Source organism: Geodermatophilus normandii (assembly GCF_003182485.1).
Lineage (GTDB): Bacteria > Actinomycetota > Actinomycetes > Mycobacteriales > Geodermatophilaceae > Geodermatophilus > Geodermatophilus normandii.
The window spans coordinates 1,071,354-1,127,794 of the sequence record NZ_QGTX01000001.1; the positions used below are offsets into that span (position 1 = coordinate 1,071,354).

Below are 56,441 nucleotides of genomic sequence, written 5' to 3' on the forward strand. Positions count from 1 at the left end.
GAGCCCGAGCGCGGGCCCCGCCAGGCCCCGTCGGTGCTGCTCACCCGCGCGCCCGGCTACCTGGTGCAGGTCGGCGCCGAGGACCTCGACAGCCTGCGCTTCGCCCGCCTGGTGGAGGAGGGCGACCGCGCCGTCGGGGCGGGCGACCCCTCCGGCGGGGTGGCCGCCCTCGACCGCGCGCTGGAGCTGTGGCGCGGCGAGCCCCTGGCCGAGCTCGGCGACGCCCCCGGCGCGGCCACCGACCGGTTGCGCCTCACCGAGCTGCACGTGCGGGCCCGCGAACGCCGCTGCGACGCGCTGCTCGCCGTCGGCCGGGCCGACGCCGCCGTCACCGACCTGCAGCGGCTCGTCGCCGAGCACCCGCTGCGCGAGCGGCTGTGGGCGCGGCTGGTGACCGCCCTCTACGCCGCCGACCGGCAGGCCGACGCGCTCGACGCCCTGCGCCGCTGCACCGAGCTGCTGCGCGAGGAGCTGGGCATCGACCCCGGCCCCGAGCTGCGTGACCTCGAGCAGGCGGTGCTCCGGCAGGACCCCCGGCTGACCTCGCGGGTGCCCCGGCCGGTGCTGTCGGTGGTGCCCCCGCCGGCGCCCGCGCCGCTGGCCGCACCCGGCGACGAGACGCTGGTCGGCCGCCGCGCGGAGCTCGCCCGGCTGCGGGCGGTCGCCGAGCAGGCCGCCGCCGGCCGCGGCGCCGTCGTCGTGCTCGGCGGGGAGGCCGGCATCGGCAAGACCCGGCTGGCCGAGGCCCTCGCGGACACGATCCGGGCCGTCGGGTGGGCGGTCGCCGAGAGCCGGTGCGCCGACGACGCCGGCGCTCCCGCGCTGTGGCCGTGGACGCAGGTGCTCGAGCAGCTCGGCCAGGAGCCGCCGGCCCCCGGCGGGCAGGACGGGGACGACGCCGACGCCGCCCGGTTCCGCCTGTTCCAGGCGCTGCGGGCCCGGCTCACCGCCGCCGCCGGCGAGCGCCCGGTGCTCGTGGTCCTCGACGACCTGCAGGGCGCCGACACGACGTCGGTGCAGCTGCTCACCCTGCTCGCCCGCCACCTGCCGCGGGTGCGGCTGCTCGTCGTCGTGACGGTGCGCAGCGTCGGGGAGGACCTGCCCGAGGCGGTCGAGGACTGCCTGGCCCGGCTGGCCCGCGAGCCCTCGGCCACCACGATCACGCTGCGGGGCCTCGACCCCGACGACGTCGGCTCGCTGCTGACCGCGCAGCTGGGCTCGGCCGGTGACCCGGGGCTGGCCGCCACGGTGCACGACCGCACGGCGGGCAACCCGTTCTTCGTCGTCGAGCTGTCCCGCTGGATGCGCGGCGGCCGCGACCTGCACACCGTGCCGGTGCCGCCGTCGGTGGTCGAGGTGCTGCGCACCCGCCTGGCCCGGCTGCCCGGGGGCACGCGTCCGGTGCTGGAGCTGGCCGCCGTCGCCGGGCGCGAGGTGGCCCTGGACCTGCTCGAGGCCGCCGGGGAGCCCGCCGAGCAGGCGCTGGCCGCCCTCGACGCCGCGGTCGCCGCGGGCCTCGTCGTCGAGGGCGCCACCCCGTGGAGCTGGCGGTTCACCCACGCGCTGGTCCGCGAGGTGCTCGCCGACGACCTCCCCGCGCTCCGGCGGGCCCGGCTGCACGCGCGCCTCGGCGAGGCGCTGGAGCGGCGGCTGGCCGGCAGCCGCCCCGACGGCGCGCTGGTCGAGCGGCTGGCGCACCACTTCGTCGAGGCGGCTCCCGTCGCCGGTCCCGCCGCCGGACTGCGCTGGTCGACCGCCGCCGCGGCGGCGGCCCGGGCGCGCCTGGCCGACGGCGAGGCCGCGGTGCACACCCGCCGCGCGCTGCGGCTGGTGGACCCCTCGCAGCCCGGCGCCGCCCGCACCCGGCACGACCTGCTCACCGCGCTCGGCAACGACCTGCTGCGCAGCGGCGAGCGCACCGAGGCCCAGCAGGTGGTCGGCGAGGCGATCGCGCTGGCCCGCGAGCTCGGCGACCGGCGCTGCCAGCTCGAGTCGGCCGCCGTCTGGGGCTCGGTCACGCTGTGGAACTGGCGGCCGCACGGCGTCGTCGACGCCGAGATGGTGGCGCTGCTGGAGGACCTGCTCGAGCACCGCGACGAGATCGCGCCGGACGCCACCGAGGCCGAGAGCGACCGGCTGACCGCGCGGCTGCTGGGCACCCTCGGCGTCGAGCTGGCCTTCAGCGAGGACCTGCAGCGCGGCGTCCGGTACGCCGAGCGGGCGGTGGCGCTGGCCCGTGGCGTCGGGGACCCGGAGCTGCTGGGCCGGACGCTGAACAACTACTCGCTCGCGGTGTGGGGCCGCCCGGGGGCCGCCGAGCTGCGGCTGGCGGCCACCGACGAGGCGCTGGCCCTGACCGGGCACGGGCTGCCGCGGCGCACGGAGTTCTACGCGCGGCTGCACCGCGCGGCGATCCGGCTGCACCTGACCGACCGCGCCGGTTTCGAGGCCGACCTGGAGGCGGGGCGGCGGCTGGCGTTCTCCCTGTCGGGCCCCGAGGTGCGCCCGCACGTGCTGTGGCAGCAGGCCGGCGCCGCCTGGCTGGCCGGCGACGCCGCGCGCGCCGAGGAGCTGACCACCGAGGCGCACGAGCTCTACCGCCGCGTGACCCCGCACTCGCGCCACGCCTACGCCGCGCACGTGTTCACCCTCCGCCGCGCCGACGGCCGGCTGCCCGAGGCGATCGACCTGCTCGTGCAGACCGGCGACGAGGGCAACCCGCTGCTGCAGCTCATGGCCGTGCTGGCCGCCGCCGAGTCCGGCGACCTGGCCGAGGCGCGGCGGCTGCGCGCCCGGTGGGGCCGCACCCAGATCCGGGACTGGGCCAGCGACGTCGCGGTGCTGCTGCAGGCCGAGGCCGCGCTGCACCTCGGCGACGAGCCCGAGCTGACGATGGCCACCGTCGCGCTGCTGCCCTTCCGCGGCCGGCAGGCGGTGCTCGGCACCCCGGCCTTCACCCTTGGCGCCTACGACGAGGTGCTCGGGCGGATCGCCGAGCGCACCGGCGACACGGTGGCCGCCCGCGACTGGTGGACCGGCGCGCGCGAGCAGGGCCGCAAGGTGGGCTCCCCGCGGCAGGTGGCGCTCGCCGAGGCACACCTCGCGCGGGTGCCGGCGGAGGCGGCGCGCCGCCCGCCGCGCCGCCGGCCCGCGCCGCCGACGCCGCGCCGGGCCGCGGAGCGCCCCGCGGAGGGGCGCCCCGCCTAGACGAAGGACCCCGTCCTCCTCACCCCTCGCAGGCTCGGGGTGAGCCTCTGGACGGGGCCGACATCGGACCGGAACGGTCAGAGCGTGGTCGCGCGGCCGCCGTCGACCGGGATGACGGCGCCGGTGACGTACGCGCCGGCCCGGCTGGCCAGGTAGACGACGACGCCGGCCATGTCGTCGGGACGGCCGATGCGGCCCAGCGGCGAGCTGGCGGCGATCTCGTCGCCGCGGGCGGCCAGCGTGGCGGCCATCATCTTCGACTCGAACGGCCCCGGGGCGACGGCGTTGACGGTGATCCGCCTCGGTCCCAGCTCCTTGGCCAGGTGCCGGGTGAGCTGGTGCACCGCGGCCTTGCTCGAGGAGTAGGAGTAGGTGGGCAGGACCGGCACGTGCAGGCCGTCGATGCTGCCGACGTTGACCACGCGGGCGGGGTCGTCGTCGGTGGCGGCGGCCTCGAGCAGCGGCAGCATCGCCCGGGTGAGGAAGAACGGGGCCTTGAGGTTGAGGTCGAGGACCTTGTCCCAGGCCGAGGCGGGGAAGGTCTCCAACGGCTCGCCCCAGGTGGCGCCGGCGTTGTTGACGAGCACGTGCACGCGCTCCTCCCGCCGGCCGACCTCCTCGGCCAGCCGGACGCACTCGGCCTCGGTGCTGATGTCGGCGGGGATCGACTCGACCCGGCCGTACGCGGCCAGCTCCGCGGCGGCCTGCTCGCCGGCCTCCGGCTTGCGCGAGGAGACGTAGACCGACGCCCCGGCCTGCAGCAGGCCGCGGGCCATCATCAGGCCGATGCCGCGCGTGCCGCCGGTGACGACGGCGACCTTCCCGGTCAGGTCGAACAGGTCCACGCGGTGCCTCCTGGTGCCCTCGGGGGCCGGCGGTGTCGTGCGACGGCCCGGTCACTGTGCCAGCCTCGGTCCCCGTGACGACCGCGGCCCCCCGCCCCCTGGGCGTGACCAGCGAGGTCGGCCCGCTGCGGACGGTGGTCCTGCACCGGCCGGGCGCCGAGCTGCGCCGGCTGACCCCCCGCAACAACGACCAGCTGCTCTTCGACGGCGTGCCGTGGGTGGCCCGCGCGCAGGAGGAGCACGACGCGTTCGCCGCCGCGCTCACCGGCCGCGGCGTCGAGGTCCTGTACCTCGACCGGCTGCTGGCCGAGGTACTGGCCGCGCCGGAGGCGCGGGAGGAGCTGATCGGCGCCGCCGTCGACGACCCCCGCCTCGGGGCCACCCTCACCCGGGCCGCGGCCGCGCACCTCGCCGGCCTGGCGCCGGAGGACCTCGCCGGTGCGCTGATGGCCGGGCTGGCGCACCACGAGCTGCGCGGCGGGCGGGGGCTGGCCTACGAGGTCATGGACCGGCACGACTTCGTCGTCCCGCCGCTGCCCAACCTGCTGTTCACCCGCGACTCGTCGGTGTGGGTCGGGGACCAGGTGGCCATCACCTCGCTGGCCATGCCCGCCCGGCACCGGGAGAGCACGATCACCCGCGCGATCGCCACGTACCACCCGCGCTTCGCCGGCGCCGAGCAGCTCTACGACTCCTCGCTGGAGCACCTCGAGGGCGGGGACGTCCTCCTGCTGGCCCCGGGGGTGGTGGCCGTGGGGGTCGGGGAGCGGACGACGCCGGGCGGCGCCGAGCGGCTGGCCCGCCGGGTGTTCGCGCGGGGGCTGGCGCACACGGTGCTCGTCGTCCCGATCGCCCAGGAGCGGGCGACCATGCACCTGGACACCATCGCCACGATGGTCGACGTCGACGCCATGGTCATGTACCCGGCGGTGGCCGACACGCTGGTGGCCTGGACGGTCACCGCCGACACGCCCCCGGACGACGACGACACCACCGACCTCGTCGTCCGCGGGCCCGCGCCGTTCGTCGTCGCCGCGGCCGAGGCCATGGGCATCGAGCGGCTGCGGGTGATCGACACCGGCCTGGACCCGGTCACCGCCGAGCGCGAGCAGTGGGACGACGGCAACAACACCCTCGCGCTGGCGCCGCGGCTGGCGGTGGCCTACGAGCGCAACACCGTCACCAACGCCGCGCTGGAGGCGGCCGGCATCGAGGTGGTGCCGATCGCGGGCTCGGAGCTCGGCAGCGGCCGCGGCGGGCCCCGGTGCATGTCCTGCCCGGTGTGGCGCGACCCGCTGTAGACCCTCTCGGCGCGACACTGCCGCTCAGTACGCTGCCGTACCCCTCCCGTGCCGGGAGGTCCCGGTGAGAGGACGCGAAGCGTGACAGGTACGCAGGCCGCCCGGCGCACCGGCCGGATCGCGGGGCTCGGCGGGGGGCTGGTCGGCTTCCTCGTCTTCGTCGAGTTCACCAGCGGCGTGCTGCAGGGCTACTACGTCCCGCTGCTGAGCGACGTCGCCCGCCACCTCGGGATCCACGACGCCGACGTCAACTGGCTCGAGGCCGCCCAGCTCATGCTCTCGGCGATCGCCGTGCCGGTCCTGGCCAAGCTCGGCGACCTCCACGGCCACCGGCGGATGCTGCTGCTCTCGGCGGTGGTGGTCGCGGCGGCCACGGTGCTGCTGGCGACCGCCCAGGACTTCGGCGTCTTCCTCGTGGCCTGGGCGCTGCAGGGCGTCTACGCCGCCTGGCTGCCGCTGCAGGTCGCGCTGATCCACGCGCGGTCGCGCGGCCGGGCGGACGCCGCGGCGAGCACCCGCCGGGCGACCGGCCTGATCGTCGCGGCGCTGCAGGCCGGCGCCATCGTGGGCGCCCTGGGCGGCGGGCAGGTCGGCGCCGCGCTCGCGGGGCGGTTCTGGCTGGTGCTGCTGCTCCCGGGGGTCCTCGTCGTCGGCGTCTGCGTCGTCGTGCTGACCCGCGTGCCGGAGAGCACCGACCGCCGCAGCGGGGACGTCGACGTGACCGGCGTGGCGCTGCTCAGCGTCGTGCTGCTGGTGATCACCGGCGGCCTGACGTTCGTGCGCGTCAACGGCGCCGGCGAGCCGTGGCCCTGGCTGGTGACCGCGCTCGGCGTGGCGCTGGTCGCGCCGTTCGTCCGCTACGAGCTGCGCCGGGAGGACCCGCTGGTCGACTTCCGGGTGCTGCGCTCCCCCAGCATGTGGCCGGTGCAGCTGACCGCCGGGCTGTTCGGCGTGAGCGTGCTCGGCGCCCAGGGCCCGCTGTCGACCTTCGCGCGCACCGACCCGGAGGTCTACGGCTACGGCCTGGGACTGTCCACGAGCGAGGTGTCGGTCGTCATCGGCGGCTACGTCGTGTCGATGCTCCTGGGCGCGAGCCAGTTCTCCCGCGTCTCCCAGGCCACCACCCCGCGCGTCACCCTCATCGGCGCCGCGACGCTCACCGGCCTCGGGTACCTGCTGCTCGTGCCGCTGCACTCCACCCTCCCGCAGGTCCTCGGGGCGATGGTGGTCGCCGGGCTGGGCTCCGGCGCGCTCGTGGCGGCGCTGCCGGCCGCCGCGGCCGCGGCGGCCCCGCCCGGCCGCACCGGCGTGGCCACCGGGTTGACCAACACCACCAAGGTGCTCGGCGGGAGCTTCGCCTCCGCCGTCTTCGCCGTCGCCCTCGCGGCCGGGTCCGTGGGGACGGCGGGGTCGCTGGCGGGCTACGTCACCGTCTGGGTGGTGTGCGGGGGGACGGCGTGGCTGGCCGCGCTGTCGCTGGTGTTCGTGCCGCGGCTGGCGTTCTCCGACCGGCCGGAAGCCGTGGGCGTGCGGGAGGTCGCGTGAGGACCGCACCGCTCCTCCTCGGCCCGGTGGCCGGGGTGGCCGCGGGAGCCGCGGCGGTGGCGCGGCGGGTCGCCCGCTTCCGGCCGCTCGAGGCACCCGTCCCGCCCGCGGACGCCTCGGGCCTGGACGCCGACGCCGCCGCGGCCCGGCTGGGCGAGCTCATCCGCATCCCGACGGTCTCCTCGCGCGATCCGGACCAGGTCGACGCCGCGGCGTTCGCGCGCTTCCGCGACCGCCTGGCGGAGCTGTACCCGCACACGCACCGGGTGCTCGAGCGGGAGGTCCTCGACGGCGGGGCGCTGCTCTGGCGCTGGCGCAGCGGCACCGACCGCCCGCCGCTGGTGCTCATGGCCCACCACGACGTCGTCCCGGTCACCGGCCAGGCCTGGACCCGCGACCCGTTCTCCGGGGCGGTCGAGGACGGCTGGGTGCACGGCCGCGGTGCCGTCGACGACAAGGGCTCCCTGGTGGCGGTCCTCGAGGCGGTCGAGTCGCTGGCCGCCGCGGGGCACACCCCGGCGCGCGACGTCTACGTCTCCTCCAGCAACGACGAGGAGGTCCTCGGCGTCGGCGCCCAGCAGGCCGTGCAGGTGTTCCGCGACCGGGGCATCGAGCCGTGGGCGGTGGTCGACGAGGGCGGCGCCGTGGTGACCGGCGTCTTCCCGGGCGTGCCGGGGCAGATCGCCGTCGTCGGGCTCGCCGAGAAGGGCCTGCTCGACGTCGACCTGGTGACCTCCGACCCCGGCGGGCATGCGTCCTCGCCCACGCCGGACGGCGCCCCGGCCCGGCTGGCGCGGGCGATCCTGCGGCTGGACGCCGCCCCTTCCCGGCCCGGCTCGACGACGTCGTGCTGGGGATGGTCGACGCCGCCGGCCGGCACGCCTCCGGCGCGTACCGGGCGCTGTTCGCCCACGCCCGCGCGCTGCGACCGCTGCTCGCCACGGCGCTGGCGCGGGCCAGCCGGGAGGCGAACGCGCTGGTGCGGACGACTGTGGCGGTCACCGAGCTCGAGGGCAGCAGCGCGCGCAACGTGCTGGCCACGCGGGCCCGCGCGCACCTGAACATCCGCATCGCGCTCGGCGAGACCGTGCAGTCGACGGTCGACCGGCTGCGCCGGGTGGTCGGCGACCCCTCGGTCGAGGTGCGGGTGCTCTCGGGCAACGACCCGTCACCGGTCTCGCGGACCGACAACGAGGCTTACGCGGCGCTCGGGGCGGCGGTGCGGGCGGTGTACCCGGAGGCGGCCGTCGCGCCGTACCTGATGGTGCAGGCCAGCGACGCCCGGCACTTCGCGCAGATCAGCGACAGCGTCTACCGGTTCATGCCCTTCGACCTGTCCCGCGGCGAGCTCGACGCGCTGCACGCGGCCGACGAGCGGATCAGCGTCGCCGCACTGCACCGCGGCGCGGTGTTCTTCCGCCACCTCGTCCGGCACCTCTGAGCGCCGCCGGCCGGACCAGGTCACTCCGCGGACGCTCGTGCTCTGCCCCCGATCGTGAGCAGAGCACGAGGAGACGACGGGGCGGGTGCCCTGCGCACGCTCGTGCTCTGCCCCGCGACGCGGGGCAGAGCACGAGCGGCGGCGTGAGGACACCCGCATCGGTGAGGTCAGCGCAGGGTGACCTGGCGGGAGAGCAGGCCGGCGCGGGCGCGGCGCTCGTCGGCGGTCAGCGGCTCGCTCGAGGCCAGGGCCTGCTCGAGGCGGCTGGCGAACTCCGCCGCCGGGCCGGCCCACTCCTGCGCGGGGTGTCGGCGGGCAGGTCCCACACCGGCACGACCAGCCCGTGGGCGCGGAAGGCGCCGGCGTAGCGGGTGCCCTCGCCGAGCAGCAGCTGCTCGGACGCCGAGAGCCGGGCCAGCGCGTCGAGCAGCGGCTCCTCGGCCTCGGGCCGCACCCAGCGCAGGTGGGCGCGCTCGTTGCCCGGCCGCACCCAGTACGCCGCCTCGAGCCCCTCCAGGCGCTCGGTCGGGAGCACGGCCTCGTTGGCCCGCTCCAGCCCGGCGCGGGCGGCGGCGTTGGCGTCGGTGCCCTCCAGCCAGAAGCCGAAGTCGGGGTGCACGGTCACCTCGAGGGGCGCGGTGGGGTCGAGCAGCTCCTGCAGCCGCGGCCCCGCCGACCCGGCGGCCCCGATGGGGCCCGGGTCCACCGGCGCGCCGGCCGGCGACTCCAGCGCCGCGGCCAGCGCGGTGCCGAGGTCGCGGCTGACGTCGTCGGAGGAGGCCGGCAGCTGGACGCCGAGCAGGATCTCGCCGTTGCTCCGGACCAGCGCCGGCGCGCCGCCGGGGAGCACGCTGGCGAGGGTGACGGCGCGACCGTCGGTGGTCGTCAGCGGCGCGGTGGCGGCCGGCACCAGCTCGCGCAGCGCCACCCAGTCCGGCTCGCCGGGCAGGCCCTCGAACGGGCGGGTCACCGGCGGCGCGTAGCCCGAGCCGTGGCAGTGCTTGTACCGGCGGCCCGACCCGCAGGGACACGGGGCCTTGGGGTTGACCTCGCCGGCGGCGGGTGCGGGTGCGGGTGCGGGACGGCGGCGGGTCGCGGAACGGGCCATGCGGCCCAGGGTATGTGGGCCCCCGGCCGCTCCCGCGCCGCATAGGGTCGGCAGCCGTGACCTCCGTGGCGGCACCGCTGGACCTCACCGACCCCGCCGTCGTCGCCGATCCCTACCCCGCGTTCGCCGCCGCCCGCGCCGTCGCGCCGGTGCAGTGGCACGAGGGGCTGGCCCTGTGGCTGGCGTTCACCCACGCGGAGAGCAACGCCGTCCTGCGCGACCGGCGGCTAGGCCGCATCTGGCGCGACCGGGAGCCGGCCGCGCGGTTCGGCGCGTTCAACCTGATCCACCGCAACGCCCTCCTGGAGATGGAGCCGCCCGACCACACCCGCCTCCGCCGCCTGGTCAGCGCCGCGTTCGCCCGCGGCCACGTCGAGCGGCTGCGCCCGTGGGTGCAGGACCTGGCCGGCGAGCTGGTCGACGGCCTGGTGGAGCGCTCGGGCGGCACCGAGCCCGTCGACGTCCTGTCCGGCATGGCCGAGGAGCTGCCGGTCGCCGTCATCGCCGAGCTGCTCGGCGTCCCCGCGGCCGACCGCCCGCTGCTGCGCCCGTGGTCCAACGCCATCGTGAAGATGTACGAGTACGGCCGGACGACGGCGGTCGAGGACGCCGCCGAGCGGGCCGCCGCGGAGTTCGTCGCCTACCTGCGCGAGCTCGCCGCGCAGCGCCGCCGGGCGCCGGGTGAGGACCTGCTCTCGCACCTGGTCACCGTCCGCGACGCCGAGGGCGACCGGCTGACCGAGGACGAGCTGGTCACCACCTGCATCCTGCTGCTCAACGCCGGCCACGAGGCCACGGTCAACGTCAGCGGCAACGGGCTGCTCGCGCTGCTGGAGCACCCCGGCGAGCTGGCGCGGCTGCGGGCCGACCCGGCGCTGCTGCCGACGGCGGTCGAGGAGCTCATGCGCTTCGACTCGCCGCTGCAGCTGTTCGAGCGCACCGCCACGGCCGACGTGGAGGTCGGCGGCACCACCGTGCGCGAGGGGCAGAAGGTGGCCGCTCTGCTCGGCGCCGCCAACCGCGACCCCGCCGTCTTCGCCGACCCCGACACCCTAGACGTCGGCCGCGGCGACAACCCGCACGTCTCCTTCGGCGCGGGCGTGCACTTCTGCATCGGGGCACCGCTGGCCCGCGTGGAGCTGCAGGCCTCCTTCGGCGCGCTGCTGGAGCGGACCTCGCGGCTGGAGCTGGCCCGCCCGGCGCGGCGCCGTCCCGAGTTCGTCATCCGCGGCCTGGCCGAGCTGCCCGTCGTCCTGACCCGCTAGTGGACGCCGCGGAGGTCCTCGGCCGGCTGCGCGCGCTGGCCGACCCGGCGCGGCTGGCGGGGATGGCCCGCCACGGCGTCGGCGGCGCGGAGACCCTCGGTGTCACGGTGGCCGAGCTGCGCGTGCTGGCCGAGCAGCTCGGCCGCTCGCACGAGCTGGCCGCGGGGCTGTGGGCCTCCGGCGTCCACGAGGCGCGCATCCTCGCGAGCTTGGTCGAGGACCCGGCCGCGGTGACCGGGCGGCAGCTCGACGAGTGGGCGGCCGCGTTCGACTCGTGGGACCTGTGCGACCAGGTCTGCCAGAACCTGGTCCGGCACACCCCGTTCGCCTGGGAGCGCGCACTGGCGTGGAGCGCGCGCCCCGAGCCGTTCGTGAAGCGGGCCGGCTTCGCCGTCATGGCCGGCCTCGCGGTCGCCGACGAGCGGTCGGGCGACGAGCGGTTCGAGCCGTTCCTGCGCGCGGTCGCCGAGCGGGCCGACGACGACCGGCCGCTCGTCCGCAAGGGCGCGAGCTGGGCGCTGCGCCAGATCGGCAAGCGCAGCCCCGGCCTGCGCGCCCGTGCCGTCGAGACGGCGCAGCAGCTGCGGTCGGGGGGCCGCGGCGCGCGCTGGGTGGGCACGGACGCCCTGCGGGAGCTGGAGCGACGCAGTCCCCGGTAGATGGTGAGCCCGGTCACTGGCACGATGCGGCCATGCGCGGGCTCATGCAGGACTTCCCCCTCACCATCGACGCGATCTTCCGGCACGTCGAGCAGCACTACGGCGACGGGACCATCGCGACCAACAGCCCCACCGGCGTCACGAAGGTGACCTACGCCGAGTGGGCCGAGCGCACCCGCAAGCTGGGCGGCGTCCTCGACACGCTGGGGATCAGCGCCGACGGCCGGGTGGGCACCTTCGGGTGGAACAGCCAGCGCCACCTCGAGCTGTACTTCGCCGCACCGTCGACCGGGCGCGTCCTGCACACCCTCAACATCCGGCTCTTCCCGGAGCAGCTGACCTACATCGCCAACCACGCCGAGGACGAGGTCGTCTTCGTCGACCGCTCGGTGCTGCCGCTGTTCTGGCCGCTCGTGGACACGATGAAGACCGTGCAGCACGTCGTGATCATGGACGACGGCAGCGACAACGAGATCCCCGACGACCCGCGCGTCTCCGACTACGAGGCGCTGCTGGCCGAGGCCTCGCCGGTCGAGTTCCACGTCACGGACGAGAACTCCGCCGCCTCGATGTGCTACACGTCCGGCACCACCGGCAACCCCAAGGGCGTCGTCTACTCCCACCGCTCGACGTTCCTGCACACCATGGGCGTGCTGATGCCCAACGCGTTCGGCCTGAGCATCCGCGACGTCGCCATGCCGGTCGTGCCGATGTTCCACGCCAACGCCTGGGGCATCGCGCAGGCCGCCCCGGCCGCCGGCGCCTCGTTGGTCATGCCCGGCCCGATGATGCAGCCCGAGGCGCTGGCCAAGCTGATCGTCGACGAGGGCGTCACGTTCACCGCCGGCGTCCCGACCATCTGGCAGGGCGTCCTGCCCCACCTGGCCGGCAAGGAGCACCGGTTGCGCGACATCGGCTGCGGCGGCTCGGCGGTGCCCAAGGCGCTGTCGGAGGCCTACCGCGAGCAGGTCGGCCTGCCGATCCTGCAGGCCTGGGGCATGACCGAGACCCACCCGGTCGCCTCCTCGGGCATCCTGCCGCCCCGCTTCGACGACCTCGACGACGAGGGCAAGGCCGCCCAGCGCTCCCGTGCCGGCATCCCGTTCCTCGGCGTCGAGGCGCGCATCGTCGACGCCGAGACCCTCGAGCCGCAGCCCTGGGACGACAAGGCCACCGGTGAGCTGCAGGTCCGCGGCCCGTGGTGCGCGCAGGACTACTACAACCCCGACGCCGGCGTGGTGCTGACCACCGAGGACGGCTGGATGCGCACCGGCGACGTCGCGGCGATGGACTCCTTCGGCTCCATCCGCATCGCCGACCGCACCAAGGACCTCATCAAGTCCGGCGGCGAGTGGATCAGCTCGGTCGACCTCGAGAACGCGATCATGAGCCACCCGAAGGTCAAGGAGGCCGCGGTCGTCGGCATCCCGCACCCGAAGTGGGACGAGCGGCCGCTGGCCTGCGTCGTCCTCCGGGAGGGCGAGACCGCCACCGAGGAGGAGATCCTCGAGCACCTCAAGCCGCTGGTGGCCAAGTGGTGGATGCCCGACGCCGTCGAGTTCATCGACGAGGTCCCCAAGACCAGCGTGGGCAAGTTCTCGAAGAAGGACCTGCGGTCGCGCTTCGCGGAGTACGCGCCCAAGTCCTGACCGGCCCCCTGCAGGGGCCCGCCGCGAGCCTGCGAGCGGGTGGGGGGCAGGGGGTTCTCACAGGACGAAGGGCGGCTGGCCGGTCTCGCTCACCAGGGGCCGGCCGGCCGCCCGCCACCCGCCCATGCCGTCGCCGACGTTCACCGCGTCGTAGCCGTTGCGGTTGAGCCAGGCGGCCACCCGCGCCGAGCGCCCGCCGCTGCGGCAGACGACGTAGACCGGGTCACCGTCGGGCACCTCGTCGAGCCGTGCCGGGACGTCGCCCATCGGGATGTGCGTGGCGCCCTGGGCGTGGCCGGTCACCCACTCGTCGTCCTCGCGGACGTCGAGGAGGACGGCGTCCTCGGGGACCTCGCCTGCGGACACGGTCGGGACCTGCTGCGGCATCACGCACCCCATCCTCCCAGGTGGGCCCCGGCCGCACCGGCGACGCGGGTCACCGCCGGGCTGGGAGGATGGGCCGTGATGTCCGCTCCCCCCGCGCTCCCGGTCCGCGAGCCGGCCTGGTCGCTGTCGCGCTCGGCGATCTGGCTGTGGGTCACGCAGGGGGTGCTCGGCACGCTGGTCTACGGCGTCCTGGTGGCGGTGTTCGTGCTGGCGGTGCCGTCGTCGGTGGGCGGGCCGGTCCCGGTGCTGCGGTGGCTGCTGCCGGCACTGGTCGCCGTGTACGCGGTCGTGGCGGTCGGCATCCGGCCGTGGATCCGCTACCGCGTGCACCGCTGGGAGGTCACCGCGGAGACGGTGCACGCCCTCACCGGCTGGCTCAGCCGCACCTGGACGCTGGTGCCGGTCGCGCGGATCCAGACCGTCGACGTCACCCGCGGCGTGCTGCAGCAGCTCTACGGCCTGGCCAGCGTCGCGGTGCTCACCGCGTCGTCGCAGGGCACCGTCCGGGTGCCGCACCTGGAGGTCGGCGTCGCCGAGCGGGTGGCCGAGGACCTCGCCCGCCGCGCCGAGCAGGTCCGGGACGAGGCCACGTGACGGGTGGCGAGGCCACGTGACGGGTGGCGAGGCGACGGACCTGGGACAGGCCGCGCCGGAGGTCAGCGCGCCCCGGCGCACCTCCCCGCTGATCGTCCTGGTGCACACGGTCACCTTCCGGCAGGCCCGGCAGGTCGTGCCCGCCGCGATCCCCGTGGTCGCCGCGGTGGGCGCCGACGGCGCGGGCGTCGTCGTGGCGCTGGTGGTGGCGGTGACGGCGCTCTCGCTGCTGTTCGCGGCGCTGACGTGGTGGCGGTCCACCTACCTCGACACCGCCTCCTCGGTGGTCCTCACCCGCGGCCTGCTGGCCCGCTCGGTGCGCACCGTGCCCAACGACCGCATCCGCGGCGTGGAGGTCGAGGCCCCCGCGCTGCACCGGCTGTTCGGGCTGGTCCGCGTCCGCATCGACGCCGCGGCCGGGACGATGACCGGCGGGGACGAGGAGGTCGTCGTCGACGGCGTCCCCCGGGCCGAGGGCGACCGGCTGCGCACCTCGGTGCTCACCCACCGCCGCGCCGCCGTCGCACCTGCCGGGACGGACCCGTCCGCCCCGCTGCCGGAGGGGCCGGCCGAGGAGGAGCTGGCCCGCTTCGACCGGCGCTGGCTGCTGTACGCGCCGCTGGTCGCCAGCTACCTCGCGGTGCCGCTGGCCGCGGTCGGCGCGCTGTCGCGGCTGCTGCAGGAGCTGCCCCGGGCCCTGCGCCCCGACCTCGACGGGCCCGACCTCACCGACGTCCGCGTCCTCGTCGTCACCGCGGTCGTGGCGCTGCTCCTGCTGACCCTCGGCGCGGTGGCCGGGGCGGCGGTCGTCAACTGGGGCTTCCGGCTGGTGCGCCGCGGCGGCTCGCTGGTCGCCGTCCGCGGGCTGCTGACCCGGCGGCACACCGAGCTGGAGGTCGACCGGGTCCGCGGCGGCACCCTCGCCGAGGGCCTGGGCATGCGGTTGGTCCGCGCCGCCCGGGTCAACGCGCTGGTCACCGGCCTGGGGGCGGCCAACCGGCGCGGCCAGCTGTTCCCGCTGGGCCCCCGGACCGAGGCGGTGCGGCTGCTCGGCGTGCTCGTCGACGACCCCGGTCCCCTCGCGCCGCACCCGCCGGCCGCGCGACGTCGGGCGCTGGTGCGCGCCGTCGGCAGCGGGCTGCTCGTCACCGCGGCCGGCACGGTGCTGTTCCTCCCCACCGGGTTCTGGGGCGTGCTCGCCGCCGGGGTGGTGCTCACGGTGCTCGGCGTCCCGCTCGGTCGCGGCCGCTACGCGTCGCTCGGGCACGCGACCGGGCCGCGGTCCTTCAGCGTGCGCAGCGGGCTGCTGGTGCGCGAGCAGGCGGTGCTGCAGCGGCGCGCCGTCGTTGGCTGGCAGGTGCGGCAGACCCTCTTCCAGCGGCGGGCCGGACTGGCCACCGTCGTCGCCTGCGTCGGCGCCGGCAGCGGCGGCTACGCGGCCGTCGACATGGCTGCCGCCGACGTCGCGGCGTTCACCGAGGCCGCCTCCGGCCGGTGGGCCACGGCCCCGCCGGCCGACCTCCCCGGCTGAGGCCGGGCCCTCCCCGGGTCCGCACGGCCACCGGCTCGTCGCTGGCCCGTGGGGGCCAGTTCACCGGCACCGGGGCGTGTCGATCACGGGCCCGGGTAGCCCGGCGATCGATGACGGCCGCTCCGCGGGGACCCCGCTCAGCCCAGCCCGCCGGTCGGCTTGCCGAGGCCGACCCGGCCGGCCAGCGCCGCCGCCTCCACCCGGGTGGCCACCCCGAGGCTGCGCAGCAGCGAGGCCACGAGCCGCTTGGCCGTCCGCTCGGACACGTGCAGCGTGGTGGCGATGTCGACGGTGCTGGTGCCGTCGGCCACCAGGCGCCAGAGCCGGCGCTCGTCGCTGGTCAGCCGGTCGGCGACGGTCTGCTCGCCGGTCGGCGCGGCGTCGTCGAGGAGCTGGCGCAGCAGCGCCTCGGGGACCACCGACCAGCCGTCGAGGACCGCCAGCAGCGGGCGGACCAGGTGCTCCGGGTCGGCGCTCTTGGGCAGGAACCCGGCCGCCCCGGCCCGCAGCGCCTCCAGCGCCGCGTCGGCCTCGGCCAGCCCGGACAGTGCGACCACGCGGACCACCGGGTCGGCCCGGCGGATCGCCGCGATGGCGCGGACGCCGCCCGGTGGCGGCATGTGCAGGTCCACGACGGCGACGTCGGCGTGGTGCCGGCGCACCAGCGCGGCCGCCGCGGACGCGTCGTCGGTGGTGGCGACCACGCGCACCCGGCCGTCGCTCACCCCGGGGAGCAGCAGTGACAGCCCCCGGCTGAACAGCGGGTGGTCGTCGACGACGACCACGTCCACGTGCGTCTGACGCTCAGCCCCGGCGTCGGTCGACCCCACGACCCTCCTCCCTGGCCCGTTGCGCCCGGCGGAACAGGCCCGACGCACCCCGGAGGTGCCCGTGACCCTGGCCCCCGACACACCCCGTACCGCCCGGTCCGGTTCCGGACGGCTGCTCCCCGACCTCGCCCGCGTGGTGCGCGACCACGTGGTCCGCGCGGTCCGCCGGCCCGCCCCCGAGCCCGACGTCCCGCCCACGCCCGACAGCGCGCTGCTGCGGGCGATGTGCCACGACATGAAGAGCCCGCTGGCCTCCCTGGAGGCGCTGCTGCGCTCGCTGGAGGACGCGCCCACCCGGCGCGACGAGGTGCTGAACCTCGCCCGTGCCCAGACCGCGCACCTGTCCTCGATGCTGCGCACCGCCGACGCCTCCGCCGGGGCCACGCGACGGGCACCCGGCGGCCGGCTGCTCGACGACGTCGTCCGCGCGTCGGTGGCCGCCTCCGGGCTGCCGCCGCGCCAGCTGACCGTCGGGGTGCAGGACTGCGCCGCCGACGTGACCGTCGGCGACGCCCGCGTGCAGCGGATCCTCACCAACCTGCTGGAGAACGCCCACCGGCACGGCGACGGCGTCCCGGTGCTGCTCGCCGTGACCTGCCGGGAGGGCTGGGTCCGGCTCGCGCTGACGCAGGACGTGGCCCACCCCGAACGGGTCGTGCAGTACCTGCGCCACGACGCGCCGCCGGTCGACCTCACCGGCCTGGGGCTGTGGTCGGTGCAGCGGCACGCCCGCGACCTGGGCGGCGCGGTCGTCTGGGCCACCTCCGCGGCCGGCCTCACCCTCTGCGTCCAGCTCCCCGACCGCTGAGGGGAGCCGCCCCGCGGGGCGGGCGGAGGACCGGGAGCGGCTCGGCACGGGACGGCGCGTGGCTGCGGTGGAGACCGGTGGGCCGACGGAGGACGCCGCCGGGAGACCTGGCACCGGGGGGCCACGGGACGGCACGGGCGGGCCACCGGGCGCGGGCAGGTCCCCTGTGTCACCGCAGCGGCGGCGACGCGACGACGCATGAGGGAGAGCCCGTGTTCACGCACACCCACGCCCTGCAGTACGAGGCCAAGCCCGACGGTCCCGACCCGGACTTCGCCCGCAAGATGCAGGAGATCCTCGGCGGTCAGTGGGGCGAGATGACCGTCGCCACCCAGTACCTGCTGCAGGGCTGGAACTGCCGGCTGCCCGGCAAGTACAAGGACATGCTCCTCTCGATCGGCACCGAGGAGCTGGCCCACGTCGAGATGATCATCACGATGATCGACCGGCTGCTCGACCACGCGCCGCTCAAGCCCGACTCGGCCGACCGCACCAAGGAGGCCGCCGCCGGCTACGGGCAGCACAACCCGCAGCACCTGATCGTCAACGGCCAGGCCGCCTCCTACATGGACAGCATGGGCAACCCCTGGACCGGCGCGTACGTGACCGCCAGCGGCAACCTGATGGCCGACTTCTACTACAACGCCACCGCCGAGATGCAGGGCCGCCTGCAGGTCGCCCGCATCTACAACATGACCGACGACCCGGGCGTCAAGGACATGCTGCGGTTCCTCATCACCCGCGACCACATGCACCAGCAGCAGTGGCTGGCCGCCGTCGAGCAGCTCAAGGAGGACGGCCTCGAGGGGCTGCCCGTGCCCGAGGCCTTCCCGCTGGACGAGGAGGTCGGCGACCTGGGCTACACCTTCATCCAGGCCTCCGACGGCCCCGAGGCCGCCAACGGCCGCTGGGCATCGGGTCCCTCCATCGACGGCCGCAGCGAGTTCCGCGCCGCGGCGATCGAGGCCACCGCCGACGCCCCGACGCTGCCCCCGGGCGACCCGCGGCTCTACAGCACCCCGCAGACCGAGGCCCACACGATGCTGCAGAAGGCCAAGGACCTGCTCAAGTGAGTCGCTGACCCCCTGCACTCCCGCGCCGTCGCCGTGCCGGTGGCCGGGCTCCCGCAGCCCGGCCGCCGGCCCGGCGGGCGCACCCCCGCAGAACCGGCAGTCCCCGGAGGTCCCCGTGCACCTGCCCACCCCCGCCGTCGCCGTGACGGTGGTCTACGCCGCGGCGCTGGCCGTCGCCGTCGCCAGCGCCGCCACCGGCTCGGCCCGTGAGGCGCTGGCCGGCCTGGTCGTCCTCGCCGCCCTCGTCACCCGCTGGGCGGTCCGCCGCTCCCGCCGCACCGCCCCCTCCACCGCGGCCGCCGTCGTGACCGTCGACGCCGCCCTGCCCGACGCCGTCCTCCCCGAGGCCGCACCCGCCGTGCGCGCCGCGTGAACGCACGAGGCGCGCGCCCCCGGGGGGACGCGCGCCTCTGGTGACGTGCTGGGAGCCGGCCCCGTGCGGGGTCGTCCTAGTGCTGGACGGCCTTCTCCGCGCCGATCCCGGTGAGCGACCGCACCTCGAGCTCGGCGTTCTTGTCGAGGTCCGGCTTCTCCTTGGACAGGACGGTGCCCAGCCAGCCGAGGAAGAACGACAGCGGGATGGACACGATGCCCGGGTTGTTCAGCGGGAACCAGTGGAAGTCCACGTCCTGGAACAGCGACGGGGACAGCCCGGTGGCCGGGTTGACCGGCGCCCCGGACACGACCGGTGAGAAGAGGATCAGCACGATGCAGGCGATCAGCCCGCCGTACATCGACCACAGCGCGCCCTGGGTGGTGAACCGCTTCCAGAACAGGGTGTAGAGGATGGTCGGCAGGTTGGCCGACGCCGCGACGGCGAAGGCGAGCGCCACCAGGAAGGCGATGTTCAGCCCGGCCTGCAGCGCCAGGATGCCGAGGCCGATCGAGACGGCGCCGATGACGATCGCGGTGATGCGGGCGACCTTCACCTCGCCGTTCGGCGAGACCCGGCCCTTCTTGATGACCGACGCGTAGACGTCGTGCGCGAAGGACGCCGAGGCGGTGATCGTCAGGCCGGCGACCACCGCGAGGATCGTCGCGAACGCGACGCCGGCGATGATGCCGAGCAGGATCGTCCCGCCCAGCTCGAAGGCCAGCAGCGGGGCGGCGGAGTTGACCGCACCGGGTGCGCCGAGGATCCGCTCGGGACCGACCAGTGCGCCGGCGCCGTAGCCGATGACCAGGCTGAACAGGTAGAAGATGCCGATCAGCCAGATCGCCCAGACCACCGAGCGACGGGCGTCCTTCGCCGTCGGCACGGTGTAGAAGCGCATGAGCACGTGCGGCAGGCCCGCCGTGCCGAGCACCAGGGCCAGGCCGAGGGACACGAAGTCGAGCTTCGAGGTGCTCGAGGCGCCGTACTGCGCCCCGGGTGCCGTGACGTCCCGGCCCTCGACCGCCACCGCCTGCGCGTCACCGAGCAGCGAGGACAGGTTGAACCCGAACTTGGTCAGCACCCACAGGGTCATGACCAGTGCGCCGGCGATGAGCAGCGTGGCCTTGATGATCTGGACGTAGGTGGTGCCGCGCATGCCGCCGACCAGCACGTAGATGATCATCAGCGCGCCGACCAGGACGACGACGAGCGCCTGCGCCGCCTCACCGGTGATGCCGAGCAGCAGCGTGACCAGCCCGCCGGCGCCGGCCATCTGCGCCAGCAGGTAGAACAGCGAGACCGCGAGCGTGGAGATGGCCGCCGCGGTGCGCACCGGTCCCTGCCGCATCCGGAAAGCCAGGACGTCGGCCATCGTGTACCGGGCGGTGTTGCGCATGAGCTCGGCGACCAGGAGCAGCGCCACGAGCCAGGCCACGAGGAAGCCGATGGAGTACAGGAAGCCGTCGTAGCCGTAGACGGCGATGGCCCCCGCGATGCCGAGGAACGAGGCCGCCGACAGGTAGTCACCCGCGATGGCCAGGCCGTTCTGGGTGCCGCTGATGTTGCGGCCGGCGGCGTAGTAGTCGGCGGCGCTCTTGTTGTTCCGGCTGGCCCGGAAGGTGATCACCAGGGTGACCAGCACGAACACCCCGAAGATCGAGATGTTGACGGCAGGGCTGCCGATGGTGCCGCCGTCCGCGGCCACGACGGTGACGTCAGCCACGGGTGGATCCCTTCGACAGGTCGGTCGCCTGGCCACCGCCGGCGTACTGGTGGGACTCGAGCCGCTCGCGCATCTCGTCGGCGATCGGGTCGGTCTTGCGGTTCGCGTGCGCCACGTAGAGGTGCGTGATCACGAACGTCGACAGGAACTGCGCCAGGCCGAGCAGGATCCCGAGGTTCACGTTGCCGAAGACCCGGGTGGACATGAAGTCCGGCGCGTACGTCGAGAGCAGGACGTAGAGCAGGTACCAGGCCAGGAAGGCCACGGTCATCGGGAAGGCGAAGCGCCGGAAGCGCCTGCGCAGCTCGGTGAACTCCGGCGAGTCCTGTGCCTGCCGGTACTCCTCCGGCGTCAGCAACCGCCGTTCGGCGGGTTCGGTCACGGTGTCTCCCTCGTCGACGGACCTGTGAGCGCGCTCACCATAGGTCGGGGGCGGTTGGGTCGGGAACCACCGAAACTTTCGGTGCCGAGCCGTGACCTGAGCTTCCGGCAGCCGTAACGCCGCGGTAGTGCGCGGGCGGTGCAATGGGGCATGACCGCGACGGCACGGACGTCGACCGCACGGTCGACGGGGTGGTTCCCGGTGGCCCGCGCCGCCGAGGTGGGGACGACGCCGGTGCCCGTGGGCGCCGGGGGACGCGCGTACGTCGTCGTCCGGTTGCGTCCCGGCGCCGAGGTCAGCGCCTTCCCCGCCCGGTGCCCGCACCGGCTGGTCCCGCTGGCGGCGGCGAGCGTGGTGGAGGGCCGGCTGCAGTGCCCGTACCACGGGTGGCGGTTCGACGCCGAGGGCCGCTGCGTCGACGTCCCCTCGCTGGGTCCCGACGGGACGGCGCCGCCGCGGGCGGACCTGCCGGTCCCGTGGGCCGTCGAGGAGCGGCACGGCTGGGTCTGGCTGGCCCCCGAGCGCACCGACGTCGCCACGCCGCCGGCTCCCGCGGCCGAGCCGGTGCCCGAGCCCGCACCGGCACCGGGGCCTCCCCCGGGTCCGGTGTTCGGCAACCTCGACCCGTCGCTGGAGCACGCCTGGCACCCCGTCGCGCTCTCCCGCGAGCTGCGGCCCGGTGGCTGGCTGCAGGTGCGGCTGCTCGGCCGGACGTGGTCGCTGTCCCGCGGCTCCGACGGCCTGGTCGCCGACCCGCCGGCCTGGGGCGTGCGCGAGCGGTTCGGCGTCGTCTGGCTGGCGCCGGCGGAGCCGCGCGACGTCCCGCTGGAGCTCCCCGAGGACGGCGACCGGCGCTTCGTCCGCGGCTGGCTGCCGCCGGCCCGCTCGGCCGGACCGGCCGGGCCACTGGCCGACACCCTCCTCGACGTCGCGCACCTCCCCTTCGTGCACGGCTCCACGTCCGACGCGGCCCACGAGCTGGAGGTGCCCGCCCGCGACGTGACGCCGGAGCCGGGCGGCTTCACGAGCAGTGGCTCGACGACCCACCGCCGCGTCACCGTCGTCCACCGGGCGCCGTTCCAGCTGCGGGTGCGGCTGGACCACCGCGACACGGGCGCGGCGACGACGATCCTGTCCCTGCTGCAGCCCGAGGACGCCGACTCCACGCGGGTCTACACCTGCGTGCTGCTGTCGGCGGGCCCCGGCCGGCCGCTGCCCGGCCCCGACGAGGTGGCCGCCGCGGTCGCCGCCGCGGAGCGGGTGCTCGCCGAGGACCTCGACCTGCAGGCGCGGATGGCCAGCACCGGGCTGCCGCTGGGGATGCGCGACGAGCTGCACGTGCGCTCCGACCGCCTCGGCGTCGCGCTGCGCCGGGCGCTGGCCGACTTCGCGGGCGCCGGCGCGCACGATCAGGTGACCTGATCCTGCGGTGTCCTGGCTCGGGGTCGGCGGTGAGCCAGGACGCGCGGAGCTGAGCCAGGACGGCGGGGGCGTCAGTCGGCGGTCAGCTCCGCGCCGCACGAGGGGCAGCGCGTGGGCGGGTCCTCGTCGGCGAGCCGGCCGCACACCGGGCAGACCCGCGCCAGCCAGCACGCCGGGTCCCCGCCCTCGTCCGGTCCACCGACCGGCTCCTGCGGCGCCCGGTCCTCCTGCGTCATCGCGCCTCCTCGTCGTCGAGGGAGGGCACCGTACGGCGGGACACGGCTCCGCGCGGTGACGCGGGTCGCGGCGCCCGCCCGCGCCGGGCTGGGAACATGGACGTCGTGCCGTCCCGCCGTCGCACCGCCCTGACCGCCGCCGCCCTCGCCCTGCCCGTCGGCTTCCTCGCCCGCGCCGCCTGGGGGCTGCCCACGGCGATCGGCGCCGGCCGGCGCGAGATCCGCCCGACGGCGGCCGGTTCCCCGCAGTGGTCCGACGGGCGGTTCCGCAACACGCTGCCCACCCCGAGCCTGCCGCCGCCCAACGCCCGCCGCGGCCTGCTGCGGCAGTGGCACGACGACCGGCACGTCGGCCTCCCGGCCCGCCCGGTGCCGCTGGTCACCCCGGAGGTCCCGGCCGAGGCCGGCGAGCTCGCCGTCACCTGGTTCGGGCACTCCAGCGCGCTGCTGGAGGTCGACGGCGCGCGCGTGCTGGTGGACCCGGTGTGGGGGTACCGCGTCTCGCCGTCGCCGGTGTTCGGCCCGACCCGGCTGCACGAGCCGCCGGCGCCGGTGGAGACCCTGCCGCGGGTCGACGCGATCCTCGTGTCGCACGACCACTACGACCACCTCGACCTGCCCACCGTGCGGGCGCTGGTCGAGCAGCAGGACGCGCCGTTCGTCGTCCCGCTGGGCGTGGGCGTGCACCTGCGGCACTGGGGCGTGCCGGAGGACCGGGTCGTCGAGCTGGACTGGGACGGCGCGACGACGGTCGGCGACCTCACGCTCACCTGCACCGAGGCGCGGCACTTCTCCGGGCGCTACCTGACCCGCGACACCACGCTGTGGTCGTCGTGGGTGGTGGCCGGCCCCCGGCACCGCGTCTTCTTCGGCGGCGACACCGGCTACACCCCGGCCTTCGCCGGCATCGGCGCGCGGCTGGGCCCCTTCGACCTCACGCTCATGCCGATCGGCGCCTACAACGAGGCGTGGAAGCACATCCACATGGACCCCGAGGAGGCGGTGCGCGCGCACGGCGACCTCGGCGGCCGGGCGCTGCTGCCGGTGCACTGGGCCACCTTCAACCTGGCGTTCCACCGCTGGGCCGAGCCGGTGCAGCGGCTGCTCGCCGCCGCCGGGCGCTCGGGGGTGGAGGTCCTCGTGCCGCGGCCGGGCCAGCGCGTCGACGTCCTGGCGCCTCCGCCGCTGGAGGACTGGTGGAGCGCCGTCGGCTCGGCCGGACCCGGGGCCGACGACGACGCCGGGCTGGGCAGCGCGGTCACCGCCCGGGCGGCGACCTGGTTCCCGTCCCGGCGCGCGGCCGACTGAGCGCCGCTGCTCAGCGCAGGAGCTTGCTCATCCGCCGGTCGGCCAGGGGCTTGCCGCCGGTCTGGCAGGTCGGGCAGTACTGCAGCGACGTGTCGGCGAAGCTGACCTCGCGCACCGTGTCGCCGCAGACCGGGCAGGGCAGGCCGGTGCGGGCGTGCACCTGCAGGCCCGACCGCTTCTCGCCCTTGAGCGTCGCCGCTCGCTGCCCGACCTGGCGGTCGAGGGCGTCGGTGAGCGTGGCCCGCATCGCGTCGTAGAGGCGGACGACCTCGTCGTCGGTGAGCTTGTCGGCCATCTTGAACGGCGAGAGCCGGGCGGTGTGCAGGATCTCGTCGGAGTAGGCGTTGCCGATGCCGGAGAGCACCGTCTGGTCGGTCAGCGCGCCCTTGACCTGCCCGTGCCGGCCGGCGAGCAGCGCGGCGAACTGCTCGCGGTCGACGGCGAGCGCGTCGGGGCCGAGCCGACCGATGCCGGGCACCTCCGACGGCGAGTGCACGAGGTACACGGCGAGGCTCTTGCGGGTGCCCTGCTCGGTGAGGTCGAAGCCGTTGCCGTCGTCGAGGTGGACCCGCAGCGCGAGCGGCCCCTTCCCGGGCTTGGGCGGGGCGGCCGGCAGGCCGGTGCGCCAGTGCAGCCACCCGGCGCGGGCGAGGTGGACGACGAGGTGCAGGCCGGAGACGTCGAGGTCGAGGAACTTGCCGTGCCGCGCGGCACCGGTGACCTCGAGGCCGGCCAGCGCCGACAGCGGCGGGTCGAAGGTCTTGAGCGCCTGCAGCGCGGTCAGGTCGGCGCGCGCGACCACCCGGCCGACGGCGTTCTCCCGGAGGAACGCCGCCAGCGCCTCCACCTCGGGCAACTCGGGCACCCGGCCATGATCCCCGCCGCACCCGCCCGCCGTCGTCCCCGATCGTGTGCACTTCCGCGGAGGGTGCCCGGGCTCTAGCCGCTCAGGCTCGTCCGGTCGGTCACCGCGGCGGTGGCGCCGGGCTCGGCCCGGGCCTGCTCGGCGACCGCGGCGGCCACGGCCTGCGTGACGGCGGGGTCGAAGACGCTCGGGATGATGTAGTTGGCGTTGAGCTGGTCGTCGCGGACGATCGCGGCCAGCGCCTCGGCCGCCGCCAGCAGCATCCCGTCGCTGATCTCGCGGGCGCGGGCGTCGAGCAGCCCCCGGAAGACGCCGGGGAAGGCCAGCACGTTGTTGATCTGGTTCGGCAGGTCCGACCGGCCCGAGGCGACGACGGCGGCGTGCTGGCGGGCGCGCACCGGGTCGACCTCCGGCGTGGGGTTGGCCATCGGGAAGACCACCGCGCGGTCGGCCATGCCCGCCAGCGCCTCGACGGGCAGCACGTTGCCGGCGCTCACCCCGATGAAGACGTCGGCGCCGGCGAGTGCGTCAGGCAGCTCGCCGCGCACGTTCGCGGGGTTCGTGCGGCGCGCCAGGTCCGCCTTGGCCGGGGACAGCCGCTCGTCGTCGGGCGAGAGGATGCCCTCGCGGTCCCACACGAGCACCTGCCCGGCCCCGGCCTCCAGCAGCAGGTGCACGATCGCCGTCCCCGCCGCGCCGGCCCCCGCGACGACGATCCGCACGTCGGGCAGCTGCTTGTCCACCACGCGCAGGGCGTTGCGCAGCGCCGCCAGCGCCACGATCGCGGTCCCGTGCTGGTCGTCGTGGAAGACGGGGACGTCGAGCCGCTCGCGCAGCCGGGCCTCGATCTCGAAGCAGCGGGGCGCGGCGATGTCCTCGAGGTTGATGCCGCCGAAGCCGGGCGCGATGAGCTCGACGGTGCGCACGATCTCGTCGACGTCCTGGGTGTCCAGGCAGATCGGCCAGGCGTCGATGTCGGCGAACCGCTTGAACAGCGCGGCCTTGCCCTCCATCACCGGCAGCGCCGCGCCGGGCCCGAGGTCGCCGAGGCCGAGGACGGCCGACCCGTCGGTGACGACGGCGACCGTGTTGCCCTTGATGGTCAGGCGGCGCACGTCCTCGGGGTGCTCGGCCAGCGCCAGGCAGACGCGGGCCACGCCCGGCGTGTAGGCCATCGAGAGGTCGTCGCGGGTCTTGAGCGGCACCTTGGAGGCGACCTCGAGCTTGCCGCCCAGGTGCAGCAGGAAGGTGCGGTCGCTGACCTTGCGCACGGTCACGCCGGGGACGGCGCGCAGCGCCTCGACGACCTCGTCGGAGTGCGGGGCGTCGGCGGCCGAGCACGTGACGTCGACCGTCAGCCCGTCGGGCCGGGAGTCCACGACGTCGATCGCGGTCACCGCGCCCCCGGCCGTGCCCACCGCGGTGGCGATGCGGCCGATGCTCGCCGGGTCGCCGTCGGCGGAGAGCCGGACGGTGATCGAGTAGGACGCCGAGGTGACCGGCCCACGCGGGACGGCGGCCGGCTCGCCCAGGGCGGTGGGGTTGCTGTCCGTGGGTGCGGCTGTGTCACTGGTCACACGACGATCGTGTCACCGCCGAGCCCGGCCCGCGCTCAGGTGCCGGCGATCGGCTCCAGCACGACCTCCAGCCCGCCGTCGGCCGCCGCCGCCACCAGCGCGGCGCCGTCGAGGGGCGGTGGCCCCAGCAGCGTGGCCAGGGTCGACTGCGGCCCGTCGGGGACGGCGACGACGACCAGCCGCGCCTCGCCGTCGCCCCCGGCCACCGACCACGGCACGCCCCGCGGGCAGACCACCGACGAGCCCGGTGACCGCGGCTGCGCGGCGCCCGCGCCGAGGGCGACCAGCGGGCAGCCGGCCACCACCACGAGCACCACGTCGGCGCCGCGGGCGACGAAGCGCCGCGCCGGGGTGCCCGGCGGGACCGTCACCGCCTCGGCGGCGGGCGGCCGGGCGGGGGGACGGGCTCTCGCGGCTCCATGCCCCGCACGGTGCGCCCGCGCGCTGGTGGGCCGCTGGTCGCACCCGGGCCAGCGGCCCACCAGCGGCCGACCAGGACCGCCTCCGACGGTGGGCGCCGTCGAAGAACCGATCCGTGCAGGAGCCGCCCGCCATGACCACCACCCCGTCCCTGTCCGCCCCGCCGGCCGCACCCGCGGTCCGCCCGTCGCCGTGGCGGGAGGTCGGCGTCTTCCTCGGCACGACCGCCGCCCTGCTCACCGTCACCACCTCCGTCGCCGCCGCGGCCGACGCCGACGTCGCCCACGTCGACCAGGCGCCGCCGCTGGTCCAGGCGCTGCTGTTCGGCCAGGCGCTGATCCCCCTGGTGGCCGCGGTCGTGGCCCGGCTGGCGACCGCGGGGACCCTGCGCCGGCCGGGCTGGGGCTTCCGCCGCGCCTCGTGGCGCAGCCTCGGGACCGCCTGGCTCTGGGGCTGCTGCCGACCCTGGCCGCCGGGGGCCTGCTCTGGGCCACCGGGCTGGCCGGCTTCGCCTCCGAGGGGCTCACGCCGACGGTCCTGCTCGGGCTGACCGTCCTGGTCCTGCCCTACGTCGCCCTCGCGCTCGCCGAGGACGTCGGCTGGCGCGGCCTGCTGGTGCAGCGGCTGGCCGAGGTCGCCGGCCCGCGCACCGTCGTCGGGGTCAGCGGGCTGGCCTGGTCGCTGTTCCACTGGCCGCTGGTGCTCTTCCTCGGCGGCTCCCCCGCCGGCGTCCCGGTGCCGTTCGCGCTGCTGTTCCTGACCGTGGGCACGACCTCGCTGGGCGCCCTGCTCGCCTCGATGCAGCTGCGCTGGGGCATCTGGCCGGGCGTGCTGGCGCACGCGGTGCTCAACGCACTGCTCTACCACGTGCTCGCGCCGCTGACCGCCGACAGCGGGCCCACCGAGTGGTTCTCCACGGAGACCGGTGTCATGGGCGCGGTCACGCTGCTGCTCAGCGCGCTCGCCTGGTGGCGGATCGCACCCCTGCGCCGGTCGCCCGATGGCGGCACGGTGGCCGCCTGACCCTCCGGGAGCGGCCCGACCACCTACCCTCCGTCGCCGTGGACCTGCGGCTGGACGTGCTCGGGCCGACGCGGTTGCTGCGCGACGGCGTCGACGCAGACCTCGGCGGGCGCCGGCCCGCCGAGGTCCTGGCGTTGCTGGCGGCCGCCGAGGGCCGCACGGTGCCGGCCGCCGCGCTGGCCGACCGCCTCTGGCGCGGCGCCCCGCCGGCCACGGCGACGACGACGCTGCAGGGCCACGTCAGCCGCCTGCGCCGCCTGCTCGACCCCGGCCGCGGCGCCCGCGACGCCACCGTGCTGGTCACCCGCGGCGACGGCTACGCCCTCGTCCTGCCGCGCGCCGCCGTCGACGCGCACGCCTTCGCCGACCTCGTCACCGCCGGCACCGCCGCGGACGACGGCGAGGCCGCCCGGCTGCTGGGCGAGGCGCTGGCCCGCTGGCAGGACCGGCCCTACGCCGACGTCGCCGACGTGGACGACGTCGTCCCGGTGGTCGCGCGGCTGGAGGAGCTGCGGCTGGTCGCCGTGGAGCGGCTGGCCGAGGCGCGGCTGGCGCTCGGGGCGGGCGCCGAGCTCGTCCCCGACCTCACCGCGGCCGCCGCCGTCGCCCCGTTGCGCGAGCACACCGCCGCGCTGCTGGCCCGCGCGCTGTACCGGGCCGGCCGGCAGGCCGACGCGCTCGACGTGCTGCGCCGCACCCGCGAGCGGGTCACCGACGAGCTGGGCCTCGACCCCTCCGCCGAGCTGCGCGACCTCGAGGCCGCCGTCCTGCGCCAGGACGCCGCGCTGGCCGCCCCGCCGCGCCCCGCGGCCGCCGCGCCGGTCCCCGTCCCCGCACCGGCCGGCGACGGCTTCGTGGGGCGGCCGGAGGAGCTGGCCGCGCTGGCCGGCGCCTGGGCGGCGGCGGGCGCCGGCCGCGGCACCGCCGTCGTCGTCACCGGCGAGCCGGGCATCGGCAAGACCCGGCTGGTCGAGGCGTTCGCCGCCCGCGCCGGGGCCGCCGTGCGGTGGGGCCGCTGCGCCGAGATCGGCGGGGCGCCGCCCTACTGGCCCTGGCAGCAGGTCCTCGGCGGCCTGCCCGAGGCGGCGCTCGGCGCCGACACCGGCGCCCGCTTCGCCCTCGGCCTCGACGCCGCCCGCCGGCTGCACGCCCTCGCCGCCGAGCAGCCGCTGCTCGTCGTCCTCGACGACCTGCAGTGGGCCGACGGCGACTCGCTGCACGTCCTCGAGGTGGTCCTCTCCCAGCTGCACGGCAGCCGGCTGCTGCTGGCGGTGACCTGCCGCGAGGAGGCGACCACCGACCCCGTGCTCACCCGCGTCCTCGGCCTGGCCGCCCGCCTCCCGGGTGCGCGCCGGCTGAGGCTGCCCGGGCTGGGCGCCGACGAGGTCGCCGACCTGGTCGCCGAGCTCCGGGGCGGCCCGCCTCCCGGGGCGGTCGCCGCCACGCTGGCCGAGCGCACGGGCGGCAACCCGTTCTTCGTCACCGAGCTGGCCGCGCTGCCGCCGTCGGCCGGAGAGGGTGTGCCGGCCGGGGTCCGCGACGTCGTCCGGCTGCGGCTGGCCGGCCTGCCTCCGGCCGCGCGCGGCGTGCTCGCCGCCGCCGCGGTCGCCGGCCGGGACGTGCCGGTCGGGCTGCTGGCCGCCGTCGCGCCCGGCGACGACGGGGGCGTGACGACGGCGCTGGGCGCGGACCTGCTGGTCGAGACGTCCCCGGGCCGGGTCCGGGTGGCGCACGACCTGGTCCGCGAGGTGCTGCTGGCCGACCTCGGCCCGGTCGAGCGTGCCCGCGTGCACGGCCGGGTGGCCGACGTCCTGGAGGCCGGGCCGGCGGCGGCGACCGCGGCCGGCGCCATCGCCGTGCACCGCAGCGAGGCCGCGGCCGGCGGGCCGGACCCGGCGGCCGCGCGGGCCTGCCTGCGGGCCGCGCGCGAGGCGCTGGACCGGGCCGGTGTCGACGAGGCCGCCACGCTCGCCGACCGCGGGCTGGGGCACGTGCCGCCCGGGGAGGAGGCGCTGGCCGCGGACCTGCACCTGGTGCGCGGCCGGGCGCTGCGCCGGCTGGGCCTGCTCGAGGAGAGCGGCGCGGCGCTGCGCGCGTCGGCGGACCTCGCCCGCGGCCTCGGTGACCGCGCCCGGCTGGCCCGGGCCGCGGTCGCCTCGGCCGGCGGCGGGCTCGGCGGGTACTGGGCCTCGGTCGGCGCGCCGGCGGCCACCGACGTCGCGCTGCTGGAGGAGGCCGCCGCGGGCGCGGACGCGCTGCCACCGGAGCTGGCGTCGGCGGTGCTGGCGGCACTCGCCGTGCAGCGCGCCTCCGCGGGCGAGGCGGGCGGCCGGGAGCTGGCCGACCGCGCGCTCGCCGCGGCGGGCAGCGTCCCGTCCGCCCGGCCGCGGGCCCGCGTCGCCCGGTTCGTGGCCGACTGGACGCCCGCGCACGCCGCCCGCCGCGTGGAGCTGGCCCGGGCCCTGCTGCGCGAGTCGGCCGGTGACCCCGCCGCCGAGGCCACCGCGCTGCACCTGCTGCGCTGTGCGCTCACCGAGACGGTGCAGGCCGACGAGGCCGCGGCGGTGTCGCGCCGGTTCACCGAGCTCGCCACCCGGCGCGGCGACGGCGACCTGCTGCAGCTGGACGCCTGGTGGTCGGCGGGGATGGCGCTGGCCCGGGGCGACGCGGACGGGGCGCGCCGCCTGGCCGACGCCGCCGTCCGCGAGGCACCGACCACCTCCCCGGCCGCCGCCGACGTGACCCGGACGTCCCGGCAGACGATCGAGGGGATCGCGGCCTGGCACGAGCGGCGGATGGGCTCGCTGGTGCCCGAGATCGTCGACCTCGCCGCGACCGTCGACGCCAACTGGCTGGCGATCCTGGCCCTGGCGCACGCCCAGGCGGGCCGGCGCGAGCGGGCGCAGGCCGTCGTCGAGCGGTGGCTCACCCTCCCGGCGCACGGCGTCCGGGAGCCGGTGCAGACCGTGTTGCTCGCCGACACCGCCCTGGAGCTCGGCGACCGCGACCTCGCCGCGCCGCTGCTGCCGGCACTGGAGGGCTACGGGGACACCGTGGTGGTGCTGTGGGCCGGGACGACGGTCCTCGGGCCGGCCGCGCTCTACCGCGGCGGCGTGCTCGGGCTGCTCGGCCGCCCGGGCGCGGGGGCGGAGCTGCGGCGGGCGCTGGAGATCTGCGAGACCTTCGGCTTCGCGCCGTTCGCCGACCGCGCCCGCACGCTGCTCGGCCGGTACGGCTGACCGGTGCCCGTGCACGTCCGCGGAGGTGCACGGGGGATCAGCCGGAGGCGCGGGCCCGGCCCTCGGCGCGGGCCTTGACCCCGGCGCAGAACTGGCGGAACGACGGGTTGAGGTCCGGCGTCGCGCGCTCGGTCACCCAGGCCAGCGGGCCGGTCTGGTCCTCGCGGACGGTGAGCACCGTGCCGCCGTCGTCCTGCGCGTCGAGCTGGTACGTGCGCTCGATGACGGCCAGGCCCAGCGGCAGCCCGCCGCGCCAGCGCATCACCTCCCGCGGCCGCAGCTCGGTGACGGTGACCGTGAACGGGCGGCTGCGGATCATCGTGGCGTAGAGCGTCAGCTGCTCCCCCAGCGCGACGCGGCCCTCGACCCGGTCGACGCCGGAGTCCCAGTCGCGCCACGAGCCGACGTCGACCAGGTCCCGCCAGACCTCCTCCGGGCTCGCGTCGATCCGGACCGTCGCCTCGTAGCTCCTCATCGGACCTCCCGGGTCGAGTCTGCCCGCGGTGGTCGGGCCGGGCCAGGGCCGCGCAGCCGGAACGGCCGGTCCACGGCGAGCGGCCGGCGCGCCCACTCCACCAGCCCGGCGACGTCGACCCCGTGCGGCGGTGCCGCCGAGTACGGCGCCACGTTGCCCGCGCCCCGCTCGACCAGCCGGGCGGCGCCGCGGTCGTTGCCCCGCGCGGCGTGGGTGAGGCCGACGGCGAGCTGGGCCAGCCCCCGCCACAGCTGTCGCTCCTCCTCGGGCGCGGCCTTCCAAGCGTCCTCGAGCACCTCGTGGGCGTGGAACGGGCGGCCGGCGTCGAGCAGTCGCTGGGCCTCGGTGAGCGCCTCGTCCGGCGTGCGCGGCACCCCCTCCGGCGCCCGCTCCTCGCCGACGGCGCCGCGGGGCAGCGGGCGGCCGAGGGCGTCGCGGGGGCGGGCGTTGCGGGCCCGCCCGGCGACGTCGCGGTCGCGCGGGGAAACCACCGGGGCATCCTCCCGCGAACACCGGGCGACGGCGCGCTGCAGGTCCGCGGAGGACTTGTCACCGGGGCCGTGTAGTGCCTGGATGACAGACGAGGACGGCCCCCCGCGCGGAGCCGCCCCCGCACCGACCCGCGGTCGCCCCGGCGACCGGTCCGGACCTGGAGGGGGGTGGGCCCCGTGGCCCCTGCCGTGGAGGAGCGCACCGCACTCGACCTCGAGACCGCCGTCGACACCGTCACCGCCGGCGCGCTGCGGCCGGGCCCGGGCGGCTCGGTCGGCCTGGAACTCGAGGCGCACCTGGTCGACCTCGACGCCCCGGCCGAGCGCGTGCCCTGGGCGCGGGTGACCGCCGCGCTGGCCGCGCTGCCCGCCCTCCCGGGCGGCAGCCGGGTCACCCTGGAGCCCGGCGGCCAGGTCGAGCTGTCGGGACCGCCGCTACCGGGTGCCGCCGCCGCGGTCGGGGCGCTGCGGGCCGACCGCGCGGTCCTCGCCGCCGCGCTGGCGGCCGCCCGGCTGGGCCTGGCGCCGGTCGGCGCCGACCCGCTGCGCCGGCCGGCCCGCGTCAGCCCCGCCCCGCGCTACCGCGCGATGGAGCGGCACTTCTCCGCCGTCGGCTGCGGCGCCGCGGGGACGGCGATGATGACAGCGACGGCGTCGCTGCAGGTCAACCTGGACGCCGGCCCGCGCGGCGGGGAGAGCCGGCGGGTGGCGCTGGCCCACCGGATCGGCCCGGTGCTGGTCGCCGTCTCCGCGTGCTCGCCGCTGCTCGGCGGCCGGGCGACCGGGTGGCGCTCGTCGCGGCAGCAGGTGTGGGGCGCGCTGGACCAGGCGCGATGCGGTCCGCTGCTCGGCGGCGACGACCCGGCCGGCGAGTGGGCGCACTACGCGCTGGCCGCGCCGGTGATGCTCGTCCGCGACCCGGACACCGGCGCCGCCGAGCCGGTGCTGACCCGCACCCGCTTCGCCGACTGGGTGACCGGCGCGGTCCCGCTGGGCGGGCGCCGCCCCACCGCGGCGGACCTCGACTACCACCTGTCCACGCTCTTCCCGCCGGTGCGGCTGCGCGGCTACCTGGAGATCCGCTACCTCGACGCCGCACCCGAGCCCTGGTGGCCGGCGCTGGCCGCCGTCACCACCGCCCTGCTCGACGACGCCCGCGCCGCCGACGCCGCGGCCGAGGCCACCGCTCCGGTGGCCGGCGCCTGGGACCGTGCCGCCCGCGACGGGCTGGCCGACCGCGACCTGCGCACCGCCGCGGTGCGCTGCCTGGCCGCCGCGCTGGCCGTCGTCGACCCGTCCCTGCGGCCGGAGGTGGAGGCGCTGGCCGCGCTCGCCGAGGCCGGCCGCTCCCCCGGTGACGCGCTGCCCGGCGACCCGGCCGCCGCCCTCCTGGCCGCCACCGAGATCCCGGAGGTCCACCCGTGACCGCCCTGCGCGAGCAGCTCGCCCTCGACCTGGAGACCGCCCGGCGGCGGACGCTCCTGCTCACCGACCACGACGAGCCCGAGCTGCTGCGCCAGCACACCCCGCTGCTGAGCCCGCTGGTCTGGGACCTCGCGCACGTCGCGCAGCAGGAGGACCTGTGGCTGCTGCGCGGCGGCGACGCCCGCCGCCCGGGCCTGCTGCCGCCCGCGGTGGAGGCGCTCTACGACGCGTTCGCCCAGCCGCGGGCGGTGCGCGCGCGGCTGCCGCTGCTGCCACCGGTCGAGGCGCGCGCGTTCGGCCGCGAGGTGCGGGGGCGGGTGCTCGACCGGCTGGAGCGGCTCGGTCCCGATGACGATCCGTTCGACGTCGCCATGGTCGTCAGCCACGAGCAGCAGCACGACGAGACGATGCTGCAGGCGCTGGCCGTCCGCACCGGCCCGCCGCTGCTCGGGGAGGGCAGTCCGCTGCCGCCCGGGCGGCCGGGCGTGGCCGGCACGTCGGTGCTCGTCCCGGGCGGTCCGTTCGTGCTCGGGGTCGACGCCGACCACGAGCCGTTCTCGCTGGACAACGAGCGGCCCGCGCACGTCGTCGACGTGCCCGCCTTCCGCATCGGCCGGGTGCCGGTCACCAACGGCGAGTACGCGGCCTTCGTGGCAGACGGTGGCTACGACACCCCGCGCTGGTGGTCGGACCGCGGCTGGGCGCACCGGCAGGAGGCCGGGCTGCAGCGCCCGCACTACTGGAGCCCGACCGGCGCGGTGCGCACCCGCTTCGGCGTCCTCGAGGAGATCCCGCCCGACGAGCCGGTCCAGCACGTCACGTTCTTCGAGGCCGAGGCCTACGCCGCCTGGGCAGGGGCCAGCAGGGCCGCCTGGGCCGGCGCCCGGCTGCCCACCGAGGCCGAGTGGGAGAAGGCCGCGGTGTGGGACCCGGCGGCCGGCCGCCGCAGGCGCTGGCCGTGGGGCGACGCCGACCCCACACCGGCGCTGGCCAACCTCGGCGGCTCGGCGCTGCGACCCGCGCCGGTGGGCGCCTATCCCGGTGGCGCGTCGGCGGTCGGCGCGGAGCAGATGATCGGCGACGTCTGGGAGTGGACGTCGTCGGGCTTCGAGGCCTGGCCCGGGTTCACGCCGATGCTCTACGCCGACTACTCCGCACCGTTCTTCGGCGGCGACTACCAGGTCCTGCGCGGCGGCGCGTGGTCGGTGGAGCCCTCGATCCTGCGGCCGAGCTTCCGCAACTGGGACCACCCCGTCCGCCGGCAGGTGTTCAGCGGGTTCCGGCTCGCCTGGTCGGTGGGCTGATGTGCCGCCACCTGGCCTGGCTGGGCCGTCCGCGGTCGCTGTCCTCGCTGGTGCTCGAGCCGCCGTCGTCGCTGCTGGTGCAGTCGTGGGCGCCGCGGCGGCAGCGGTACGGCACCGTCAACGCCGACGGCTGGGGCGTGGGGTTCTGGGCCCCGGGCCGCGAGGGACCGGCGCGGTGGCGGTCGGCCCGGCCGCTGTGGGGTGACCCGTCGTTCGCCTCGGTGGCGCCGGTGCTGGTGTCCGGGTGCGTGGTGGCCGCCGTCCGCTCGGCGACGGTCGGCATGCCGCTGGAGGAGAGCGCCGTCGCGCCGTTCACCGACGGCCGCTGGCTGCTGTCGCACAACGGCCGGGTGGACCGCGCCGTCCTGCCGCCGGTGCGCGACGCCGAGTCCACCGTGGACAGCGCGCTGCTCGCCGCGCTGGTCTCCTCCCGCGGCGTCGACCGGCTGGGCGAGACGGTGCGTGAGGTCGGTGCCGCCGATCCCGCCGCCCGGCTCAACCTGCTCGCCGCCGACGGCACCCGGCTGCTGGCCACCACCTGGGGCGACACGCTCTCCGCGCTGGTCACCGGCGAGGGGACGGCGCTGGCCAGCGAGCCGTGGGACGACGACCCCGCCTGGACCGACGTCCCCGACCGCTCGCTGGTCGAGGTGACCCCCGACGGCCTGACCGTCACCGCCTTGGCCTGACCCGCCCCGAGCAGAGGAGATCCGTGACGACCGCCCGCCACCTCGCCCCCTCCGATCCCGCGGCCGCGCTGCGCGCCGACGTCCTCGCCGGGCTGACCGCGACGCCGAGGTGGCTGCCGCCGCGCTGGTTCTACGACGCGCGCGGCAGCGAGCTGTTCGACGAGATCACCCGGCTGCCCGAGTACTACCCGACCCGGGCCGAGCGGGCGGTGCTCGAGGCGCACGCGGACGAGATGGCCCGGGCCTGCGGCGCCGACGTGCTCGTCGAGCTCGGCAGCGGCACCTCGGAGAAGACCCGGCTGCTGCTCGACGCGCTCACCCGGGCCGGGACGCTGCGGCGGTTCGTCCCCTTCGACGTCGACCCGACCGTGCTCGAGGCGGCCGGAGCGGCGATCGGTGGCGAGTACCCGGGCGTCGCCGTCGACGCCGTGGTCGGGGACTTCACCGAGCACCTGGCCCTGCTGCCCCGCTCGGGACGGCGGCTGGTGGCGTTCCTCGGCTCCACGATCGGCAACCTCGAGCCCGGCCCGCGGGCGGCGTTCCTCGCCGAGCTGGCCGGCACGCTGGCCCCCGGCGACGCCTTCCTGCTCGGCACCGACCTGGTCAAGGACCCCGGCCGGCTGGTCCGCGCCTACGACGACGCCGCCGGCGTGACCGCCGCGTTCAACCGCAACGTGCTGGCCGTGGTCGACCGCGAGCTCGGCGCCGACTTCGACCCGGCCGCGTTCGACCACGTGGCGCTGTGGGACGCCGAGCACGAGTGGATCGAGATGCGGCTGCGGTCACGGACCGACCAGGTCGTCACCGTGGCGGCGCTGGACCTGACGGTGCGCTTCGCCGCGGGCGAGGACCTGCGCACCGAGATCTCGGCCAAGTTCCGCCGCGCCGGGGTGGAGGCCGAGCTGGCCGCGGCCGGGTTGCGGATGACGCACTGGTGGACCGATCCGGCCGGCGACGTCGCCGTCTCCCTCTCGAGCAAGGACCTCCCTGCCCCCCACCCCTCGCACGCCCGGGGCGGGTCCCGGCAGGGAGGCCGTCACGACGACATCTGAGAGACCGCATCCGGACCTGCGGGGACGCGCGAAGGGGAGGTGTCAGCACCCCCAGATCCCGGAGGAACCCGTGACCCGGACCCGCACCCTCGGCATCCCCGTCGTCGGCATCCCCGTCGTCGGCATGGCCACCGTCGCCGGCACCGGCGCGCTGCTCGCGCTCGGCGTCGCCCCGGCCTCGGCGGCCGACACCGCCACCGTCTCCGTGCTGCACGCCGTCCCGGACACCCCGGTGGACGTGTACGCCAACGGCGAGCGGCTCCTCGACGACTTCCAGCCCGGCACGCTCACCGACCCGCTCTCGCTGCCGGCCGGCTCCTACGACCTCGCGCTCTTCCCGCCGACGCCCCGACGGCTCGGGCACGCCGCTGCTGTCGGCGAACGGCGTCGCGGTGCCCGCCGGCGCGAACGCCACCGTGGCCGCCCACCTGACGGCCGACGGCCGGCCCGCGCTCACGCCGTTCGTCAACGACACCTCGGCGGTGCCCGCGGGACAGGGCCGGGTCGTCGTGCGGCACGTCGCCGCGGCGCCCGCCGTGGACGTCCGCGCCGGCGGCCAGGTCGTCGCGCCGGCCTGAGCAACCCGGACGAGGCGGCGCTCGAGGTGCCGGCCGGCACGGTCAGCGCCGACGTCGTCCTCGCCGGCACCTCCACGGTCGCGCTCGGCCCGGCCGACCTGGCCGTGACCGAGGGCGCCACGACGATCGTCTACGCCTGGGGCTCGCAGGACGCCGGCTTCGAGCTCGCGGTCCAGACGATCGGCGGCGGGCACTCCGCGCCCTCCGGCGTCCCGGGCGGCACCGCTGGTCTGGCGGACGACAGCCTGCCCCTGCCGCTGCTCGGCCTGTCCGCGCTCGGGCTGGCCGGTGCGGGGCTGGCCGCGCGCCGGCTCGCCACGACGCGGGCCTGACGGCCGTGCGTCCCGCCGCTGCCGGCGTTGCCCTGGGCCTCGCCCTCGCCGTGGGCGTGCCCGCGACGTGGGCGCTGACCCGGCCGCCGGCAGCGGCGGGCCCCCCGGTCGAGCAGGTGCTCCCCGCGCCGTCGGCCACCCCTCCCGCTCCCCGGACCCCGGCGTCCCCGTCCGTGACGCCGCCCCGGCGCCCGCCCCCGCCGTCGTCCCGCCCGTGCGGCTCGAGGTCCCGGCCCTCCGGGTCGACGCGCCGCTGGAGGAGTCCGGCGTCCGTCCCGACGGGCAGATGGCGCTGCCCGACGACGTCGGCCGGGCCGGCTGGTACCGCTTCGGGCCGGTGCCCGGCGCCCCCGGGTCGGCGGTCCTCGCGGGCCACGTCGACGACGCCGAGCAGGGCCTCGGCGAGCTCGCCCCGCTGCGGGAGGCCGAGCCGGGGCAGGAGGTCCTGGTCACCGACGCCGCGGGCGCGACGACCCGCTGGCGGGTGGTCGCGCGCGAGCTGCTGGACAAGCAGGCGCTCCCGGTGGACCGGCTGTTCGCGCGCGCGGGGCCGCCGCGGCTGACGCTGGTCACCTGTGGCGGACCGTTCCTCCCCGACGTCGGCGGCTACCGCGACAACGTCGTCGTGGTCGCGGAGCCCCTCCCGTGACGGCCCTGCAGGAAGGCGACCGCGTGCGCTCGCGACGGCATAGGGTCGAGCGGGTGACCACCGAGGCCGAGCCCGCGCCGGCGGGCGCGGCCGGACCCGACGACGCCGAGGTCGGCCGCCGCTTCGCCGCCGGCGAGGAGCAGGCGCTGGCCTGGGCCTACGAGCGGTGGGCGGCGCAGGTGCACGGGATGGCGGTCCGCGCGTTCGGTCCCGGCCCCGACGCCGAGGACGTCACGCAGCAGGTCTTCGTCTCCGCCTGGACCGGCCGCGCCGGCTACCGGCCCGAGCAGGGTCCCCTCCCGGCCTGGCTGACCGGCGTCTGCCGGCACAAGATCGCCGACACGTGGGCCCGGCGGGACCGGCAGCGGCGCGCCACCGAGGCCGCCGTCGCCGAGCTGAACGCCGCGCCCGCCGGCGGTCCCGCCCCGGTCGACAGCACGGTCGCCGACCGCGTGCTGCTGCTCGGCGAGCTGGACCGCCTCGGCCAGCCGCAGCGCGGCATCATCGAGCTCGCCTTCTTCGCCGACCTCACGCACACGCAGATCGCCGAGCGCACCGGCCTGCCGCTGGGGACGGTCAAGAGCCACATCCGGCGCACCCTGGAGCGCCTGCGCGACCGGTTGGAGGTGGACGGTGCCGCACTGCACGCCTGAGGACCTCGGCCTCGCGGCGCTGGGCGAGCCCCTGGCCGACGACGAGGCCGCGCACCTGGCGGACTGCGCGGCCTGCCGCGGCGAGGTGGCGCGGCTGCGCCGGGTCGTCGACGCGCTGGCCGTGCCGGAGCTCGCCGCGCCCGGGCCGGCCGTCGCGCCGCCGCCGGGGCTGTGGGCCGGGATCGCCGCGGCCACCGGTGTCGCCGCGGCTCCGCGGGCGGACGTCGTCGCGGCGTCCGCGCCGGCCGCCGGCCCGGTCCCCGACGTCGTCCCGGAGCCGCTGCCCGCTCCCCTGCCGGCGGAGCCCGCCGGGCCGATGGCGCCGGTGGTCCCGCTGCGGTCGCGCCGGTCGCGTCTGCTGCTCGCCGCCGCGGCGGCGCTCGTCGCGGGGCTCGGCATCGGCGCGGGCGCGGTGGCGCTGGCCACCCGCGGCGACGACGGCGTCCCCGTGGCCGCGACCGTGCTCGACCCGCTCGACGGCAGCGACGCCTCGGGCCGCGCCGAGGTCGTCGAGCGGGCCGACGGCACCCGGGTGCTGCAGGTCGAGCTGTCCGCGGGCGCGCCCACCGAGGGCTACTACGAGGCGTGGCTGCTCGACGAGTCGGTGTCCGGGCTCATCCCGCTCGGCGTCGTCCGCGCCGGCACCGAGGAGTTCGAGCTGCCCGCCGGCCTCGACCTCGGCGAGTACCCGGTGGTCGACGTCTCGGTGGAGCCGCTCGACGGGGACCCGGCCCACTCGGGTGTCTCGGTGGCCCGCGGCCTGCTCGACGCCTGACGGTCAGCGCCACCGGTTAGCTTCGGGCGCGTGACCGCGCTCGACCTCCTCCTGCCGCACGACGACCTCGCCGACGCCTGGCGCACCGCCCGTCCCCGCGCGGCCGGCCGGCACCTCGACACCGCCGCGTGCAGCCGGCAGAGCAACCGCGTCCTCGAGGCGGTCGCGCACCACGCCCGCCACGAGGCCGAGCTCGGCGGCTACGTGGCCGAGGCGACCGCCGGCGACCTGCTGCAGCAGGGCCGCAGCATCGTCGGCGGGCTGGCGGGCATGGCCGCGGCCGACGTCGCCTTCGTCGAGTCCGCGCAGGCCGCCCTCGCCGCGCTGCTGACCGCGTGGCGGCTGCCGGCCGGCTCGCGGGTGGCCCGGCTGCCCGGGGAGTACGCACCGAACGCCGCGATGCTGCACGCCGCCGGCCTGGAGTCCGTCCCGCTGGCGGTCGACGGTGACGGGCGGCTCGACGTCGCGGCGCTCGAGCGGTTGCTCACCACCGACCCGCCGCGCCTCGTGCACCTCACCCACGTGGCCAGCCACCGCGGCGTCGTCCAGCCGGCGGCCGAGGTGGCGGCGCTGTGCCGGGTGCACGGGGTGCCGCTGGTGCTCGACGCCGCCCAGTCGCTGGGCCACGTGGACGTCGACCTCGGCGCCGACGTCGTCTACTCGACCTCGCGCAAGTGGCTGGCCGGCCCGCGCGGCGTCGGCTTCCTCTGCGTCCGGCCGGCGGTCGCCGCGCAGCTGCAGCCGGTGCTGCCCGCCCCCGCCGACCTGCCGCCGGTGCGCGGGCTGGAGAGCGGCGAGGCGCACGTGGCCGGCCGGGTCGGCCTGGTGCTCGCGGTCGGGGAGCACCTGGCCGCGGGGCCGGTGCGGGTGCGCGAGCGGCTCGCGGCGCTGGGGCGGGCCGCGCGGCAGGTCCTCGACGGGGCGGCGGGCTGGCGGGTCGTGGAGCCGCTGGACGAGCCGACCGCCACGACGACGCTGCGCCCGCCGGACGGCGTCGACGTCGTCGCCACGCGGGCGCGGCTGCTCACCGAGCACGGCATCGTCACCACGGCGGTCGAGCGCGCGCGGGCGCCCCAGGAGCTGACCGGCCCGGTGCTGCGGGTGTCCCCGCACGTGGACGGCACCGTCGACGACCTCGAGGCCCTCGCCGCCGCCCTCTAGCGGCCTCGCTGCAGGGGCCCGCCGCGAGCTCGCGAGCGGTGGGGGGCAGCGGGGTCCGTCAGCTGCACGCGCTCGGACACCCGGCGGTGGACGGCGAGCTGCTCGTCGAGACCGGGGTGCACGGGGACGCCGTCCTCCACCACGAACCGCCCGCCGACGACGGTGTGCCGCGCCGCCACCGGCCCGCAGCGCAGCCACGCCTCCACCGGGTCCGACAGCGCGCCGGCGAACGCGGGACCGGTGAGCGGCCAGACGGCGAGGTCGCCGCACGCGCCCACCGACAGCTGCCCGATCTCCCCGGTGCGCCCGAGGCAGGCCGCGCCGCCGCGGGTGGCGACCTCCAGGGCGTCGCGGGCGCCGAACGAGCCCGCGCCGTGGCGCAGCTTGCCCTGCAGCATCGCCGTCCGGGCCTCCAGCCACAGCGACGCCGCGTCCGCCGACGCCGACCCGTCCACGCCGAGGCCCACCGGCGCCCCGGCCGCCCGCAGCTCGGCCACCGGCGACAGCCCGCTGCCCAGGATCATGTTCGACGACGGGCAGTGCGCCGCCCCCACTCCGGCGGCACCCAGCCGGGTCACCTCCGACGGCGACGGCCACACGACGTGCGCCAGCCACACCCGGTCGCTCATCCAGCCGACGTCGGCGAGGTAGTCGACCGGGCGCCGGCCGAAGCGCTCGAGGCAGAACGCGTCCTCGTCCTGCGTCTCGGCGAGGTGGGTGTGCAGCCGCACGTCGAGCCGCCCGGCCAGCTCGGCGGTGCGCTCCATGAGCGACGTGGACACGCTGAACGGCGAGCACGGGGCCAGCGCCAGCCGGGTGAGCGCTGTCGGTGAGCGGTCGTGGTGGGCCTCCACCAGCCGCTGCGATTCGGCCAGGATCTCGTCGTCGTCCTGGACGACGCCGTCGGGCGGCAGCCCGCCGTCCTTCACCGACAGCGACATCGAGCCGCGGGTGAAGTGCGAGCGCATGCCCAGGTCCTGCGCCGCGCGGACCTCCGCGCCGATCAGGTCCCCGGCGCCGCGCGGGTGCACGTAGAGGTGGTCGGTCGACGTGGTGCAGCCGGCCAGCGCGAGCTCGGTGAGCCCCACGTAGGCCGAGACGTAGGCGGCCTCCTCGTCCAGCCGCGCCCACAGCGGATAGAGCGTGACCAGCCAGTCGAACAGCCCGCCGCTCAGCGCGGGCGCGAAGGCGCGGGTGAGGTTCTGGTAGAGGTGGTGGTGGGTGTTGACCAGCCCGGGCGTCACCAGGCAGCCGCGCGCGTCGACCGTGCGGACGGCGTCCGGCCGCGGGTCGCCGGGCCCGCCCACGCCGCTCACCACGCCACCGGTCACCGCGACCCACCCGCCGGCGATCTCGCGCCGCTCGTCGTCCACGGTGGCCAGCAGCTCGGCGTCGTGCACCAGCAGGTCGGCGGGGTGCACGGGCAGGTCGGCGGTCGTCTCCACCCGCCGCATCCTGCCCAGCCCGTGTGAACACGGCGAGTCGCCACGGGACGTCGCGCAACCCGACCGGAACGAACGCGGACTACCGTGACCGTCCCCCGCACACGCGACGAGGAGCGACGATGGACTTCCTGCAGCCCGCGACGTGGGAGGAGGCGCTGGAGGCGAAGGCCGCCTCCCGCGACGCCGTCCCCATCGCCGGGGGCACCGACGTCATGGTGGGGATCAACTTCGGCCGGCTGCGCCCCTCGCTGCTGCTCGACCTCACCCGGGTCCCCGAGCTGCAGCAGTGGGCCGACGACGACGGCGCGGTCCGCCTCGGCGCGGGCGTCCCCTACGCCCGCGTCATCTCCGAGCTCGGCGGCCGGCTGCCGGGCCTGGCGATGGCCGCCCGCACGATCGGCTCGCCGCAGATCCGCAACCGCGGCACCGTCGGCGGCAACCTGGCCACCGCCTCCCCCGCGGGCGACGCGCACCCCGCGCTGCTCGCCGCCGGCGCCGAGGTCGAGGTGGCGTCGGTCCGCGGCACCCGCCGGATCCCGGTGACCGAGTTCTACCGCGGGGTCAAGCGCTCCGCGCTGGCCGACGACGAGCTCATCGCCGCCGTCCGCGTCGTCCCGCCGCGCGGCCCGCAGCAGTACAGCAAGATCGGTACCCGCAACGCGATGGTCATCGCCGTCGCCGCGTTCGGGCTGGCGCTGCACCCCGACCGCCGCGCCGTGGGCACCGGCATCGGGTCGGCCGCGCCGACGCCGCGCCCCGCCCCCGCGGCCGAGGAGTTCCTCGCCGGCGAGCTCGACGGCCTGTGGGACTCCCGCACCGAGCTGCCGGCCGCCACCGCCACCCGCTTCGGCGAGCTGGTCGCCGCGGCGGCGGCACCCATCGACGACGTCCGCGGCACCGCCCGCTACCGCGTCCACGCGCTGTCGGTGATGGCCCGGCGCACGCTGACCTGGGCCTGGGCCGACTACCGGAAGGGAGACCCGACGTGCGCCTGAGCTGCACCGTGAACGGCACGCCGCGGCAGGTCGACGACGTGTGGGAGGGCGAGAGCCTGCTCTACGTCCTGCGCGAGCGGATGGGCCTGCCCGGCTCGAAGAACGCCTGCGAGCAGGGCGAGTGCGGGTCCTGCACCGTCTACCTCGACGGGCTGCCGGTCTGCGCCTGCCTGGTCGCGGCGGGCCAGGCGCAGGGCCGCGAGGTCGGCACCGTCGAGGGGCTGGCCCCGGCCGGCGAGCTGCACCCGGTCCAGCAGGCCTTCCTCGAGGCCGGTGCCGTGCAGTGCGGCTTCTGCACGCCCGGGCTGCTGGTCGCCACCGACGACCTGGTCACCCGCTCGCGCGCCGAGGGCCGCACGCCCGCCGACGCCGAGATCCGCGAGGCACTCGCCGGCAACCTGTGCCGTTGCACCGGCTACGAGAAGATCCTCGACGCGGTCCGCCTGGCCGCCGACCGGATGGCGGGAGACCCCCGATGAGCACGCCCACCCGCGCCCCGAGCGGAGCGCCGTCGCACCTGACCGGGCCGGGCGGCGGGCGGGTCGGCGACGACGCCGCGCGCCCCGACGGCGTCCTCAAGGTCCGCGGCGAGTTCGCCTACGGCAGCGACCTGTGGATGGACGACATGCTGTGGGGCGTCACGCTGCGCAGCCCGCACCCCTACGCGCGCATCCGCTCCATCGACGTCGGCGCGGCGCTGGCCGTGCCGGGCGTGCACGCCGTCCTCACCTCCGACGACGTGCCCGGCGAGAAGGTGTACGGCCTCGAGCTCGCCGACCAGCCGGTGCTCGCCCTCGACGTCGTCCGCTACCAGGGCGAGCCGGTGGCGCTGGTCGCCGCCGACCACCCCGACACCGCCCGCCGGGCCGCGGCGCGGATCGTCGTCGACTACGACGTCTGGGAGCCGGTCACCGACGCCCGCCGGGCGCTCGGCCACCCGACCTGGAACCAGGTGCACGACTCCCCGGCCGAGGTCACCGAGCTGTCGCGGGAGAGCGCCCACCTGCACCCGCACGGCAACCTGGTGCGCCACCTCAAGGTGCGCAGGGGCGACCCCGCCCCCACCGCCGACGTCGTCGTCGTGAACGAGTACGAGGTCGGCATGCAGGACCAGGCCTTCCTGGGCCCGGAGTCCGGCCTCGCGGTGCCCGGTGAGGACGGCGGCGTCGACCTCTACGTCGCCACCCAGTGGCTGCACGTCGACCAGCGCCAGATCTGCGCGGCACTGGCCCTGCCGCCGGAGCGGGTGCGGCTGACCCTGGCCGGGGTCGGCGGCGCGTTCGGCGGCCGCGAGGACCTCTCCATGCACGTGCACGCGTGCCTGCTCGCGCTGCACACCGGCCGGCCGGTGAAGATGTCCTACAACCGCGAGGAGTCCTTCTTCGGCCACGTGCACCGCCACCCGGCCACCATGCGCTACGAGCACGGCGCCACGCGCGACGGCGACCTGGTCTACGTCAAGGCGACCATCTACTTCGACGGCGGCGCCTACGCCTCGAGCACGCCGGCGGTCGTCGGCAACGGCGGCACGATGGGCATCGGCCCCTACGTCGTGCCGAACGTGCACGTCGACTGCTACGGCGCCTACACGAACAACCCGCCGTGCGGCGCCATGCGCGGCTTCGGGTCGGTGCAGACCGCCTTCGCCTACGAGTCGCAGATGGACGCGCTCGCCGCCGAGCTCGGCATGGACCCGGTCGACCTGCGCTGCCGCAACGCCATGGAGCAGGGCTCGGAGGCCATCACCGGCCAGGTCGTCGACAGCCCCGCGCCCGTCGTGGAGCTGCTGCGCCGGCTCGAGGCGATGCCGCTGCCGCCGGAGGTCCCCACCGGCGACGCCGTCGACCTGCGGGACATGCCCGGCGGCGTCTCCAACAGCACGCACGGCGAGGGCGTGCGGCGCGGCGTCGGGTACGCCGTCGCCTACAAGAACGTCGCCTTCTCCGAGGGCTTCGACGACTACTCGACCGCCCGCGTGCGGCTGGAGGTGGTCGGCGGCGAGGCGGTGGCGACCGTGCACACCGCGGCCGCCGAGGTCGGCCAGGGCCTGGTCACCGTCGAGCAGCAGATCGCCCGCACCGAGCTCGGCGTCGACCGGGTCACCGTGCACCCCAAGGACACCGCCGTCGGCTCCGCGGGCTCCACCTCGGCGTCCCGGCAGACCTACGTCACCGGCGGCGCGGTGAAGGCCGCGTGCGAGGCGGTCCGCGCCCGGGTGCTGGAGCGGGCGCGGTCGGTCGTCGGCCGGCCGGTGGCCGACCTGCGGCTCGACGGCGGGAAGGTCGTGTCCGACCTCGAGGGCGTCGCGCTGCCGCTGGCCGACCTGCTCGGCGACGAGGCGGTCGAGGAGACGCTCGAGTGGCGGCACCGGCCCACCGAGGCGGTCGACCCGGAGACCGGGCAGGGCTTCGCGCACGTGCAGTACGCCTTCTCCGCGCACCGGGCCGTCGTCGACGTCGACACCGAGCTGGGGCTGGTCAAGGTCGTGGAGATGGCCTGCACCCAGGACGTCGGCAAGGCGATCAACCCGCAGGCCGTCGTCGGCCAGATCCAGGGCGGCACCGCGCAGGGGCTCGGGCTGGCGGTGATGGAGGAGATCCTGGTGCGCGACGGACGGGTGCAGAACCCGTCGTTCACCGACTACCTGATCCCCACCGTGCTCGACATGCCGCCGGTGCGGGTGGAGATCCTGGAGTACGCCGACCCGCACGCCCCCTACGGGCTGCGCGGGGTGGGCGAGGCGCCCAACATCTCCTCCGGCCCGGCGGTCCTGGCCGCGATCCGGCAGGCGACCGGGCTGCCGCTGACCCGCGTCCCCGTCCGCCCGGAGCACCTCACCGGGACGTGAGCCCCGCCAGGCGGTCCATCGCGGCGAGCACCCGGTCCTGCAGCCCGGGGTCCTCCAGGGCCCGCGGGGTCCGGGCCGGGGACCTGCCCGCGGTGTAGCCGCCGGGCCACTCGCCGGAGGCGGCGTGGGCCACCCGGGCGCCGCCGTCCTCGACGTCGCCCGGCGCGCCCGGGGAGGCGAGCTTGGTGCGCACCCAGCCCGGGTCGACCGCGCCCACGCGCAGGGCGGGCAGGCGGCGGGCCCAGGCCAGCGCCAGGACGACGTCGAGCGCCTTGGAGTCGGCGTAGGCGCGGCGCGGCTCGCGGGGGCTGCCCAGGTCGTCGGGGTCGACGCGGCCCGAGCCGACCATCCCGCTGCCGAGGAAGACCAGGCGCTCGCGCACCCGCTCCTGCACCAGCGCGGTGAGCAGGTGCGGGGCGAGGGCGTTGACGGCGAAGGCGATCTCGTGGCCCTGCCGGCTGGGCGGCGCGCCGCCCGGCGGCCACACGCCGGCGTTGTGCACGAGCACGTCGAGGTGCCCCAGCTGACCGGCGAGCGCGCGCACCTCGTCGAGGTCGGCCAGGTCGCCGGTGACCAGCCGGACGTCGCCGAGCCGGCCGAGCTCCTCGGCGACCGGCGCGCCGCGGGCCTCGCTGCGGGCGTGCAGGACGACGGTGTGCCCGTCGGCCAGCAGCCGCCGTGCGGCCGCGCGGCCGATGCCGTCGGTGGAGCCGGTGATCGCGATCGTCGCCATGGTCCGGGCCTACCCGCTCAGGGCGGCAGGAACGGCCCCTCCTGCCGCCCTGGGGTCAGGGCGCGGTCTCCTCCCAGCGGCGGCGCAGGGCGGCGCGGCCGGCCTCGGTCGGGCGGCCCCACAGGCGCAGCCGGGCCATGCCGCCGTCGGGGAAGACGTCCATGCGCACGCGGGTGACGCCGGCGTCGCCGGGCAGCACGAACCGGTGCCGGGTGTCGGGCTGCAGCGGCGTGCGGGCCAGCAGCTCGACCTCGCGCCCGTCGGCGGTGGTGCCGGTCAGCGACGCCTCCCCGGGCGCGTTGCCGAGGAACCACGAGGTGTCGAGCTCGGCGAGGGTCACGGTGCCCTCGCAGGCCAGCGCCACCTCGACCCAGTCGTTGCCGTCGTCGCGGCGGCGGGCGTTCTCCCAGCCCTCGCCCATCGACCGGGCCACGCCCCGGCCGAGCAGCTGGTGCGGGCTGCCGTAGAAGGCGTTGCTCACCCCGCTGACGACGCCGCCGTTCTCCAGCGCCGCGAGGTCGCACGGGCCGGCGTCGAGCAGCCGCGGGTCGGGGACCACCTCGCCGTGCACGCGCAGGCGGGCCACGCCGCCGTCGGGGTGGATGGTCAGCCGCACGTGCGTCACCCGCGGCCCCGGCTCGACGGCGAAGCGGTTCTCCGTGCCCCCGGCCAGCGGCGACAGGGGCAGCAGCGGCACCCACGCGGCGTCGGCCAGCGCCGCGGCCGGCGGGTGGCCCTCCACCGAGGCCCCCTCCAGCGACGCGGACGTCGGGTAGTTGCCGAGGAAGAAGGCGGTGTCGACGACGACGCCGTGCACGATCCCCGGCATCCCGAGCCGCACGACCGCCCAGTCGCTGCCCGGTGCGCGGCGCCGCCGGGTCTCCCAGCCGTCGTACTCCTTGCCGCGCGCCCCGAAGTCGTCCCGCGCCTGCGGCGGCTCGGGCCGGATCAGGTTCTCCTTGCCGGCGAAGAACTCGTCGTTGGCGGCCACCACGGCGCCGCCCTGCGTGCGGACGGCGAGGTCGGGCAGGTCGAACGGGTCGCTCACGACTCCTCCTCGCTGACGCTCGTCGGCGTCGTGACCGACAGCGCTGCTGTGTTCATGCCCGACCTCGCGAGCTCGGTCACGGTGCTCCTCCGGGGTCGGCGGGGGTCACTGTCGCACGGCCGGGGTAGGGGTCCCGGGTACCGCCAGCCCCCGAGGAGGACCCGTGTCCGAACCGACCGACGACCTGCGCGAGCGCGCCCGCGAGCACGTCCGGCAGATGCCCGCCGAGACCGCGCTCGGCAACGCCGACCCCGCCGGTGGCTCCACCGACGACCCGAAGATCATGGACGAGGCCGCCCGGGAAGAGGGCGAGCAACAGTCCTGATCAGCGGTCCCCTCGGCCCAGCAGCCGGCCGAGGGGGCTGCCGTCGGCCTCCCGCCCGCCCAGCCAGGTGCGGCGGACGACTCCGGTGAGCTCCCGGCCGGCGTACGGGGTCACGGGGTTGCGGTGCTCGAGCCGTCCCACGGTGAACGGCTCGTCCGGCGCGAAGGCCACCAGGTCGGCGTCCCTCCCCACGGCGATCGCGCCCTTCCGCGGCAGCCCGGCCAGCCGCGCCGGTGCCGCCGACATCCAGCCCACCACCTCGGCCAGCCCGATACCGCGGGACCGCGCTCCCGTCCACACCGCCGGCAGCGCCACCTGCAGCCCGGCGATCCCGCCCCAGGCCAGCCCGAAGTCGCCGACGTCGAGCCGCTTGAGCTCGGGCGTGCACGGCGAGTGGTCGCTGACCACCAGGTCGACGTCCCCGGCCCTCAGCGCTCCCCACAGCGCCTCACGGTGCGCCGACTCGCGGATGGGCGGGCAGCACTTGTAGGCGGTGTCGCCGTCGGGCACCTCCTCGGCGGCGAAGGTCAGGTAGTGCGGGCAGGTCTCCACGGTGATCCGCACGCCGTCGGCGCGCGCCGAGCGCAGCAGCGGCAGCGCGTCGCCGTCGGCCAGGTGGACGACGTGGCTGCGCGCCCCGGTGTCCCGCGTGGCGGCCACCAGCCGGCCGATCGCGGTCTCCTCCGCCGCCGGGGGCCGGGAGGCGAGGAACGCCGCGTAGCTCGCGCCCGCCGGCTCCGGCGCGGCGTCGATGACCGCCGCGTCCTCGGCGTGCGCGACCAGCAGCCCGTCGAAGGAGGTCAGCTCGGCCAGCGCCGCGCGCAGCCCGGCGTCGTCCAGGGGCGGGAACTCCGGGACGCCGGAGTCGAGCAGGAAGCACTTGAACCCGACCACGCCGGCCTCGTGCATCGCCCGCAGCTCGCCGGCGTTGCCGGGCACCGCGCCGCCCCAGAACGCCACGTCGACGGCGACCTGCCCGGCGGCGACCTCCCGCTTGACCCGCAGCGCCTCGAGCGTGGTGGTGGCGGGCACGGAGTTCAGCGGCATGTCCACGACCGTGGTGACGCCGCCGGCGGCCGCGGCGCGGGTGGCGGTGGCGAAGCCCTCCCACTCGGTGCGGCCTGGCTCGTTCACGTGCACGTGGCTGTCGACCAGGCCCGGCAGCAGCACCTCGTCGTCGGCGAGGGTGACCGCGCCGGCCGGGGCGTCGTCGAAGGCGGTGACCGCGGTGACCACCCCGTCGTCGGTGTGCACGGCGGCCGCGCGTTCGCCGTCGGGCAGCACCACCCGCCGGGCGCGGACGACCGGGCTCACGCGACGTCCTCGGTGAGCGCCCGCACGACGCGGTGCAGCTGGGTGCCCCACGCGGTGGCCACCCAGCCGTCCTCCAGCGGCAGGCGGACGGCGTCGTCGGCGGTCAGCACCCCCGCAGCCTGCCCGACGTGCACCGTGGACGCGTAGGCGCGCGGCGCCAGGGGCGGCAGCCAGGCCGGCGCCCCGGGGCCGAGGCCGACGGTCGTGTGCAGCAGCGGCCGCCCGTCGCGGACCACCCGCGTCGTGCCGGTCCAGCGGCCCGGCTCCTCGCCGGTGCGGCCGAGCAGCACCTGCTCGGTGGCGGTGAGGACGGCGCCGGCCGCCAGCGTCGCCGTCAGCTCGGCCCGGTGGTGCGCGCCGCGCGCCACGACGGTGGGCTCCGGACGCAGGTCCAGCTCCCCGGCCACCTCGGCGACGACGCGCTGCACCGACGGCCGGTCGCCGTCGCGGGCGGGCAGCGCGACGGCGGCGGCCACGGACCGCACCGCCAGCGTGGCGCCCTCCTCGACCACCAGCCGGACCTCGGCGTCGTCACCCCCCAGCGGGCCGAACGCCGTCGCCACCAGGTGGACCGACGCCGGGCCGGTGCGCCGCACCGCCAGCTGCCCGCTCCCGCGGACCACCGGCAGCACGGTGCGCCCGCCGGGCCCCCGCCGCGCGACGACCTCGACCCGGGTGATCACGCCTGCTGCAGCGCGCGGGCGCGCACCTGCTCCCGCACCCACTCGGCCACCGGGGTGGCGGCCGGGTCCTCGCGCAGCGAGACGAGCAGCGTCGGCTTGTCCCCGCGCACCGTCGCCGAGTCCCGGCGCATGACGTCGAGGTCGGCGCCGACCAGCGGGGCGAGGTCGGTCTTGTTCACGACCAGCAGGTCCGACGCGGTGACGCCCGGCCCGCCCTTGCGCGGCACCTTGTCCCCGCCGGCGACGTCGACGACGAACACCTGCACGTCGACCAGGCCGTAGCTGAAGCTGGCCGTCAGGTTGTCCCCGCCGGACTCGACGAGGACCAGCTCCAGCCCGGGGTGGCGCGCCTCGAGCAGCTCGACGGCGTCGAGGTTGGCGGTGATGTCGTCGCGGATGGCGGTGTGCGGGCAGCAGCCGGTCTGCACCGCCTCGATCCGGTCGTCGGGGAGGACGGCGTTGCGGCGCAGGAAGTCGGCGTCCTCGGTCGTGTAGATGTCGTTGGTGACGACGGCGAGGTCGTACTCGGCGCCGAGCGTGCGGCACAGCGCCGCGGCCAGCGCCGTCTTGCCCGAGCCGACGGGCCCGCCGAGGCCCACGCGCAGCGGGCCGCCGTGCCGGTGCCCGTGCTCGTACGGGTCCACGTAGTCGTCCAGGTTGTGGTCAGGAGGCAAAGAACCGGTCCCCTCTCGTGGCGTGCACCTCGGCCAGCAGGTCGAGGATCGGGTCGGTGTCGGCCGGCAGTGAGCCGGCAGCGCGACGGAGGCCGTCCTCCGCGACGGCGTCGATGGCGGGCGCGAGCCGCGCGGTGACGGCGGCGACGGTCAGCGGGTCCATCGCGAGCAGCCGCTGCGCCGCCGTCGCCGGGCCGCTGACCGAGAGGTACGCGGCGGCCGCGGCGGCGTCCCGGGCGGGCAGGCCCCGGCGGCCGCGGCCACGCCCAGCGCGACCGGGTGGTGCGGCGCGGCCGGCAGCGCGTCCCACAGCGGCGAGGGCCAGGCGCGGCGGCCCACCCGCACCAGGCCGCGGCCCTGCTGCCGGGAGGCCGCCCGCAGCGCCGGTGACGGGGTCCGCGCGTCGGCCTCGGCGTCCAGGGCGGCGAGGTCTCCCCCGTCGCAGGCGGCTGCGGCCAGGCCCGCGGCCACCGCGCCGGACGTCGTCAGCCGGCGGAGCAGGAAGGCCGCCAGCGACGACGGGTCGCGCACCAGCCCGGCCGCGATCGCCTGTTCCACCCCGCCGGAGTGCGTGTGGCCCCCGGCCGGCAGCCGCGAGTCGGCGAGTGTGAGGAGAGCTGATGACATGGGACGAGGTGCCCTCTAGAAGAGGAAGTACCGCTGCGCCATCGGCAGCTCGCGCACGGGCTCGGGCTCCCACACCTCGCCGTCCACGGTCACCGTGAAGGTGTCCGGGTCGACGCGGATCTCCGGCAGCGCGGTGTTCTCCGGCATGTCCGCCTTGGTCAGCCGCGTCGTGTCGGTGACCGGGGCCAGCCGCCGGTCGATCGCCAGCCGGTCGCCCAGGCCTGCCTCGAGCGCCGCCGGCGCCACGAAGTGCAGCGACGTCAGCGCCGGCACCTTCCCGTACGCGCCGAACATCGGCCGGGGCAGCTGCGGCTGCGGGGTGGGGATGGAGGCGTTGGCGTCGCCCATCTGCGCCCAGGCGACCATCCCGCCCTTGAGCACCGCGTGCGGCCGGACGCCGAAGAACTCCGGGTCCCAGAGCACCAGGTCGGCGAGCTTGCCCGGCTCCACCGAGCCGACCTCGCCGTCGATGCCGTGCGCCACGGCCGGGCAGATCGTGTACTTGGCGACGTACCGGCGGGCCCGCAGGTTGTCCGCCGCGCCGTCGCCGGCCAGCGACCCGCGCTTGCGCTTCATGACGTGCGCCGTCTGCCAGGTCCGCAGGACGACCTCGCCCACGCGCCCCATCGCCTGGGCGTCGGAGCCGATCATCGAGATGGCGCCGAGGTCGTGCAGCAGGTCCTCGGCGGCGATCGTCGTCGGCCGGATCCGGCTCTCGGCGAAGGCGAGGTCCTCCGGCACGGAGGAGTCCAGGTGGTGGCAGACCATGAGCATGTCGAGGTGCTCGTCGAGGGTGTTCACCGTGTGCGGCCGGGTCGGGTTGGTGCTGCTGGGGAGCACGTTCGGGTGCCCGGCGACGGTGATGATGTCCGGCGCGTGACCGCCCCCGGCACCCTCGGTGTGGTACGCGTGGATGCTCCGCCCGGCGATCGCGGCGAGGGTGTCCTCGACGAAACCGGCCTCGTTGAGCGTGTCCGAGTGCAGCGCCACCGGGACGCCGTTGCGCCCGGCCACGGTGAGGCAGGCGTCGATCGCCGCCGGTGTGGAGCCCCAGTCCTCGTGCAGCTTGAACCCGCTGGCCCCGGCGCGCAGCTGCTCCTCCATCGCCTCCTGCGAGACGGTGTTGCCCTTGCCCAGCAGCGCGACGTTGACCGGCCACGGGTCCATCGCCTCGAGCATGCGGGCCAGGTACCAGTCGCCGGGGGTGATGGTCGTGGCCTTGGACCCCTCGGCCGGGCCGGTGCCCCCGCCGATGAGCGTGGTGACGCCGGAGCCCAGCGCCGTCGGGACGATCTGCGGGCAGATGAAGTGCACGTGGCAGTCGATGCCGCCGGCGGTGAGGATCCTTCCGTTCCCGGCCATGACCTCCGTGCCGGGGCCGATGACCAGGTCCGGGTGGACGCCGTCCATCGTGTCGGGGTTGCCCGCCTTGCCCAGGGCCACGACCCGCCCGTCGCGGACGCCGACGTCGGCCTTGACGATCCCCCAGTGGTCGAGGACGACGGCGCCGGTGATCACCAGGTCGGGGGCGCCCTCGGCGCGGGTGGCGCGGCCCTGGCCCATCGACTCGCGGATGACCTTCCCGCCGCCGAACACCGCCTCCTCGCCGGCGCGGCCGGGGCCGCCGCAGCGGTCCTCCTCCACCTCGATCAGCAGGTCGGTGTCGGCCAGCCGGACGCGGTCGCCCGTGGTGGGGCCGTACAGCTGGGCGTAGCGCTCGCGGGACAGCCGCACCATCAGCCGAGCCCTCCCTCTGCGGTCAGGCCGGGAACGACGCGCCCCCCGGCGAGCGGCACCAGCGTCACCGTGCGGGTGATGCCCGGCTCGAAGCGGACGGCGGTCCCGGCGGCGATGTCGAGCCGGTGCCCGTGCGCGGCGGCGCGGTCGAAGGCCAGCGCCCGGTTGGTCTGGGCGAAGTGGAAGTGCGAGCCGACCTGGACCGGGCGGTCGCCGGTGTTGGTCACCTCGAGCTCCAGTCGCGGCGCGCCCTCGAGCGTCTCGACGACCCCCTCGGCCGGGAGGACCTCGCCCGGGATCACGGGATGGGGTGGTGGACGGTCACCAGCTTGGTCCCGTCCGGGAAGGTCGCCTCCACCTGCACCTCCTCGAGCATCTCGGGGACGCCGTCCATGACGTCGTCGCGGGTGAGGACGGTGCGTCCCGACTGCATGAGCTCGGCCACCAGGACGCCGTCGCGGGCGCCCTCCAGCACGTGGTCGGTGACGACCGCCGTCGCCTCCGGCAGGTTCAGCCGCAGGCCCCGCGCGCGCCGCCGGCGGGCGAGCTCTGCGGCGTAGGAGAGCAGCAGGCGCTCCTGTTCGTGCGGGGTGAGGTGCACGCGGGGTCCTCCGGGGGTCGGCAGCCTCCGGACGCTAACCGCCGCATGTGTCGGGGCCGTTACCGGAGCGGTCGGAAGAACTCCCGGACGTCGGCCACCAGCTGCGCCGGGCGCTCCATCGCCGCGAAGTGGCCGCCGCTGTCGTGCTCCCGCCAGAACCGGACGTCGGTCAGCTGCCGCTGCGCCCACGCGCGGGGCGGCACGAAGATCTCCCCGGGGAACATCGACACGCCGGTGGGGACGTCGACCCGCGGCGTCCGCTCCTCCGGCGCGCGGGCCATCTCCCAGTACATCCGCGCCGACGACGTCGCCGTGCCGGTGAACCAGTAGACCGAGACGTCGTCGAGCAGCCGGTCGACGCCCAGGGCTCCGACCGGGTCGCCTCCGGTGTCGGTCCAGGCGTGGAACTTCTCGAGGATCCACGCGCACTGGCCCGCCGGGGAGTCGGTCAGGCCGTAGCCGAGCGTCTGCGGGCGCGTGCGGTGCTGGTGGCTGTAGGCCGAGCCGTCGTCGCGGAAGGCGCGCAGCCGGTCCAGCGCCCGCTGCTCGCGCTCGTCGAACTCCGTCTGCCCCTCCGGCGGGGCGGTCACGACCATGTTGAGGTGCACGCCGACGACCCGGTCGGGGTGCCGCGCGCCGAGGTTGGCCGACACGAACGACCCGATGTCCCCGCCCTGCGCGCCGAAGCGCTCGTACCCGAGCCGGCGCACGAGCTCCGCCCAGGCGTCGGCGGTCCGCGCCGGCCCCCACCCGGGGGCGGACGGCCGGCCGCTCCACCCGTAGCCGGGCAGGGAGGGGACGACGACGGAGAAGGCGTCCCGCGGGTCCTCCGGGTCGGTGAGCGGACCGACGACCTCGAGGAACTCCACCACCGAGCCGGGCCAGCCGTGGGTGAGCACCAGCGGGAGCGCTCCGTCGTGCGGGGAGCGGACGTGCAGCGCGTGCACCCGCAGCCCGTCGATCTCCGTGACCACCTGGGGGAACGCGTTGATCCGCCCCTGCCGCGCCGGCCAGTCGTACTCGTCGGCCCAGTAGCGGCAGACCTCCTGCAGCACCGCGGGTGGCACCCCCTGCGACCAGTCGTCCACCGTCGGCGGGTCGGGCCACCGGGTGTCGCGGAGCCTGCGGCGCAGGTCGGCGACCGCGGCCGCCGGCACGTCGACGGTGAAGGGGCTGACGACGTCGTCCACGGCCCCGACCGTATCGGCGGTTGACGTCCGAGCTGCTCAGCTTCGGGATCAACCTGCCCGTCTGGGCGCTCACGGACGCCGGCCAGGCGCCGGGCGGCGGCATCACCGGCGGCGTCCTGTCGCTCTACGTCACGGTGCTCGTCGTCTACGTGCAGTCGGTGACCCAGCTGCTGCCGTTCGCGATGGGGATGAGCATCAGCCGGCGCACGTTCTCCCGCGGCACCGCCCTAATCGCCGTCGTCTCCGCCGTCGTCCACGGCATCGCGCTGTCGATCCTGACCGATATCGAGGACGCCACCGGTGGGTGGGGCGTCGGGCTGCACTTCTGGACTCCCGGTCCCGTCGACGTCGACGACTGGGCCCTGCAGATCGTGGTGTCCGGCGCCCCGATGCTCGCGGCCGCCGCTCTCGGCGTCTCCTTCGGCGTGGTCGTGAAGCGCTGGGGGCAGCTCGGCCTCTGGAGCACGGTGGTCGGCGCCCTGCTGGTCTTCGGCGGGCTCGCGATCCTCGTGAGTGTGGTGGCGGCAGGGCTGTCCTTCGCCGGCCTCCGCCGGATCGTCCCCTGACGCAGAGCAGACGCACGGAGCCCGACAGGGCCCCGGTTTCGTCACCACGGATCCGGGGCTCTTCCACGTCCGTGTCCCGGAGACGGGGAACGCAGAAGGGCCCCCACCGGTGGTGGAGGCCCTTCTGGGAATGGTTGTCCGGCGGCGTCCTACTCTCCCACCCCGTCTCCAGGGCAGTACCATCGGCGCTGAGAGGCTTAGCTTCCGGGTTCGGAATGGGACCGGGCGTTTCCCTCTCGCCATGACCGCCGTAACACTGTGAACACGACAACCCCGGAATCGACATCGAGTCGATCGACATCGAGTCGATACGGGTTGGTGCGTTCAGAACCGCACAGTGGACGCGAGAACACCTCTTGTTGCTCGACAGGCCCCCCGCGAAACGAAGGGGGTGTGTGGTCAAGCCCTCGGCCTGTTAGTACCGGTCAGCTCCACACCTCACGGTGCTTCCACTTCCGGCCTATCAACCCGCTGGTCTGGGCGGGGGCCTTACCCGGTTGACCCGGTGAGAGACCTCATCTCGAAGCGAGCTTCCCGCTTAGATGCTTTCAGCGGTTATCCCTGCCGAACGTAGCCAACCAGCAGTGCACCTGGCGGTACAACTGGCACACCAGAGGTTCGTCCGTCCCGGTCCTCTCGTACTAGGGACAGCTCTTCTCAAGTCTCTTACGCGCACGGCGGATAGGGACCGAACTGTCTCACGACGTTCTAAACCCAGCTCGCGTACCGCTTTAATGGGCGAACAGCCCAACCCTTGGGACCTACTCCAGCCCCAGGATGCGACGAGCCGACATCGAGGTGCCAAACCATCCCGTCGATATGGACTCTTGGGGAAGATCAGCCTGTTATCCCCGGGGTACCTTTTATCCGTTGAGCGACACCGCTTCCACATGCCGGTGCCGGGTCACTAGTCCCAGCTTTCGCTCCTGCTCGACCCGTCAGTCTCACAGTCAAGCTCCCTTGTGCACTTGCACTCGACACCTGATTGCCAACCAGGCTGAGGGAACCTTTGGGCGCCTCCGTTACATTTTGGGAGGCAACCGCCCCAGTTAAACTACCCACCTGACACTGTTCCTGATCCGGATCACGGACCGAGGTTAGACATCCAATTCGACCAGAGTGGTATTTCAACGGCGACTCCACCGACACTGGCGTGCCGGCTTCCCAGTCTCCCACCTATCCTACACAAGCCGAACCGAACACCAATATCAAGCTGTAGTGAAGGTCCCGGGGTCTTTCCGTCCTGCCGCGCGTAAC

The 56,441-nt window shown here is 76.4% G+C and carries 55 protein-coding genes, 2 rRNA genes and 2 pseudogenes (2 of these 59 cut by a window edge); 33 read left to right on the forward strand and 26 right to left on the reverse strand.

The features are described from left to right. On the forward strand, nt 1–3,207 hold the 3' portion of the coding sequence (locus JD79_RS05350; protein WP_170149126.1) for an ATP-binding protein. The gene continues 222 nt to the left of window position 1, outside the view; the window shows 3,207 of its 3,429 coding nt (coding positions 223–3,429); the start codon falls outside the window, past its left edge; its stop codon occupies nt 3,205–3,207. A gap of 77 nt (nt 3,208–3,284) precedes the next feature. On the opposite strand, the gene JD79_RS05355 is transcribed toward JD79_RS05350, so the two are convergent. Beyond that, nucleotides 3,285–4,052, reverse strand: a complete 768-nt coding sequence (locus JD79_RS05355; RefSeq protein WP_110004684.1) for an SDR family oxidoreductase — start codon at nt 4,050–4,052, stop codon at nt 3,285–3,287. A gap of 74 nt (nt 4,053–4,126) precedes the next feature. Between JD79_RS05355 and JD79_RS05360 the strand changes: the two genes are divergently transcribed. From JD79_RS05360 to JD79_RS22965, 4 genes are all read left to right on the forward strand, one after another. Beyond that, nucleotides 4,127–5,353: an arginine deiminase gene (locus JD79_RS05360; RefSeq protein WP_245899747.1), complete on the forward strand. Its 1,227-nt coding sequence runs from the start codon at nt 4,127–4,129 to the stop codon at nt 5,351–5,353. Between the two features lie 81 nt (nt 5,354–5,434). Further along, entirely contained in the window at nt 5,435–6,898 is a 1,464-nt protein-coding gene (locus tag JD79_RS05365) for an MFS transporter (protein ID WP_110004685.1), read from the forward strand. Then, on the forward strand, nt 6,895–7,959 hold the full coding sequence (locus JD79_RS22960) for a M20/M25/M40 family metallo-hydrolase (RefSeq protein WP_211307876.1): 1,065 nt from the start codon (nt 6,895–6,897) through the stop codon (nt 7,957–7,959). The genes JD79_RS05365 and JD79_RS22960 overlap by 4 nt, the downstream gene beginning before the upstream one ends. After that, nucleotides 7,878–8,339 (forward strand): M20/M25/M40 family metallo-hydrolase, encoded by a 462-nt coding sequence (locus tag JD79_RS22965; RefSeq protein ID WP_342767650.1) that lies wholly within the window; start codon nt 7,878–7,880, stop codon nt 8,337–8,339. Before JD79_RS22960 ends, JD79_RS22965 begins: the two co-directional genes overlap by 82 nt. Before the next feature lie 167 nt (nt 8,340–8,506). Here JD79_RS22965 and JD79_RS05375 read toward each other — a convergent pair. Beyond that, nucleotides 8,507–9,447, reverse strand: a pseudogene (locus tag JD79_RS05375) (DUF5926 family protein). Nucleotides 9,448–9,503: 56 nt separating this feature from the next. On the opposite strand from JD79_RS05375, the gene JD79_RS05380 reads away from it, so the two are divergent. Genes JD79_RS05380 through JD79_RS05390 form a run of 3 tightly spaced genes read left to right on the forward strand, consistent with a single transcriptional unit; the run spans nt 9,504 to nt 13,020 of the window. After that, nucleotides 9,504–10,712 (forward strand): cytochrome P450, encoded by a 1,209-nt coding sequence (locus tag JD79_RS05380; RefSeq protein ID WP_110004686.1) that lies wholly within the window; start codon nt 9,504–9,506, stop codon nt 10,710–10,712. Further along, nucleotides 10,712–11,371, forward strand: a complete 660-nt coding sequence (locus JD79_RS05385) for a DNA alkylation repair protein (protein WP_110004687.1) — start codon at nt 10,712–10,714, stop codon at nt 11,369–11,371. Before JD79_RS05380 ends, JD79_RS05385 begins: the two co-directional genes overlap by 1 nt. 32 nt (nt 11,372–11,403) lie before the next feature. Beyond that, nucleotides 11,404–13,020: a long-chain fatty acid--CoA ligase gene (locus tag JD79_RS05390; protein WP_110004688.1), complete on the forward strand. Its 1,617-nt coding sequence runs from the start codon at nt 11,404–11,406 to the stop codon at nt 13,018–13,020. 57 nt (nt 13,021–13,077) lie between these two features. Here the strand turns inward: JD79_RS05390 and JD79_RS05395 are convergent, their stop codons facing one another. Continuing rightward, a complete protein-coding gene (locus tag JD79_RS05395; RefSeq protein ID WP_245900316.1) occupies nt 13,078–13,407 on the reverse strand; it encodes a rhodanese-like domain-containing protein in 330 nt (109 codons plus the stop codon). A 78-nt stretch (nt 13,408–13,485) separates the two neighbouring features. Between JD79_RS05395 and JD79_RS05400 the strand changes: the two genes are divergently transcribed. After that, nucleotides 13,486–14,001 (forward strand): PH domain-containing protein, encoded by a 516-nt coding sequence (locus JD79_RS05400; RefSeq protein WP_110007453.1) that lies wholly within the window; start codon nt 13,486–13,488, stop codon nt 13,999–14,001. A gap of 16 nt (nt 14,002–14,017) precedes the next feature. Then, the gene (locus tag JD79_RS05405; protein WP_245899752.1) at nt 14,018–15,532 is read left to right on the forward strand and encodes a PH domain-containing protein; all 1,515 of its coding nucleotides are present in this window, start codon (nt 14,018–14,020) and stop codon (nt 15,530–15,532) included. Between the two features lie 137 nt (nt 15,533–15,669). On the opposite strand, the gene JD79_RS05410 is transcribed toward JD79_RS05405, so the two are convergent. After that, nucleotides 15,670–16,362, reverse strand: coding sequence for a response regulator (locus tag JD79_RS05410; protein WP_245899754.1), 693 nt, complete (start codon nt 16,360–16,362; stop codon nt 15,670–15,672). 61 nt (nt 16,363–16,423) lie between these two features. On the opposite strand from JD79_RS05410, the gene JD79_RS05415 reads away from it, so the two are divergent. The 3 genes from JD79_RS05415 (at nt 16,424) to JD79_RS05425 (ending at nt 18,616) form a co-directional block, all read left to right on the forward strand. Next, on the forward strand, nt 16,424–17,170 hold the full coding sequence (locus JD79_RS05415; protein WP_110004690.1) for a sensor histidine kinase: 747 nt from the start codon (nt 16,424–16,426) through the stop codon (nt 17,168–17,170). Nucleotides 17,171–17,382: 212 nt separating this feature from the next. Continuing rightward, on the forward strand, nt 17,383–18,243 hold the full coding sequence (locus JD79_RS05420) for a manganese catalase (protein WP_110004691.1): 861 nt from the start codon (nt 17,383–17,385) through the stop codon (nt 18,241–18,243). Between the two features lie 115 nt (nt 18,244–18,358). Continuing rightward, the gene (locus JD79_RS05425; protein WP_110004692.1) at nt 18,359–18,616 is read left to right on the forward strand and encodes a hypothetical protein; all 258 of its coding nucleotides are present in this window, start codon (nt 18,359–18,361) and stop codon (nt 18,614–18,616) included. A 76-nt stretch (nt 18,617–18,692) separates the two neighbouring features. On the opposite strand, the gene JD79_RS05430 is transcribed toward JD79_RS05425, so the two are convergent. Then, nucleotides 18,693–20,342, reverse strand: coding sequence for a solute symporter family protein (locus tag JD79_RS05430; RefSeq protein ID WP_110004693.1), 1,650 nt, complete (start codon nt 20,340–20,342; stop codon nt 18,693–18,695). After that, a complete protein-coding gene (locus tag JD79_RS05435; protein ID WP_110004694.1) occupies nt 20,335–20,724 on the reverse strand; it encodes a DUF485 domain-containing protein in 390 nt (129 codons plus the stop codon). The genes JD79_RS05430 and JD79_RS05435 overlap by 8 nt, the downstream gene beginning before the upstream one ends. A gap of 150 nt (nt 20,725–20,874) precedes the next feature. Here JD79_RS05435 and JD79_RS05440 point away from each other — a divergent pair, with 150 nt between their 5' ends. Further along, nucleotides 20,875–22,146, forward strand: coding sequence for a Rieske 2Fe-2S domain-containing protein (locus JD79_RS05440; protein ID WP_110004695.1), 1,272 nt, complete (start codon nt 20,875–20,877; stop codon nt 22,144–22,146). A gap of 71 nt (nt 22,147–22,217) precedes the next feature. Here JD79_RS05440 and JD79_RS22455 read toward each other — a convergent pair whose 3' ends face one another. Beyond that, nucleotides 22,218–22,382, reverse strand: a complete 165-nt coding sequence (locus JD79_RS22455; RefSeq protein WP_170149127.1) for a hypothetical protein — start codon at nt 22,380–22,382, stop codon at nt 22,218–22,220. Between the two features lie 96 nt (nt 22,383–22,478). On the opposite strand from JD79_RS22455, the gene JD79_RS05445 reads away from it, so the two are divergent. Beyond that, nucleotides 22,479–23,690, forward strand: a complete 1,212-nt coding sequence (locus JD79_RS05445) for an MBL fold metallo-hydrolase (protein ID WP_110004696.1) — start codon at nt 22,479–22,481, stop codon at nt 23,688–23,690. 10 nt (nt 23,691–23,700) lie between these two features. Here the strand turns inward: JD79_RS05445 and JD79_RS05450 are convergent, their stop codons facing one another. The 3 genes from JD79_RS05450 to JD79_RS05460 form a co-directional block, all read right to left on the reverse strand. Next, nucleotides 23,701–24,555 (reverse strand): Fpg/Nei family DNA glycosylase, encoded by an 855-nt coding sequence (locus JD79_RS05450; RefSeq protein WP_110004697.1) that lies wholly within the window; start codon nt 24,553–24,555, stop codon nt 23,701–23,703. 74 nt (nt 24,556–24,629) lie between these two features. Further along, entirely contained in the window at nt 24,630–26,132 is a 1,503-nt protein-coding gene (locus JD79_RS05455) for an NAD-dependent malic enzyme (RefSeq protein ID WP_110004698.1), read from the reverse strand. Between the two features lie 35 nt (nt 26,133–26,167). Further along, nucleotides 26,168–26,503, reverse strand: coding sequence for a cupin domain-containing protein (locus JD79_RS05460; RefSeq protein ID WP_110004699.1), 336 nt, complete (start codon nt 26,501–26,503; stop codon nt 26,168–26,170). A 182-nt stretch (nt 26,504–26,685) separates the two neighbouring features. On the opposite strand from JD79_RS05460, the gene JD79_RS23495 reads away from it, so the two are divergent. Genes JD79_RS23495 through JD79_RS05470 form a run of 3 tightly spaced genes read left to right on the forward strand, consistent with a single transcriptional unit; the run spans nt 26,686 to nt 30,814 of the window. Beyond that, the gene (locus tag JD79_RS23495) at nt 26,686–27,102 is read left to right on the forward strand and encodes a hypothetical protein (protein WP_245899756.1); all 417 of its coding nucleotides are present in this window, start codon (nt 26,686–26,688) and stop codon (nt 27,100–27,102) included. A gap of 11 nt (nt 27,103–27,113) precedes the next feature. Further along, nucleotides 27,114–27,575 carry a CPBP family intramembrane glutamic endopeptidase gene (locus JD79_RS05465; protein ID WP_245900317.1) on the forward strand — a complete coding sequence of 154 codons (462 nt, stop codon included), beginning with the start codon at nt 27,114–27,116 and terminating at the stop codon, nt 27,573–27,575. 38 nt (nt 27,576–27,613) lie between these two features. Beyond that, nucleotides 27,614–30,814 (forward strand): ATP-binding protein, encoded by a 3,201-nt coding sequence (locus JD79_RS05470; protein ID WP_146220396.1) that lies wholly within the window; start codon nt 27,614–27,616, stop codon nt 30,812–30,814. A 37-nt stretch (nt 30,815–30,851) separates the two neighbouring features. On the opposite strand, the gene JD79_RS05475 is transcribed toward JD79_RS05470, so the two are convergent. After that, nucleotides 30,852–31,289: an SRPBCC domain-containing protein gene (locus JD79_RS05475; RefSeq protein WP_110004702.1), complete on the reverse strand. Its 438-nt coding sequence runs from the start codon at nt 31,287–31,289 to the stop codon at nt 30,852–30,854. Beyond that, on the reverse strand, nt 31,286–31,780 hold the full coding sequence (locus tag JD79_RS05480) for a DUF309 domain-containing protein (protein WP_110004703.1): 495 nt from the start codon (nt 31,778–31,780) through the stop codon (nt 31,286–31,288). Before JD79_RS05480 ends, JD79_RS05475 begins: the two co-directional genes overlap by 4 nt. A 177-nt stretch (nt 31,781–31,957) precedes the next feature. On the opposite strand from JD79_RS05480, the gene egtA reads away from it, so the two are divergent. From egtA to egtE, 10 genes and pseudogenes are all read left to right on the forward strand, one after another. Continuing rightward, nucleotides 31,958–33,205: an ergothioneine biosynthesis glutamate--cysteine ligase EgtA gene (egtA, locus tag JD79_RS05485; protein ID WP_110007456.1), complete on the forward strand. Its 1,248-nt coding sequence runs from the start codon at nt 31,958–31,960 to the stop codon at nt 33,203–33,205. After that, nucleotides 33,202–34,509, forward strand: coding sequence for an ergothioneine biosynthesis protein EgtB (egtB, locus tag JD79_RS05490; protein WP_110004704.1), 1,308 nt, complete (start codon nt 33,202–33,204; stop codon nt 34,507–34,509). The genes egtA and egtB overlap by 4 nt, the downstream gene beginning before the upstream one ends. Next, a complete protein-coding gene (egtC, locus tag JD79_RS05495) occupies nt 34,509–35,198 on the forward strand; it encodes an ergothioneine biosynthesis protein EgtC (protein WP_110004705.1) in 690 nt (229 codons plus the stop codon). Before egtB ends, egtC begins: the two co-directional genes overlap by 1 nt. A gap of 23 nt (nt 35,199–35,221) precedes the next feature. Beyond that, on the forward strand, nt 35,222–36,250 hold the full coding sequence (egtD, locus tag JD79_RS05500; RefSeq protein WP_110004706.1) for an L-histidine N(alpha)-methyltransferase: 1,029 nt from the start codon (nt 35,222–35,224) through the stop codon (nt 36,248–36,250). 124 nt (nt 36,251–36,374) lie between these two features. Continuing rightward, nucleotides 36,375–36,572: pseudogene (locus JD79_RS24185) on the forward strand (DUF4397 domain-containing protein); the annotation flags it as partial. A 70-nt stretch (nt 36,573–36,642) separates the two neighbouring features. Then, nucleotides 36,643–36,828, forward strand: a complete 186-nt coding sequence (locus JD79_RS24190) for a DUF4397 domain-containing protein (protein ID WP_425454185.1) — start codon at nt 36,643–36,645, stop codon at nt 36,826–36,828. A 546-nt stretch (nt 36,829–37,374) separates the two neighbouring features. Then, nucleotides 37,375–37,809 (forward strand): class F sortase, encoded by a 435-nt coding sequence (locus JD79_RS05510; RefSeq protein WP_245899760.1) that lies wholly within the window; start codon nt 37,375–37,377, stop codon nt 37,807–37,809. A gap of 53 nt (nt 37,810–37,862) precedes the next feature. Then, the gene (locus JD79_RS05515; protein ID WP_245899762.1) at nt 37,863–38,462 is read left to right on the forward strand and encodes an RNA polymerase sigma factor; all 600 of its coding nucleotides are present in this window, start codon (nt 37,863–37,865) and stop codon (nt 38,460–38,462) included. After that, nucleotides 38,443–39,237 (forward strand): anti-sigma factor, encoded by a 795-nt coding sequence (locus JD79_RS05520; protein WP_110004707.1) that lies wholly within the window; start codon nt 38,443–38,445, stop codon nt 39,235–39,237. The genes JD79_RS05515 and JD79_RS05520 overlap by 20 nt, the downstream gene beginning before the upstream one ends. A 30-nt stretch (nt 39,238–39,267) precedes the next feature. Next, nucleotides 39,268–40,398 carry an ergothioneine biosynthesis PLP-dependent enzyme EgtE gene (egtE, locus tag JD79_RS05525; RefSeq protein WP_110004708.1) on the forward strand — a complete coding sequence of 377 codons (1,131 nt, stop codon included), beginning with the start codon at nt 39,268–39,270 and terminating at the stop codon, nt 40,396–40,398. Here egtE and JD79_RS05530 read toward each other — a convergent pair. Further along, nucleotides 40,395–41,843 carry an 8-oxoguanine deaminase gene (locus JD79_RS05530; RefSeq protein WP_245899764.1) on the reverse strand — a complete coding sequence of 483 codons (1,449 nt, stop codon included), beginning with the start codon at nt 41,841–41,843 and terminating at the stop codon, nt 40,395–40,397. The two genes, egtE and JD79_RS05530, sit on opposite strands and share 4 nt — an antisense overlap. 119 nt (nt 41,844–41,962) lie before the next feature. On the opposite strand from JD79_RS05530, the gene JD79_RS05535 reads away from it, so the two are divergent. Genes JD79_RS05535 through pucD form a run of 3 tightly spaced genes read left to right on the forward strand, consistent with a single transcriptional unit; the run spans nt 41,963 to nt 45,686 of the window. Further along, a complete protein-coding gene (locus tag JD79_RS05535) occupies nt 41,963–42,838 on the forward strand; it encodes an FAD binding domain-containing protein (protein ID WP_110004710.1) in 876 nt (291 codons plus the stop codon). Further along, a complete protein-coding gene (locus JD79_RS05540; protein WP_110004711.1) occupies nt 42,829–43,317 on the forward strand; it encodes a (2Fe-2S)-binding protein in 489 nt (162 codons plus the stop codon). The genes JD79_RS05535 and JD79_RS05540 overlap by 10 nt, the downstream gene beginning before the upstream one ends. Beyond that, complete coding sequence (gene pucD / locus JD79_RS05545) at nt 43,314–45,686, forward strand: xanthine dehydrogenase subunit D (RefSeq protein WP_110004712.1); 2,373 nt, start codon at nt 43,314–43,316, stop codon at nt 45,684–45,686. The genes JD79_RS05540 and pucD overlap by 4 nt, the downstream gene beginning before the upstream one ends. Here the strand turns inward: pucD and JD79_RS05550 are convergent. Both JD79_RS05550 and alc read right to left on the reverse strand, forming a co-directional pair. Further along, the gene (locus JD79_RS05550) at nt 45,673–46,419 is read right to left on the reverse strand and encodes an SDR family NAD(P)-dependent oxidoreductase (RefSeq protein ID WP_110004713.1); all 747 of its coding nucleotides are present in this window, start codon (nt 46,417–46,419) and stop codon (nt 45,673–45,675) included. The genes pucD and JD79_RS05550 overlap by 14 nt on opposite strands. Before the next feature lie 55 nt (nt 46,420–46,474). Then, nucleotides 46,475–47,467, reverse strand: coding sequence for an allantoicase (alc, locus tag JD79_RS05555; RefSeq protein WP_110004714.1), 993 nt, complete (start codon nt 47,465–47,467; stop codon nt 46,475–46,477). Between the two features lie 163 nt (nt 47,468–47,630). On the opposite strand from alc, the gene JD79_RS22460 reads away from it, so the two are divergent. Continuing rightward, nucleotides 47,631–47,792 carry a hypothetical protein gene (locus JD79_RS22460; protein ID WP_170149129.1) on the forward strand — a complete coding sequence of 54 codons (162 nt, stop codon included), beginning with the start codon at nt 47,631–47,633 and terminating at the stop codon, nt 47,790–47,792. Here the strand turns inward: JD79_RS22460 and allB are convergent, their stop codons facing one another. From allB to JD79_RS05595, 9 genes are all read right to left on the reverse strand, one after another. Beyond that, complete coding sequence (gene allB / locus JD79_RS05560; RefSeq protein ID WP_110004715.1) at nt 47,793–49,106, reverse strand: allantoinase AllB; 1,314 nt, start codon at nt 49,104–49,106, stop codon at nt 47,793–47,795. After that, nucleotides 49,103–49,789, reverse strand: coding sequence for an urease accessory protein UreD (locus JD79_RS05565; RefSeq protein ID WP_110004716.1), 687 nt, complete (start codon nt 49,787–49,789; stop codon nt 49,103–49,105). The genes allB and JD79_RS05565 overlap by 4 nt, the downstream gene beginning before the upstream one ends. After that, nucleotides 49,786–50,463, reverse strand: coding sequence for an urease accessory protein UreG (ureG, locus tag JD79_RS05570; RefSeq protein ID WP_110004717.1), 678 nt, complete (start codon nt 50,461–50,463; stop codon nt 49,786–49,788). Before ureG ends, JD79_RS05565 begins: the two co-directional genes overlap by 4 nt. Then, nucleotides 50,453–50,626, reverse strand: coding sequence for a hypothetical protein (locus JD79_RS23500; protein ID WP_245899766.1), 174 nt, complete (start codon nt 50,624–50,626; stop codon nt 50,453–50,455). The genes ureG and JD79_RS23500 overlap by 11 nt, the downstream gene beginning before the upstream one ends. Beyond that, nucleotides 50,614–51,021 carry an urease accessory UreF family protein gene (locus JD79_RS23505; protein WP_245899768.1) on the reverse strand — a complete coding sequence of 136 codons (408 nt, stop codon included), beginning with the start codon at nt 51,019–51,021 and terminating at the stop codon, nt 50,614–50,616. Before JD79_RS23505 ends, JD79_RS23500 begins: the two co-directional genes overlap by 13 nt. 84 nt (nt 51,022–51,105) lie before the next feature. Further along, nucleotides 51,106–52,827: an urease subunit alpha gene (locus JD79_RS05580; RefSeq protein ID WP_110004718.1), complete on the reverse strand. Its 1,722-nt coding sequence runs from the start codon at nt 52,825–52,827 to the stop codon at nt 51,106–51,108. Then, on the reverse strand, nt 52,827–53,129 hold the full coding sequence (locus JD79_RS05585) for an urease subunit beta (RefSeq protein WP_110004719.1): 303 nt from the start codon (nt 53,127–53,129) through the stop codon (nt 52,827–52,829). Before JD79_RS05585 ends, JD79_RS05580 begins: the two co-directional genes overlap by 1 nt. Next, the gene (locus JD79_RS05590; protein WP_110004720.1) at nt 53,126–53,428 is read right to left on the reverse strand and encodes an urease subunit gamma; all 303 of its coding nucleotides are present in this window, start codon (nt 53,426–53,428) and stop codon (nt 53,126–53,128) included. Before JD79_RS05590 ends, JD79_RS05585 begins: the two co-directional genes overlap by 4 nt. 59 nt (nt 53,429–53,487) lie before the next feature. Then, a complete protein-coding gene (locus JD79_RS05595; protein WP_110004721.1) occupies nt 53,488–54,618 on the reverse strand; it encodes an epoxide hydrolase family protein in 1,131 nt (376 codons plus the stop codon). Between the two features lie 20 nt (nt 54,619–54,638). On the opposite strand from JD79_RS05595, the gene JD79_RS05600 reads away from it, so the two are divergent. Further along, nucleotides 54,639–55,184, forward strand: a complete 546-nt coding sequence (locus tag JD79_RS05600) for a hypothetical protein (protein ID WP_110004722.1) — start codon at nt 54,639–54,641, stop codon at nt 55,182–55,184. Nucleotides 55,185–55,320: 136 nt separating this feature from the next. Here JD79_RS05600 and rrf read toward each other — a convergent pair. Together rrf and JD79_RS05610 are read right to left on the reverse strand one after the other, a co-directional pair. Continuing rightward, a 5S ribosomal RNA gene (gene rrf, locus JD79_RS05605) occupies nt 55,321–55,437 on the reverse strand. Between the two features lie 142 nt (nt 55,438–55,579). After that, nucleotides 55,580–56,441 (reverse strand): 23S ribosomal RNA (locus JD79_RS05610); it runs 2,284 nt beyond the window's last position.

What these genes read in the sequence shown, in the direction of transcription:
- JD79_RS05390 (WP_110004688.1), top strand. Translation starts at nt 11,404, where the DNA reads ATGCGCGGGCTCATGCAGGACTTCCCCCTCACCATCGACGCGATCTTC.
- JD79_RS05395 (WP_245900316.1), bottom strand. Translation starts at nt 13,407, where the DNA reads ATGCCGCAGCAGGTCCCGACCGTGTCCGCAGGCGAGGTCCCCGAGGAC.
- JD79_RS05400 (WP_110007453.1), top strand. Translation starts at nt 13,486, where the DNA reads ATGTCCGCTCCCCCCGCGCTCCCGGTCCGCGAGCCGGCCTGGTCGCTG.
- JD79_RS05440 (WP_110004695.1), top strand. Translation starts at nt 20,875, where the DNA reads ATGACCGCGACGGCACGGACGTCGACCGCACGGTCGACGGGGTGGTTC.
- JD79_RS22455 (WP_170149127.1), bottom strand. Translation starts at nt 22,382, where the DNA reads ATGACGCAGGAGGACCGGGCGCCGCAGGAGCCGGTCGGTGGACCGGAC.
- JD79_RS05445 (WP_110004696.1), top strand. Translation starts at nt 22,479, where the DNA reads ATGGACGTCGTGCCGTCCCGCCGTCGCACCGCCCTGACCGCCGCCGCC.
- JD79_RS23495 (WP_245899756.1), top strand. Translation starts at nt 26,686, where the DNA reads ATGACCACCACCCCGTCCCTGTCCGCCCCGCCGGCCGCACCCGCGGTC.
- JD79_RS05475 (WP_110004702.1), bottom strand. Translation starts at nt 31,289, where the DNA reads ATGAGGAGCTACGAGGCGACGGTCCGGATCGACGCGAGCCCGGAGGAG.
- egtC (WP_110004705.1), top strand. Translation starts at nt 34,509, where the DNA reads ATGTGCCGCCACCTGGCCTGGCTGGGCCGTCCGCGGTCGCTGTCCTCG.
- JD79_RS05535 (WP_110004710.1), top strand. Translation starts at nt 41,963, where the DNA reads ATGGACTTCCTGCAGCCCGCGACGTGGGAGGAGGCGCTGGAGGCGAAG.
- pucD (WP_110004712.1), top strand. Translation starts at nt 43,314, where the DNA reads ATGAGCACGCCCACCCGCGCCCCGAGCGGAGCGCCGTCGCACCTGACC.
- JD79_RS05550 (WP_110004713.1), bottom strand. Translation starts at nt 46,419, where the DNA reads ATGGCGACGATCGCGATCACCGGCTCCACCGACGGCATCGGCCGCGCG.
- JD79_RS23500 (WP_245899766.1), bottom strand. Translation starts at nt 50,626, where the DNA reads ATGGACCCGCTGACCGTCGCCGCCGTCACCGCGCGGCTCGCGCCCGCC.
- JD79_RS05580 (WP_110004718.1), bottom strand. Translation starts at nt 52,827, where the DNA reads ATGGTGCGGCTGTCCCGCGAGCGCTACGCCCAGCTGTACGGCCCCACC.